Source organism: Nonomuraea sp. NPDC049750 (assembly GCF_040659625.1).
Taxonomy (GTDB): domain Bacteria; phylum Actinomycetota; class Actinomycetes; order Streptosporangiales; family Streptosporangiaceae; genus Nonomuraea.
On sequence record NZ_JBFANB010000033.1, the window covers coordinates 1 to 55,690 of the forward strand.

Annotated in this window: 54 protein-coding genes and 2 pseudogenes (1 of these 56 cut by a window edge); 27 read left to right on the forward strand and 29 right to left on the reverse strand. The window is 68.8% G+C overall.

From position 1 onward, the window contains the following. Nucleotides 1–344, reverse strand: a pseudogene (locus tag AB0J16_RS48375) (hypothetical protein); the annotation flags it as partial. A gap of 137 nt (nt 345–481) precedes the next feature. Between AB0J16_RS48375 and AB0J16_RS48380 the strand changes: the two are divergent. Genes AB0J16_RS48380 through AB0J16_RS48400 form a run of 5 tightly spaced genes read left to right on the forward strand, consistent with a single transcriptional unit; the run spans nt 482 to nt 5,238 of the window. Further along, a complete protein-coding gene (locus AB0J16_RS48380) occupies nt 482–1,687 on the forward strand; it encodes a glycosyltransferase (RefSeq protein ID WP_358552916.1) in 1,206 nt (401 codons plus the stop codon). Nucleotides 1,688–1,692: 5 nt separating this feature from the next. Continuing rightward, on the forward strand, nt 1,693–2,391 hold the full coding sequence (locus AB0J16_RS48385) for a class I SAM-dependent methyltransferase (protein WP_358552918.1): 699 nt from the start codon (nt 1,693–1,695) through the stop codon (nt 2,389–2,391). 10 nt (nt 2,392–2,401) lie between these two features. Beyond that, nucleotides 2,402–3,064 carry a class I SAM-dependent methyltransferase gene (locus tag AB0J16_RS48390; protein ID WP_358552920.1) on the forward strand — a complete coding sequence of 221 codons (663 nt, stop codon included), beginning with the start codon at nt 2,402–2,404 and terminating at the stop codon, nt 3,062–3,064. Between the two features lie 10 nt (nt 3,065–3,074). Then, a complete protein-coding gene (locus AB0J16_RS48395; RefSeq protein ID WP_358552922.1) occupies nt 3,075–3,752 on the forward strand; it encodes a polysaccharide deacetylase family protein in 678 nt (225 codons plus the stop codon). A gap of 19 nt (nt 3,753–3,771) precedes the next feature. Next, entirely contained in the window at nt 3,772–5,238 is a 1,467-nt protein-coding gene (locus tag AB0J16_RS48400; RefSeq protein WP_358552924.1) for a hypothetical protein, read from the forward strand. A 4-nt stretch (nt 5,239–5,242) separates the two neighbouring features. Here AB0J16_RS48400 and AB0J16_RS48405 read toward each other — a convergent pair whose 3' ends face one another. From AB0J16_RS48405 to AB0J16_RS48415, 3 genes and pseudogenes are all read right to left on the reverse strand, one after another. Further along, on the reverse strand, nt 5,243–5,605 hold the full coding sequence (locus AB0J16_RS48405) for a helix-turn-helix domain-containing protein (protein WP_358552926.1): 363 nt from the start codon (nt 5,603–5,605) through the stop codon (nt 5,243–5,245). Between the two features lie 201 nt (nt 5,606–5,806). Beyond that, a pseudogene (locus tag AB0J16_RS48410) lies at nt 5,807–6,673 on the reverse strand (nucleotidyl transferase AbiEii/AbiGii toxin family protein). Beyond that, the gene (locus AB0J16_RS48415; RefSeq protein WP_358552928.1) at nt 6,670–7,272 is read right to left on the reverse strand and encodes a hypothetical protein; all 603 of its coding nucleotides are present in this window, start codon (nt 7,270–7,272) and stop codon (nt 6,670–6,672) included. The pseudogene AB0J16_RS48410 and the gene AB0J16_RS48415 overlap by 4 nt, the downstream one beginning before the upstream one ends. Before the next feature lie 236 nt (nt 7,273–7,508). On the opposite strand from AB0J16_RS48415, the gene AB0J16_RS48420 reads away from it, so the two are divergent. Together AB0J16_RS48420 and AB0J16_RS48425 are read left to right on the forward strand one after the other, a co-directional pair. Next, nucleotides 7,509–8,075: an RNA polymerase sigma factor gene (locus AB0J16_RS48420; RefSeq protein WP_358553092.1), complete on the forward strand. Its 567-nt coding sequence runs from the start codon at nt 7,509–7,511 to the stop codon at nt 8,073–8,075. Further along, nucleotides 8,072–9,076: a CU044_5270 family protein gene (locus AB0J16_RS48425; RefSeq protein WP_358552930.1), complete on the forward strand. Its 1,005-nt coding sequence runs from the start codon at nt 8,072–8,074 to the stop codon at nt 9,074–9,076. Before AB0J16_RS48420 ends, AB0J16_RS48425 begins: the two co-directional genes overlap by 4 nt. Before the next feature lie 14 nt (nt 9,077–9,090). Here AB0J16_RS48425 and AB0J16_RS48430 read toward each other — a convergent pair whose 3' ends face one another. Then, nucleotides 9,091–9,912 carry a helix-turn-helix transcriptional regulator gene (locus AB0J16_RS48430; protein ID WP_358553094.1) on the reverse strand — a complete coding sequence of 274 codons (822 nt, stop codon included), beginning with the start codon at nt 9,910–9,912 and terminating at the stop codon, nt 9,091–9,093. 63 nt (nt 9,913–9,975) lie between these two features. Between AB0J16_RS48430 and AB0J16_RS48435 the strand changes: the two genes are divergently transcribed. The 3 genes from AB0J16_RS48435 to AB0J16_RS48445 all read left to right on the forward strand — a co-directional run bounded on the left by AB0J16_RS48435 (nt 9,976) and on the right by AB0J16_RS48445 (nt 12,343). Next, the gene (locus AB0J16_RS48435; protein ID WP_358552932.1) at nt 9,976–10,461 is read left to right on the forward strand and encodes an RICIN domain-containing protein; all 486 of its coding nucleotides are present in this window, start codon (nt 9,976–9,978) and stop codon (nt 10,459–10,461) included. Nucleotides 10,462–10,787: 326 nt separating this feature from the next. After that, nucleotides 10,788–11,111: a YciI family protein gene (locus AB0J16_RS48440; RefSeq protein ID WP_358552934.1), complete on the forward strand. Its 324-nt coding sequence runs from the start codon at nt 10,788–10,790 to the stop codon at nt 11,109–11,111. Next, on the forward strand, nt 11,108–12,343 hold the full coding sequence (locus tag AB0J16_RS48445; RefSeq protein ID WP_358552936.1) for a sigma-70 family RNA polymerase sigma factor: 1,236 nt from the start codon (nt 11,108–11,110) through the stop codon (nt 12,341–12,343). The genes AB0J16_RS48440 and AB0J16_RS48445 overlap by 4 nt, the downstream gene beginning before the upstream one ends. Before the next feature lie 262 nt (nt 12,344–12,605). On the opposite strand, the gene AB0J16_RS48450 is transcribed toward AB0J16_RS48445, so the two are convergent. The 7 genes from AB0J16_RS48450 to AB0J16_RS48480 form a co-directional block, all read right to left on the reverse strand. Then, entirely contained in the window at nt 12,606–13,475 is an 870-nt protein-coding gene (locus AB0J16_RS48450) for a hypothetical protein (protein WP_358552938.1), read from the reverse strand. A 317-nt stretch (nt 13,476–13,792) separates the two neighbouring features. Beyond that, nucleotides 13,793–14,278: a hypothetical protein gene (locus tag AB0J16_RS48455; RefSeq protein WP_358552940.1), complete on the reverse strand. Its 486-nt coding sequence runs from the start codon at nt 14,276–14,278 to the stop codon at nt 13,793–13,795. Between the two features lie 2 nt (nt 14,279–14,280). Then, nucleotides 14,281–14,607, reverse strand: a complete 327-nt coding sequence (locus AB0J16_RS48460; protein ID WP_358552942.1) for a PadR family transcriptional regulator — start codon at nt 14,605–14,607, stop codon at nt 14,281–14,283. Between the two features lie 321 nt (nt 14,608–14,928). Then, nucleotides 14,929–15,336, reverse strand: coding sequence for a hypothetical protein (locus AB0J16_RS48465; protein WP_358552944.1), 408 nt, complete (start codon nt 15,334–15,336; stop codon nt 14,929–14,931). A gap of 244 nt (nt 15,337–15,580) precedes the next feature. Continuing rightward, nucleotides 15,581–17,128 (reverse strand): glutamine-hydrolyzing GMP synthase, encoded by a 1,548-nt coding sequence (guaA, locus tag AB0J16_RS48470; protein ID WP_358552946.1) that lies wholly within the window; start codon nt 17,126–17,128, stop codon nt 15,581–15,583. 122 nt (nt 17,129–17,250) lie between these two features. Further along, nucleotides 17,251–18,744 carry a DUF885 family protein gene (locus AB0J16_RS48475; RefSeq protein WP_358552948.1) on the reverse strand — a complete coding sequence of 498 codons (1,494 nt, stop codon included), beginning with the start codon at nt 18,742–18,744 and terminating at the stop codon, nt 17,251–17,253. A 43-nt stretch (nt 18,745–18,787) separates the two neighbouring features. After that, complete coding sequence (locus AB0J16_RS48480) at nt 18,788–20,146, reverse strand: pyridoxal-dependent decarboxylase (RefSeq protein ID WP_358552950.1); 1,359 nt, start codon at nt 20,144–20,146, stop codon at nt 18,788–18,790. Between the two features lie 64 nt (nt 20,147–20,210). Between AB0J16_RS48480 and AB0J16_RS48485 the strand changes: the two genes are divergently transcribed. Continuing rightward, complete coding sequence (locus AB0J16_RS48485; RefSeq protein ID WP_357948368.1) at nt 20,211–20,687, forward strand: Lrp/AsnC family transcriptional regulator; 477 nt, start codon at nt 20,211–20,213, stop codon at nt 20,685–20,687. A gap of 33 nt (nt 20,688–20,720) precedes the next feature. After that, the gene (locus tag AB0J16_RS48490) at nt 20,721–21,458 is read left to right on the forward strand and encodes an N-acetyltransferase (protein WP_358552952.1); all 738 of its coding nucleotides are present in this window, start codon (nt 20,721–20,723) and stop codon (nt 21,456–21,458) included. Between the two features lie 263 nt (nt 21,459–21,721). On the opposite strand, the gene AB0J16_RS48495 is transcribed toward AB0J16_RS48490, so the two are convergent. From AB0J16_RS48495 to AB0J16_RS48510, 4 genes are all read right to left on the reverse strand, one after another. Beyond that, nucleotides 21,722–22,804, reverse strand: a complete 1,083-nt coding sequence (locus AB0J16_RS48495; protein WP_358552954.1) for a pyridoxal-phosphate dependent enzyme — start codon at nt 22,802–22,804, stop codon at nt 21,722–21,724. A gap of 172 nt (nt 22,805–22,976) precedes the next feature. Next, nucleotides 22,977–23,735, reverse strand: a complete 759-nt coding sequence (locus AB0J16_RS48500; RefSeq protein ID WP_358552956.1) for an MBL fold metallo-hydrolase — start codon at nt 23,733–23,735, stop codon at nt 22,977–22,979. Nucleotides 23,736–23,772: 37 nt separating this feature from the next. Next, the gene (locus AB0J16_RS48505; protein ID WP_358552958.1) at nt 23,773–24,354 is read right to left on the reverse strand and encodes a TetR/AcrR family transcriptional regulator; all 582 of its coding nucleotides are present in this window, start codon (nt 24,352–24,354) and stop codon (nt 23,773–23,775) included. Nucleotides 24,355–24,369: 15 nt separating this feature from the next. Then, on the reverse strand, nt 24,370–24,609 hold the full coding sequence (locus AB0J16_RS48510; protein ID WP_358552960.1) for a hypothetical protein: 240 nt from the start codon (nt 24,607–24,609) through the stop codon (nt 24,370–24,372). A 73-nt stretch (nt 24,610–24,682) separates the two neighbouring features. Here AB0J16_RS48510 and AB0J16_RS48515 point away from each other — a divergent pair, with 73 nt between their 5' ends. Both AB0J16_RS48515 and AB0J16_RS48520 read left to right on the forward strand, forming a co-directional pair. After that, the gene (locus AB0J16_RS48515; protein ID WP_358552962.1) at nt 24,683–26,815 is read left to right on the forward strand and encodes a serine/threonine-protein kinase; all 2,133 of its coding nucleotides are present in this window, start codon (nt 24,683–24,685) and stop codon (nt 26,813–26,815) included. A 38-nt stretch (nt 26,816–26,853) separates the two neighbouring features. Next, nucleotides 26,854–28,806 (forward strand): beta-propeller domain-containing protein, encoded by a 1,953-nt coding sequence (locus tag AB0J16_RS48520; protein WP_358552964.1) that lies wholly within the window; start codon nt 26,854–26,856, stop codon nt 28,804–28,806. A 15-nt stretch (nt 28,807–28,821) separates the two neighbouring features. On the opposite strand, the gene AB0J16_RS48525 is transcribed toward AB0J16_RS48520, so the two are convergent. Beyond that, on the reverse strand, nt 28,822–30,558 hold the full coding sequence (locus AB0J16_RS48525; RefSeq protein ID WP_358552966.1) for a glycerol-3-phosphate dehydrogenase/oxidase: 1,737 nt from the start codon (nt 30,556–30,558) through the stop codon (nt 28,822–28,824). A 318-nt stretch (nt 30,559–30,876) separates the two neighbouring features. Next, a complete protein-coding gene (locus tag AB0J16_RS48530) occupies nt 30,877–31,647 on the reverse strand; it encodes a DeoR/GlpR family DNA-binding transcription regulator (protein WP_358552968.1) in 771 nt (256 codons plus the stop codon). Nucleotides 31,648–31,775: 128 nt separating this feature from the next. Between AB0J16_RS48530 and AB0J16_RS48535 the strand changes: the two genes are divergently transcribed. Genes AB0J16_RS48535 through AB0J16_RS48550 form a run of 4 tightly spaced genes read left to right on the forward strand, consistent with a single transcriptional unit; the run spans nt 31,776 to nt 35,547 of the window. Continuing rightward, nucleotides 31,776–32,648, forward strand: coding sequence for a sugar isomerase (locus tag AB0J16_RS48535; protein ID WP_358552970.1), 873 nt, complete (start codon nt 31,776–31,778; stop codon nt 32,646–32,648). After that, nucleotides 32,645–33,778, forward strand: a complete 1,134-nt coding sequence (nagA, locus tag AB0J16_RS48540; RefSeq protein ID WP_358552972.1) for an N-acetylglucosamine-6-phosphate deacetylase — start codon at nt 32,645–32,647, stop codon at nt 33,776–33,778. The genes AB0J16_RS48535 and nagA overlap by 4 nt, the downstream gene beginning before the upstream one ends. Next, nucleotides 33,778–34,713, forward strand: coding sequence for a 1-phosphofructokinase family hexose kinase (locus AB0J16_RS48545; RefSeq protein WP_358552974.1), 936 nt, complete (start codon nt 33,778–33,780; stop codon nt 34,711–34,713). Before nagA ends, AB0J16_RS48545 begins: the two co-directional genes overlap by 1 nt. A 9-nt stretch (nt 34,714–34,722) precedes the next feature. Beyond that, nucleotides 34,723–35,547 carry a class II fructose-bisphosphate aldolase gene (locus AB0J16_RS48550; RefSeq protein ID WP_358552976.1) on the forward strand — a complete coding sequence of 275 codons (825 nt, stop codon included), beginning with the start codon at nt 34,723–34,725 and terminating at the stop codon, nt 35,545–35,547. A gap of 10 nt (nt 35,548–35,557) precedes the next feature. On the opposite strand, the gene AB0J16_RS48555 is transcribed toward AB0J16_RS48550, so the two are convergent. Then, complete coding sequence (locus AB0J16_RS48555) at nt 35,558–36,757, reverse strand: prolyl oligopeptidase family serine peptidase (RefSeq protein WP_358552978.1); 1,200 nt, start codon at nt 36,755–36,757, stop codon at nt 35,558–35,560. Nucleotides 36,758–36,869: 112 nt separating this feature from the next. On the opposite strand from AB0J16_RS48555, the gene AB0J16_RS48560 reads away from it, so the two are divergent. Beyond that, nucleotides 36,870–37,439, forward strand: a complete 570-nt coding sequence (locus tag AB0J16_RS48560) for a dihydrofolate reductase family protein (RefSeq protein ID WP_358552980.1) — start codon at nt 36,870–36,872, stop codon at nt 37,437–37,439. On the opposite strand, the gene AB0J16_RS48565 is transcribed toward AB0J16_RS48560, so the two are convergent. Further along, nucleotides 37,436–37,861 carry a nuclear transport factor 2 family protein gene (locus tag AB0J16_RS48565; RefSeq protein WP_358552982.1) on the reverse strand — a complete coding sequence of 142 codons (426 nt, stop codon included), beginning with the start codon at nt 37,859–37,861 and terminating at the stop codon, nt 37,436–37,438. The genes AB0J16_RS48560 and AB0J16_RS48565 overlap by 4 nt on opposite strands. A gap of 108 nt (nt 37,862–37,969) precedes the next feature. Between AB0J16_RS48565 and AB0J16_RS48570 the strand changes: the two genes are divergently transcribed. After that, on the forward strand, nt 37,970–38,704 hold the full coding sequence (locus tag AB0J16_RS48570) for a TetR/AcrR family transcriptional regulator (protein ID WP_358552984.1): 735 nt from the start codon (nt 37,970–37,972) through the stop codon (nt 38,702–38,704). Between the two features lie 8 nt (nt 38,705–38,712). Here AB0J16_RS48570 and AB0J16_RS48575 read toward each other — a convergent pair whose 3' ends face one another. Further along, on the reverse strand, nt 38,713–39,393 hold the full coding sequence (locus AB0J16_RS48575; protein ID WP_358552986.1) for an SDR family oxidoreductase: 681 nt from the start codon (nt 39,391–39,393) through the stop codon (nt 38,713–38,715). A 156-nt stretch (nt 39,394–39,549) separates the two neighbouring features. Here AB0J16_RS48575 and AB0J16_RS48580 point away from each other — a divergent pair, with 156 nt between their 5' ends. Then, nucleotides 39,550–40,827 (forward strand): S1 family peptidase, encoded by a 1,278-nt coding sequence (locus AB0J16_RS48580; protein ID WP_358552988.1) that lies wholly within the window; start codon nt 39,550–39,552, stop codon nt 40,825–40,827. A gap of 118 nt (nt 40,828–40,945) precedes the next feature. Further along, a complete protein-coding gene (gene pip, locus AB0J16_RS48585) occupies nt 40,946–41,920 on the forward strand; it encodes a prolyl aminopeptidase (RefSeq protein ID WP_358552990.1) in 975 nt (324 codons plus the stop codon). A gap of 85 nt (nt 41,921–42,005) precedes the next feature. On the opposite strand, the gene AB0J16_RS48590 is transcribed toward pip, so the two are convergent. From AB0J16_RS48590 to AB0J16_RS48600, 3 genes are all read right to left on the reverse strand, one after another. Continuing rightward, entirely contained in the window at nt 42,006–42,686 is a 681-nt protein-coding gene (locus tag AB0J16_RS48590; RefSeq protein ID WP_358552992.1) for a hypothetical protein, read from the reverse strand. Continuing rightward, entirely contained in the window at nt 42,683–43,243 is a 561-nt protein-coding gene (locus AB0J16_RS48595; RefSeq protein WP_358552994.1) for a sigma-70 family RNA polymerase sigma factor, read from the reverse strand. Before AB0J16_RS48595 ends, AB0J16_RS48590 begins: the two co-directional genes overlap by 4 nt. A 180-nt stretch (nt 43,244–43,423) precedes the next feature. Beyond that, nucleotides 43,424–44,857: a serine hydrolase gene (locus AB0J16_RS48600; RefSeq protein WP_358552996.1), complete on the reverse strand. Its 1,434-nt coding sequence runs from the start codon at nt 44,855–44,857 to the stop codon at nt 43,424–43,426. A 1,049-nt stretch (nt 44,858–45,906) separates the two neighbouring features. Here AB0J16_RS48600 and AB0J16_RS48605 point away from each other — a divergent pair. Beyond that, nucleotides 45,907–46,857 (forward strand): alpha/beta fold hydrolase, encoded by a 951-nt coding sequence (locus AB0J16_RS48605; RefSeq protein ID WP_358552998.1) that lies wholly within the window; start codon nt 45,907–45,909, stop codon nt 46,855–46,857. A 105-nt stretch (nt 46,858–46,962) separates the two neighbouring features. Beyond that, nucleotides 46,963–47,763, forward strand: a complete 801-nt coding sequence (locus AB0J16_RS48610) for an alpha/beta hydrolase (RefSeq protein ID WP_358553000.1) — start codon at nt 46,963–46,965, stop codon at nt 47,761–47,763. 192 nt (nt 47,764–47,955) lie between these two features. On the opposite strand, the gene AB0J16_RS48615 is transcribed toward AB0J16_RS48610, so the two are convergent. From AB0J16_RS48615 to AB0J16_RS48625, 3 genes are all read right to left on the reverse strand, one after another. After that, the gene (locus tag AB0J16_RS48615; RefSeq protein WP_358553002.1) at nt 47,956–48,603 is read right to left on the reverse strand and encodes a TetR/AcrR family transcriptional regulator; all 648 of its coding nucleotides are present in this window, start codon (nt 48,601–48,603) and stop codon (nt 47,956–47,958) included. A gap of 6 nt (nt 48,604–48,609) precedes the next feature. Continuing rightward, nucleotides 48,610–49,083, reverse strand: coding sequence for a nuclear transport factor 2 family protein (locus AB0J16_RS48620; RefSeq protein WP_358553004.1), 474 nt, complete (start codon nt 49,081–49,083; stop codon nt 48,610–48,612). Nucleotides 49,084–49,170: 87 nt separating this feature from the next. Continuing rightward, a complete protein-coding gene (locus AB0J16_RS48625) occupies nt 49,171–49,839 on the reverse strand; it encodes a class I SAM-dependent methyltransferase (protein ID WP_358553006.1) in 669 nt (222 codons plus the stop codon). A gap of 60 nt (nt 49,840–49,899) precedes the next feature. On the opposite strand from AB0J16_RS48625, the gene AB0J16_RS48630 reads away from it, so the two are divergent. Continuing rightward, nucleotides 49,900–50,538, forward strand: a complete 639-nt coding sequence (locus AB0J16_RS48630) for a helix-turn-helix domain-containing protein (RefSeq protein WP_358553008.1) — start codon at nt 49,900–49,902, stop codon at nt 50,536–50,538. Nucleotides 50,539–51,318: 780 nt separating this feature from the next. Here AB0J16_RS48630 and AB0J16_RS48635 read toward each other — a convergent pair. After that, nucleotides 51,319–52,440 (reverse strand): GuaB3 family IMP dehydrogenase-related protein, encoded by a 1,122-nt coding sequence (locus AB0J16_RS48635; protein ID WP_358553009.1) that lies wholly within the window; start codon nt 52,438–52,440, stop codon nt 51,319–51,321. Between the two features lie 3 nt (nt 52,441–52,443). Next, on the reverse strand, nt 52,444–53,925 hold the full coding sequence (gene guaB, locus AB0J16_RS48640; RefSeq protein ID WP_357948280.1) for an IMP dehydrogenase: 1,482 nt from the start codon (nt 53,923–53,925) through the stop codon (nt 52,444–52,446). A 410-nt stretch (nt 53,926–54,335) separates the two neighbouring features. Here guaB and AB0J16_RS48645 point away from each other — a divergent pair, with 410 nt between their 5' ends. Together AB0J16_RS48645 and AB0J16_RS48650 are read left to right on the forward strand one after the other, a co-directional pair. Continuing rightward, nucleotides 54,336–55,412 (forward strand): LuxR C-terminal-related transcriptional regulator, encoded by a 1,077-nt coding sequence (locus tag AB0J16_RS48645; RefSeq protein ID WP_358553012.1) that lies wholly within the window; start codon nt 54,336–54,338, stop codon nt 55,410–55,412. Nucleotides 55,413–55,451: 39 nt separating this feature from the next. Further along, nucleotides 55,452–55,690 carry the 5' portion of a DUF5319 domain-containing protein gene (locus AB0J16_RS48650; protein ID WP_358553014.1) on the forward strand. The gene runs 139 nt beyond the window's last position, so only the first 239 of its 378 coding nucleotides appear in the window; the start codon lies at nt 55,452–55,454; its stop codon lies beyond the right edge, outside the window.

The window sequence follows — 55,690 nt, forward strand, 5'->3', positions numbered from 1 at the left end:
CGACGTTGGCGATGGCGCCACTCCCGCAGGGTACGGACGTGGCCGTTACCGCCGACCGGCCCCGGCAGGGCCGGGCCGGGCAGCACCGCACCATCAGAGGTGACCGCCAGGTTCACCACCCCCTGATCCACCCCCACAAAGCCGCCGACCGGCTCGCGTACTACTGGTTTGGGCAGGGTGAGCGTGCGGTGCTGCCAAGCCAGCCGAGAAACGACAGTGGCCGCCTGATTACACAGCAGCACCGCCGCCGCCAGCGCATCGGCCTGGACCGGGTTGGTCGTGAGCCGCAGTTGCACGATCGTGGGCAGGCCGTGGCGTTTGGTGGCGGAGCGGCGGATTGCCATCGCGCACCTCCTGTCACCGCGTCCTCACCCACCGCACATATTACCGAACGTGACCAAGTCTTTCCATACTGTTTCGAGAGGAGGGGTGGCGCTTCCTCCCAGCCCCTGAAGGACCGGGTCTCCGCGCCACCATTCAGATGAACACGCGTTCCGCCATGGACAGGAGCCCGGCCGTTCTCGGCGAACCGGTCACCTTGGCGACCGTGGACATCGTCATTCCGGTGCTCAACGAGCAAAAGGCACTGCCCGGTTGCATCAGGACGCTCAACGCGTTCCTCGGCGATTCCTTCCCGCTGCCGTGGCGCATCACGATCGTCGACAACGGAAGCATCGACGGCACTTGGCGGGTCGCCCGGGGGTTGACGCGCGAATTCCCGCAGGTGCATGCCCGCAGGCTGGAGACCAGGGGCCGTGGTGCGGCGTTGAAGGCCGCCTGGCGCGACAGCCCGGCCGACATCGTCGCGTACATGGACGTCGATCTGTCGACCGGGCTCGGCGCGCTGTTCCCGATGGTGGCCGCGCTCGCCAGCGGCCATTCCGAGGTCGCGATCGGCACCCGGCTCGCGCGAGGCGCCCGGACCCGCAGGTCACTACGGCGAGAGCTGGTCTCGCGCGGGTACAACGCCCTGCTCCGGTACGGTTTCGGCGTCGGCTTCAGCGACGCCCAGTGCGGCTTCAAGGCCGCCAGAACGGACGTGATCAGGCCGCTCCTGGACAGCGTCGAGGACGACGGCTGGTTCTTCGACACCGAATTGCTCCTGCTGGCCGAGCACAACGGCCTGCGCGTCCACGAGGTGCCGGTGGACTGGGTCGAGGACCTCGACTCGCGCGTGCGCATCATCAGGACGGCGGTGGAGGACCTCAGAGGGCTGGCCAGGGTGGCGCGGTCTATGTCCGGGTTGAAAGTGGCGAACGAGCCCGCGCTCACGCCCACGCACCCGGACGCGGTCGTCGCCCGGCCGCGCGCGGTGACGCTGGCCAGATTGGGGTCGTTCGCCCTGATCGGCGGATTCTCGACAGTCCTCTACGCACTGCTCTATCTCCCGCTGCGTGAGCATTGGCCGGCTGCGGCGGCAAACCTCGTCGCGCTGCTGCTCACCGGCTTCGCCGGCGCCGAGGCCAGCCGCTGGACGGTCAACGTGCTCGGCGGACACCGTACGGCCCCACGCGTCCGGACCGGGCCGGCCTTCCTGGCCGACTACGCCATCACCACCATGGCGGTGCTCGGCTTGCCGCCACCGGGCGGTCGCGTGTTCGAGGCGACCACCGCCGTCGGCACGTACTGCCTGCTCACCCTGCTGCGCTTCGCCGCACTCGACCTGTGGGTCCGCCCGAAGAGATGAACGAGATGCGAGCACAAGAGATCCGCCGCATGGCCGCGCTCGAAGACAACCACTGGTGGTACCGGGAGCGCCGGGCCATCCTCCGTGCCGAGGTACGCCGCCTGCGGCCCGGCCGGGCGCTCGACGTCGGCGCGGCCGGTGGCGGCAACACCCTGGTCCTCGTCGAGGAGGGCTGGGAGGCGACCGCGACCGACTGCTCCGAACTCGCGGTGGAGGTGGCCAGGGGCCGGGGGCTGCGGGCCGTACAGGCGGACGCGCGTGACCTGCCGGTCGAGTCCGGGAGCGTGGACCTCGTGACCGCCTTGGACGTGCTGGAGCACATCGAGGAGGACTACCTGGCCACCGAGCAGATCGCCAGGGTGCTGCGGCCGGGCGGGCGGGCGCTGATCGCGGTCCCCTGCGACATGTCGCTGTGGTCGGCCCATGACTACGCCGTCGGTCACGTACGCCGCTACTGCCGCGATTCGCTGATCGGCGTGGTCGAGAAGGCGGGCCTGCGGGTCGAGCGGCTGTGGAGCTGGAACGTACTCCTGCGCCCGCTGATCGCCCGGCACCGGCACTCGTCCACGGGCAGCGACCACCTGCGGCCGGTGTCCCCGCTGGTCAACGCCGGCCTGTCCGCGGTCGTCAGGCTGGAGAGGTGTCTGCCGGTCGGTTCGCTCAGGGGCGTGACGCTGTTCCTGCGTGCCCGCCTCGAGAGTTAAGGAGACGGGCTTGTCGCTCGATCGGAGCCTGCTGCTCGAGGACGCGGGGCGGCTGTACGCGGACGCGCCCCGGGCCCTGCGGCTCAAGCAGCGGCTGCGGGTGCTGGTCTGCCCGTTCGAGGAGACGATCGGGTACGTGCCGGATGGCGCGAGCGTGCTCGACATCGGGTGCGGCTCCGGGCTGATGCTCGGCCTCATGGCGGCGCGCGGGAAACGCGTCCAGGGGCACGGCTTCGACCCGTGCCCGGTCGCGATCGGGCTGGCCGGGCGGATGGCCGTCCGCCTGCGCGACAGCGGCTCGACGCTGCGCTTCGAGCACCGCGACGCCCGCTCGCCGTGGCCGGCCCGCTCCTATGACGTGGTCCACATGCAGGACGTCATCCACCATGTGCCGATTCCGGCGCAGCGGGCGGTGTTCGACCGGGCCTGCGCCGCGGTACGGCCCGGTGGCCTGCTCGTCTACACGGACATGAGCGCGCGGCCCTTGTGGCGCAACGCCGCCTGCCGGATCCACGATCTGATCGTCGCCCGCGAGTGGATCCACCCGGTGCCGATCAGCACGATCGAGGACTGGGCGGCGGAGAACCGGCTCGCTCTGGAGGTGTCCCGCACCGCGCACCGCGTCATATATGGGAACGATCTAAGAGTCTTCCAGCGGCGACTTTGGCCATAAGCTAGCGCATGTGGTGATTCACGGCATACTTGCGGCGTCATTAGCGCTGACGTCACTCCCCGCGACGAGCGCTCACGCGGAGATCGATTGCAGCCGGGTCAAATGTCTGGCCCTGACCTTCGACGACGGCCCGAGCGTCCATACGCCGAAGCTGCTCGACCTGCTCAAAAAGGAACGCGTCAAAGCCACCTTCTTCCTGGTCGGCGCGCAGGTGGAGAAATATCCGAGCATCGTCAGACGGGAAGCCGCCGAAGGCCATGCCATCGGCAACCACACCTATTCGCATCCGTCGCTGCCCACGCTGCTCGACAACGAGATCCTGGCCGAGATCCAGAACACCCAGGAGCTCATCAAGGAGAAGACGGGGACGCTGCCGAAGATGTTCCGCCCGCCGTACGGGGCCACCGACGACCGGGTGCTGGGCCTGGCGGGGTCACAGAACCTCTCGCAGGTGCTGTGGACCGGTACGACGCTCGACTGGAAGCTGCGTAACGTAGCGAAAATCAAGGCGGCCGTGTTCAGGTTAGCCAAGCGCGACGGCGTGATACTCATGCATGACGTGGTGCCGCAGACCGTACAAGCCATGCCGGCGATCATCAAGGAGCTCAAGAAACGCGGCTACCACCTCGTCACCGTGCCGACGCTGGAGCGCGGCAAGGGGATGGAAGCCGGGGTGAGTTACCCCTGAACCGCCTGGATCGGGAGCCATGCAGATCGAAATCGCCAAGCGCCGGCGATGGGTGCCACTCGGAACGTTCGTCGCTATTCAGGCCGTTCTCGCCTGCTGGTGGGCGGCGTTCTATCCCGGGCTGTTCAGCCGCGATTCGGTCCTCTACCTAAGCCACACCCTCGTCGGTCCCTGGGTGGGCGACCACTCGGTCCTCTACGACTCGCTGCTGTGGCTCAGCTTCAGGACCACCGGTGACCTCGGCGCGGTCACGTTCCTGCAGACCACGGCCATGGCGGCGGCGCTCACCTACCTGACGGAAGCGCTCAAGAACCTCGGCGCGCCGCGCAGGTCGACGACGGTGGTGGCCGTGCTCCTGCCGCTGGTGCCCACGGCCGGCGCGTTTACGGTCACGCTCTGGAAGGACGTGCCGTTCACGATCTGCGCGGTCGCGATCGCGGCCGCCTGCGCCGCGATGGCCGCCGACCGTACCGTCACTTACCGCAGGCTGCTCGGGCTGGGCCTGCTGATGACCACCCTGGGGCTGTTCCGGGCGAACGGCTTCCTCATCGTGGGCGTCGCCATCGTCGTGCTGCTGGTGGTCGTCTCGGCCATGCGCGTACGGCTGGCGCTGGTCGGCACGGTGGCGGCGGCCATCCCACTGCTGCTCAACAACCTGCTCTTCCCCCAGCTCGGCATCGCGGCCCCGTCGAAGACGTACGTCTACCACACGGCCTTCGGCGACATCGCCGTCGCGTACCGGGATCATCCGGAGCTGTTCACCGAGCAGGACAAGACCCTCATGACGGCCGTCGCGCCCCTGACCAGGTGGACCGAGGGCGGCAACTGCTACACGATCAACCCGCTGATCTGGCGGCGTGACTTCAGCTGGCCGCAGGCCGACGCGCACGCCGGTGAGCTGCTCGACCTCTGGAAACGCCTGCTCCTCCAACAGCCCGCGATGGTGGTCGACGCCAGGCTGTGCCGGGGCGCGATCGCCTGGAAGCTGTTCGGGGACGACACGGTCGAAGGCGGGCGGACCTACCGGTTCTCGCTGCGCCCCAACGCCGACACCTACGTGGGACCCAACAAGGTGCCCGACTTCCAGGGCCGCTGGGTCTACTCGCTCCGGCCGATGTCGCAAGAGCTTTACCAGAGGGCGAGCTCGTGGCTGGCCACCGCCGAGCAGCCGCAGTATGACTGGCTGCTGTGGCGGGGTGCGTTCTGGTGCTACCTGTCCTATCTGGCCGTGGCCCTGGGCGCGCTGGCGCAGCGCAACCGCTATGTGATCGCCGTGGCGGCGCCGGTGATTGGGCAGCAGCTCGCCATCCTGGCCAACATCTCCGCCCAGGACTTCCGGTACATGGCCTCACCGATCCTCATCGGCGTCCTGCTGGTCCCGCTGCTCATCGCCTCCATCGGCCGGCTCGTCCGACGCCTGCCCCCTCGGGAACCGGCATCGGCCTCGACCTCGACCTCGGCCGAGCAGGCGGAGACGCCGGCTTAGCTCGTCAGCCGGCGGCCGCGTGGCGGGCGTCGTAGCGCTCGCGGGACTCCGCCACGCTCGCGCTGTGCCTGATCGACCAGTTGGTGAACGTCAGCATCGCCTCGTGGAGCTCCAACGCCATGGGCGTGGCCGCGTACTCGACCATGGGCGGGACGGTGGCGTAGACCTTACGTTCGAGCAGGCCGTCACGTTCGAGAGCGCGCAGGGTCAGGGTGAGCATCCGGCGGCTGATGCCCTCGATGAGTCGTTCCAAATCGGTGAACCTGACCGGCCCGTCCGACGCCGCCACGAGGATCTGGATCGCGTACTTCCCGGCGATCCGGTCGAGGACCTCGCGCGGCGTTACAGCGGTGTTCTTGTGAAGCATGTCGCTGATGGTCACACACCATGACCCACTGTTACAAGTCTTCGTCAAAGCCGCTTCCCGCCAGCAGATCCACGGATTCGCCATCGACCACGTCCGTAACCGCAGCATGCTGTGCGACGGCGGCACCGCACTCTGCTCTGGCGGAGGCCCCGCTTCCGCGCAGTCCACTGTCGCCTACGGCTCCTATGCGGTCATGGCAGCTTAGAGTTCGTTGTCGCGGCTCTGCGCCCGCGTCCAGAAGGCGCGAAGCAAGTCGAGTGCGCTGGCACAATCCGGGCTTGCGCACGTGAGGTTCTCGGCGAGCTTGGGGTAGTCAATCTTCCAGGCGGGAGGTGGATCGGGGATGAGCAGCGGGACCGAGTGCGTAGCTCGTACAGCGAACACGTGGCGCACCACCTCGAGCAACTCACCGTCGGCGGGGAGGCCGTCCTCGATCAGCAAGATCAGATCAACCAGATCCTTCACCCTGGTGTTGGGCCGTGAGTTGTAGTCCCGGGTGAGAGCGTGCAGCTTCTCCGCGAAATGCTGGCGACGATCAACCGAGTCGATCATGCGTGGCGGAATATCAGCGAACGCGAGAACACCTGGCAGCAGGATCCGCTCGGTCGCTGCAAGCTCCTCGTCGCACAGCACAATGTCCAGCCGGATCTAGGCAAAGCTCTTACCTGCGAGAGCACTGTCAACAGAGAACCGCCACCCAGGCCGTCCAGCCGCATCCGCGTCCAACGAGGATGGCCGCCCAACGAAGAATACGAAACCATCCCGGTCGACGTCGGCCGCCAGGGTCTCGATCAGTTCCTCGCGTAGGACCTCGCCATCGCATGGACCGTCTCTGAGCGCCAGATCGAGGTCTTTCGTGGCCCGCGCCCGGCCACCCAGACGAAATTCCAAGGAAATGCCGCCCTTGAGCACCCAGCGATGTTCAACAACCGACAGCCTGACGGAGATCCGATCGAACACCGCGATCCTCCGCAAACGGCTGAGGTCGGTTCCGCTTTCGTCGGCCTGGCGCTTGAGCCGAGCCTCCAAGGCGCGTCGGAGATCGACCGAGGTCGCATAACGGCTCATCTGAGCTCCGCGCGAATGGCTCGCTCCACCGAGAGCTCGGCCCGGGAGCCGACTCGCTGCGCAGCCCTCAGAAGTTGTCCCTTGGTCGTGGCACCGCGATCGAGCAGGTCAGCGACGGCGGAGTCGATCACATCCTGATCGGTTCCGTCCGCAGCGGATTCCGCGATGGCGCGCATGGGCCTCGTCACCCGAAATCCCTCATGCTCTTCCACCTCGTCACTCGTCAGCTCCGCTCGGTGAAGGACTACCAAGGAACTTCGTCGGCGGAACCCGGGCGGGACCGTCAGATGGATCCGGGCCGGATTGGCGATGCCCAGATCGTGAACCGCGAGAGCAGTGGTGTGGGACACGACCGCGCGTCCCTGGCCCCACAACGCCCAGGGGACGAGGTGATCCTGTTCGCCCGGCGGGAGATCGGCGAACTCCCGGAAGCGATAGATGCCGCGATCGATGCGTGTCCAGTGACCGCGGCTGGCCTGGAAGTATTGCGACTGGTAGGAGTATCCATCCTCAAGGGCTTGAGCCGCAGTGAAGTAGCCATGCTGGTGCGCGGCTCGCCGCCAGAGCCGCACACGAGGCGTGTCTTCACCCGACTCCACAGCCTCAGACTAGCACCTAACAGGGACTTTTAGTTTTACGTAGATCCAAAACATCAAACTAAAAATAAGTCATAGCTGCGAGCGCGCTCAGGCGACACCACGGTAAGGCCAGTCCGCGTCCTGACTGCCCTGCCGCTGCCGACCTGATCGCGCAGGGGCTGCTCCTACAGTCGTGAACACTTCCCGCGCGATCGGTGAAGGAGAGGTGTGAACCCAAGGACCGAGAGGTGATCGCGATGTCACGGGCGCTGCCCGCGCAGGTCGGCGACGCCGTGATCATCGAGCAGTCGTGGCGGGAGCCCGAACGCTTCTCCGCCATCTTCGACCGCTACTACCCCGAGATCCACGACTACGCCGCACGCAGGCTGGACAGCGCCTTAGCCGACGACATCGCCGCGGAGACGTTTCTCATCGCCTTCGACAAACGCACCGGCTACGACCTCGCGCGCCCCGACGCGCGGCCCTGGCTGTACGGCATCACCTCCAACCTCATCGCCCGGCACCGCCGCGCCGAAGTACGCCGATACCGGGCGCTGGCCAGGGCAGGAACGGAAAACCCCATGGAGGACCACGCCGACCGAGTCGCCGGGGTGGTGGACGCGGGCGCGCGCAAATCCCGGCTCGCCCAGGCCCTGGCCGAGATCGCCGACGGCGACAGGGATGTGCTGCTCCTGATCGCCTGGGCCGAGTTCACCTCCGAGGAGGCGGGCAGCGCGCTCGGCATACCGGCAGGAACGGCGCGCTCACGGCTGCACAGGGCCCGCAGGAAGATCCAGGCCGTACTGGGAGAGGACGAATCATGAACGACTTGGAGACGCTACGCGAGGTCTGGGACCGCCCGAATCCCCCCTCGCCCGCCGCGCAGTCAGCGGCCAGGGCCGCACTCTTGGCGCGAGCCGACAGGCCCCGCCCCAAGCGCAGGTGGGCGATGCGGGCGCTGGCGGTGGCGGCCTCGGCGGTGGTGATCGCGACGGGAGTGACCGTGTTCCAGTCCGTGGGAGGAAGAGAAGGGGGGCAGCCGGCACTCCCCGCCGCCAACGCGCAGGTGGTGCTCACCAGGATCGCGGCGACCGTACAGAAGAAGGACTTCACGCCGCCCCGCGACGATCAGTGGATCTACACCGAGATGCGCGTGCGGAGCTACGGCAAGGACATCCTGGGCAAGCGGCTCACGCCACGGATGCCGTTGCCGAGGACGGTCGAGGAGTTCTGGACGCGAGCCGACGGCAGGCGGGTCGGCTACAAGGTGGGTGGCAAGCTGATGACCACCAACCCCGGGGAGCGGACGCCGGAGAACACTTACGCCATGGTGGCCGCGCTGCCCACCGACCCTGACAAACTGCTGGCCAAGTTCCGCAAGATCCACGCTGTGCCGGACGCGGATCAGGACGACTGGATCTTCCTGCGGTTCGCCGTGACCCTGAACCAGAATGTCCCCCCGCCGGCCCAGGAGGCCGCCATCTTCAAGGCGATGGCCAAGCTCTCCGGCGTGACGGTGAACGAGTCGGCGGTGGATGACGATGGCCGTCCGGCGCTGTCGGTCTCTCGCGTCTCCGAGGGGTGGCTCAAGCGTGAGGTCCTGCTGGACCCGTCGACGTACGCCTTCCGAGGCAGGCGCGAGACCGCGGTGGCGGATCACGAGGAGCGGACTCCGCACCCGGGAGAGAAGGTGTTCACCGTCAAGGACGGTAAGTACGTTCCGGCTGCCCCGCGCGTGGAGTGGAGCATCGAGAAGGGAACCGTCTGGCAGGTGTCCACGCGCACCGTCGTGGGCGTCGTCGACCGGGCCGGGCAGAAGCCGTAACCGTTCGACGAGCTTTACCAGTCCGCGGCTTGGAGCAGCCGCAAGGCGGCCTCGGACGGTGAACCCGGTTCGGCGTTGAACACGGCCACCCGCTGCCCTTCGTCGTTCGGCAGGGTCATGAACTCGGCCATGAGCGCCATGGTGCCCACCATGGGGTGGTGGTAGGTACGTGTGTCGGTGCCGCAGTCGCCGACGGAATGCGCGGCCCACAGTTTCGCGAACTCCGGGCTCCCGACCGTCAGCTCGCCTACGAGGCCGGTCAGGCCCGGGGCACCGGGATAGCGGCCCGCGATCAGCCGCAGGTCGGCGACGGTGGAGCGGGCCTTGCGCGTCCAGTCGCCGTACAGCTCGCGCATGTGAGGGTCGAGGAACAGCATGCGGGCGATGTTGGGACGTTCGGCGGGCCGGTTCGGCGCGTCGAAGTCGAGGTGCCCGGCCAGCAGCGCGTGCGCCATCGGGTTCCACGCGAGGACGTCGAGGAAGCGCCCCATGACCAGTGCGGGCACGTCCCCGAAAGACTCGATCATGAGCCGTACGCCCGGCCGTACCCGCTCAGGCTTGGCCGCCCGGCGCCGGGTCCTCGCCTTGGGCCGGGCCAGCGAGTAGAGGTGGGCGCGTTCGGCCTCGTCCAGGCGCAGGACCCGGGCGACGGCGTCGAGCACGGCGTCGGAGGCGTTGGGGCTCTGGCCCTGTTCGAGACGGGTGTAGTAGCCGGCACTCACTCCGGCGAGCTGAGCCAGCTCGTCTCGCCGCAGGCCGGGCACCCGGCGGCGTCCCCCGAACGTGGGAAGTCCGGCGTCCTCGGGCTGCAGTCGTGCCCGCCTCGACCGCCGGATATCCCAACAAAACGGGAATTGTGCGCGTCATAGCGATCAACACCTCTCAGGAAGGTCGTCGACATGGACGCCACCCCCAAGAAGCTTTTCGCCATCGCCACGACAGCCGTCATGGCGCTGTCCTTGACCGCCGCCCCCGCCTCGGCGGCGAGCAGTGCGAGCAGGTCGCGCCTGATGAACGCCGCCACCGAACTCTGCCTGGCCGTAGGCAAGAGCGAAGTACGGGCCGGCAAGAAGGTCATCCAGTGGACCTGCTCCACCAACAAGGACCAGCAGTGGATCTACCGCAAGGGCAAGGTCATCAACGCCAAGACCGGCATGTGCCTGGCGATCGCGCGCGGCGTCCAGGTCAAGGGCAAGTACGCGATCCAGTGGCCATGCACCGACGGCGGAGCCGAGCAAGAGTGGACCTACGACGAGCACCAGCGACTGCGTAACCGAGCCACCGACATGTGTCTGGCGGTCGGCAAGGCCGAACGCAAGCCGGGCAAATGGATCATCCAGTGGACCTGCCGGGACTCCGCCGACCAGGCCTGGTTGATGCGCTAGCACCGTGGCCGGCGTCGGCGGCCGACTTCCCGGAAAATTCTGCGAAGAAGTCCGGGAGGAAGTGTCGGATCGGGGCGGTGGTGTTCGTAGCAGGAGTGAGGCCACCCGCAAGGGGCGGCGCCAAGGCAAGGGGAACCGCGATCATGAAGCTGACGACCGTGACTCAGGTCCCGGGGGTGAGCCGCAGGTGCGCGGCAGTGGCATCCTGACCCAGTGGCAGCTGGAGAGCGTCCTGGTCGACGAGATGACCGGCCAGCCGGGCGCCCGCGATATGCGACGGCCTGAAGCCCCTACCACCGAACCACACCACAGGAGATGATCTTCAGATGCGTTATCTGGTTTCCGTGATCGATGACAAAAGCAACCCCGGCAGCACGGACAAGCAGCCTGCCATCAGCGCGTTCAACGAACGACTGATCGCCGAAGGCTACTGGGTCTTCGCGGGCGGACTCGCGGACACCGACGCGGCCACGGTCATCGACAACCGAGGCGAGCAGGCGGTGTTCAGCGACGGGCCCTTCGTGGAGTCGAAGGAGTACCTCGCCGGCGTCTGGGTGTGGGAGGCCCCCGATCTGGATGTGGCGCTCAAGCTCGCCGCCGAGGCGTCGAAGATCTGCGATCGGAAGATCGAGGTGCGGCCGTTCCAGTGAGCGACATCGAGGAGGCGATCACCCGGGCCCACCACGACGAGTGGGCGCGGGTGGTGGCCGCGCTGACCAGGCGCTTCGGCGACCTCGACATCGCCGAGGAAGCGGCGGCCGAGGCGTTCACGACCGCCGTCGAGCGGTGGCGGGCCGACGGCCTGCCCCCCAACCCGGGCGCGTGGCTGACCACCACCGCCAACCGTAAGGCCATCGACCGGATCCGGCGCGAGAACAAACGCGACGACAAGCACAAGGAGGCCCAGATGGTGTACGACGACGACCCGCCCAAGCCGCTGGGCGCCATCGACGACGACCGGCTCCGGCTGATCTTCACCTGCTGTCACCCGGCGCTGGCGGTGGAAGCGCGCGTGGCGTTGACGCTGCGGATGGTCGGTGGTCTGACCGTGCCCGAGATCGCCCGTGCCTTCCTGGTACAGGGGAGCACCTTGGAGCAGCGGATCACCCGCGCGAAGGCCAAGATCAAGGCGGCTCGCATCCCCTATCGGATGCCGTCCGCCGACGATCTGCCGGCTCGCGTCTCCGGTGTCCTGGCCGTCCTGTTCCTCGTCTTCAACGAGGGCTACCTGGCCAGCGGCCCCGACACCGATCCCGTACGACACGACCTGACCACCGAGGCGATCCGGCTCACCCGCCTGATCCGCGTGCTCCTGCCGCAGGACGGAGAGGTGGCCGGCCTGCTGGCGCTGATGCTGCTCATCGAGGCCCGCCGCCCCGCCCGGGTCTCGGCCAGCGGCGAACTGGTCCCCCTGGCCGAGCAGGACCGCGGCGCCTGGAACGCGGAACTGATCGCCGAAGGTCATCGGCTGGTGCGTGAGCGCCTGGCCGCTGCCGCCGCCGGGGTGGCCCCGGGCCGCTATCAGATCCTCGCGGCGATCAACGCGGTGCACACCTCCGCCCGCGACATCCGCGACACCGACTGGTCGCAAATCCTCGCCCTCTACGACCAGCTCGTCCGCCTGGACCCTTCGCCGATCATCGCCCTCAACCGGGCCATCGCCGTGGCCGAGCTCGACGGGCCGGAGGTGGCGCTGGCCATCGTTGACCGCCTCGCCGAGGCGTTGGCCGGCTATCACGCCTACCACGCCACCCGCGCCGACCTGCTGCGCCGGCTGGGCCAAAGTCAGCAGTCACGCGCGGCCTACGACCGGGCCATCGAGCTGGCCGGCAACACCGGCGAGACCGCCTACCTCACCCGCCGCCGCGACCAACTGCGGTAGCGCCCGCCTTTGCAGCGCTCCATGCCGGAGATCCCGGATTGTCGCACGCCAACGCAGACGCCCTCCCGGCGGGCCGATCGTCGCCCTGATGCCCCACGAGGCACCATAGGCCGACGAAGCCGGCCGTCGAGCTCTTTGAGATCGACGGCCGGCTTCAGACGCACAAGCGCCGGTGGAGATACTTCGCACTGCCGATCCTGTACGGCGACCGCCTTGTGGGCGAACTCGACGCCACGACCGACAGCGGCGGGCCACCGAACGCCTAGTTCTTGCTCCAGATCCCCGCGTAGACGTTGTCCTCGACGTTCGTGACGATGGGGTGGTAGCCCAGCCCCTTCATCTCAAGGGACTTGAGCTTGTAGGTCACGCTGGACAGCTGCAGATACTCCTTCAGGCCGGTCGAGTTGGCCTTGCCCCACACGGTGGTGTAGAGCTTGCCGGGCTCGATGGCCATGGCGACAGGGCTCAGACCCTGCTTCGCCCGCGCCAGGAGCTCCCTGCCGCGCTGCTCCACGGTCTGGCCGGTGGTCACTTGGAGGGTTCCCGTGACGGCCCCGGCGGCCCAAACGGCCGTGTAGAGCGGCTTCTCGGCCGTGCCGTACACGTCCAGCGAGGAAATCTGGTAGCCGGCGGCACCGAGCTGGGTGTTGACGGTCGCCAAGGCTTCCTTGGTCAGGTTGGTCTTGGACTGGAGCTTGCGCGTGGTCTTCTCGAAGACCGCCGCGAAGATGGCGCCCGTGCCCGCACCCGTACCAGTGATCATGGTGGGCTGGAAGCCCAGCTGCTGCTGTTCGGTGATGCGCTTCGGCAGGTCGGTGACCGACAGGTCCTGCAGGACGTTCACCTTGCGGGTGGCGTCCTTGACCCATACGGAGGTGTACTCCGGGTTGGCCGCGTTGGTCACGCTCAACGCCGAGGGAACGTAACCCGTACCCAGCAACTGCTTGATGCGCTGCAGGTGAGCGGACTCGGTGAGCCCCTGGAGGGAGAGCCAGCTCAGCGGCAGGCTCTGGGCAGACTGGACGGTCTTGGCGGGCTGCTCGGCCATCGCCGGAGACGAGAGCGCCAGCAAGGGGGCCGTGGCCGCCGCGAGCACCGTGGTGACAGCGACGATTCTCGGAGTGTTCCTCATGGTCCTCCTTAGGTAAAGGTTGTCCCAAAATCGGGACAAGAAGTGACCATAACAAAGAATGAGCGCATCTTGACCATCTGTCACCGTGATCGTGACAACGATGTGTCAAGAAAGCGGGTGCCGAGCGGCCGCATCCAGAGGAACCTTCACGTTTTGGCCGGTCACCGTCGTGCCCGACCTACGCTCCCAGGTCTGAGCGGCTCGTGCGCGATTGGGGTGCCAGCTTGATACTCGGAGATCGCCCAGATCCCTCCCGCCCGGCGACAGGAGCCGACCGTGGATCTACTCCTGCGCGCTGCCATCGACTTGGTGGCCGCCTATCGCGAGTCGCCTTGCACCTCCAGGTCGAATCCGTGTCTCCTCAGCTGGTAGAGGCGCAGGGATCGCTGCGGGAGGAAGCCGAGCATACGGATGAGTGTCGAGAAGATCACCTGGTGGACCAATTCGATGGGCATGAGACCGATAAAGGCCCACAGGGGTGATGTCGCGAGTAGCCACGTCGCGCACTGCCGCGCCAGGTAGCGCGAATCGAGCAGGTCGTCGCGTGCCCACCAGCGGTAGGTGTAGGGAAGGCGCTTGTGGAACAGCCGATACAGCGCCCAGTGCCACAGCGGCGGGCGTTCGCGCAGGCGCAGTGCGATACCGGCACGTATGACGTCGAGTGAGTCACGCAGGGTCGGCCTGGTCTGCTCCGGCTTCGCCAGGTCCATCAGCGTGCCGATCAATTCCTCGCCCCGCGTCTGCCGATATCGGAGCGGATAGGCCCGCACGAGGAGCCGGCAGCGACGCTCGTAGGTATCCATGATCACGTCCCGGGTTGGAGTCGTGCGCCGAGGCGGCGCTGCGCGGTGGCGGCCAGGCGGGCCAGGCGGGCAGTCTCCTCGGTCAGGAGCTCGGCGCCCTGACCGGTCAGCTCGTAGTAGCGGCGGTGTCGGCCGTCCACGACCTCTTCGCCGACCACACGGGCGAGCCCAGCCTCGGTCAGGCGATCAAGCGCGCCATAGAGGGTGCCCGCGCCGAGGCGTATGCGGTCCTCCGACAGCTCGCGCACGGCTTTGATCACGCCGTAACCGTGCAATGGGCCTTCGGAAAGGGCCAGCAGCACGAGATAGCTCTGTTCACGTAGCGGCATATCCGATATATATCGCTAACCGTACTATTGGTCAAAGAGGCCGGCGCTCGCAGAACCGAGCGCTTCACCCGCTTCCGGCCCTTGAACCGGTCTGCCGCGCGTTGGCTCTGCCAGATCGCCCCAGCGAAGCGTTCCGTCAAGGTGCTCCACTCGTCGGGCTTGGGGAATGCGCACGCAATCCGGCACGGGCGAAGGCCGAGGGCCAGGAGCCGAAGTCGATGGGTCCGCTGGCTGGTCTCTAGGCGCGGCGGGCGCTCGCGACCTACCTGGTCGCCCAATCGCCGGACGCCGCCGGGCGACCGCGTCCGCGCGCAGTGCTGCCTAGTGAAAATTTGTGAGCGCCATCTCCGCCAAGTCGCGGAGCTGCTCATCGGAGTCACTTCGAGCAATACTTTTAACCGACTCACGAAGAGGATCCCACGGCATGTACATAGAAGCGATCACAGCCACTCGCCGCACGTCCAGATGAGCCGACACAAGGCCGTCTCTAATCACACCGGAGACATCAGGCGAATATTCGGAAGCTGTAGCCGCGAGCATCATCAGCAGCAGAACCCTGGCATTCCACTCAGGAGCCCCATCGTAGAGCTCGACAAGCTCGCCCGACTCCACCACCTCGAAGCCTGCCGAAACTTCCTGGTAAGCATGGTGAACGGCCACGCCAGGAACACCCGAGACGGAATCATTCTCCAGCACGAGGTACGCGATGCCCAGAACCTCGTCGTCCACAAGGTGGACCCCCGACCCCACTCGGCATGACCCAGACCAGCTCTTCAGGAGAGAATTCGCCGGCAGGATGATGGCCGTCGAATGTCCAATTCCGGCGCTCCGCAAAACTAGCAAGTGCCGAGATTTCAACAGCATCCCGAAAGTCCAGGTTCAATCGCGCGGGCACTCCGATCCAACGAATCACATCTCCCGGAGCCCCGAAAAAGGGGCTTCGCGGGCACGCGGCCCGATCAGCGCTGCGGCGTCACTCCCACTCGATGGTGCCCGGCGGCTTGCTCGTCACATCGAGCACCACCCGGTTCACGTCGCGGACCTCGTTCGTGATTCGGGTGGAGATCCGGGACAGCACGTCATAAGGCACCCGCGACCAGTCGGCCGTCATCGCGTCCTCGGACGTCACCGGTCGCAGCACCACCGGGTGCCCGTACGTACGCCCATCCCCCTGCACGCCCACCGACCGCACGTCGGCCAGCAGCACCACCGGGCACTGCCAGATCTCCCGGTCGAGGCCGGCGCGCGACAGCTCCTCGCGGGCGATCGCGTCGGCCTCGCGCAGCAGGTCGAGGCGCTCCCGTGTGACCTCGCCGACGATGCGGATGCCGAGGCCGGGGCCGGGGAACGGCTGGCGCCAGACCATCGCCGTCGGCAGGCCGAGCTCCTCGCCCGCTCGGCGCACCTCGTCCTTGAACAGGGTCCGCAGCGGCTCCACGAGCTTGAACTGCAGGTCCTCCGGCAGGCCGCCGACGTTGTGGTGGGACTTGATGTTGGCGGTGCCCGTGCCGCCGCCGGATTCGACCACGTCGGGGTAGAGCGTGCCCTGCACCAGGAAGTCGACGGGGCCGTCGGCCATGATGGCGCGCTGCTCGTCCTCGAAGACCCGGATGAACTCGCGGCCGATGATCTTGCGCTTCTCCTCGGGGTCGCTGACGCCTTCGAGGGCCTTGAGGAAGCGGTCGGCGGCGTCGACGACGCGGAGCTTGACGCCCGTGGCGCGGACGAAGTCGCGCTCGACCTGCTCGGCCTCGCCCTTGCGCAGCAGGCCGTGGTCGACGAACACGCAGGTCAGCCGGTCGCCGATGGCTCGCTGGACCATCGCGCCGGCCACCGCCGAGTCGACGCCGCCGGACAGTGCGCAGATCGCCCGGCCGTCGCCCACCTGCCGGCGGACCGCCTCCACGGCGTCTTCGACGATGTTGAGCATGGTCCAGGTCGGGCGGCAGCCCGCCGCGTCGAGGAAGTGCTTGAGCACCGCCTGGCCATGCTCGGAGTGGAGCACCTCGGGGTGGAACTGCACGCCGTAGAGACCGCGCCCGGTGTCCTCGAAGGCGGCGACGGGCGTCTGCTGGGTCGAGGCGGTCACCGTGAAGCCCTCGGGGGCGGTGGCCACGCTGTCGCCGTGGGACATCCAGACCTTCTGCGCGGCGGGCAGCCCGGCGAAGATCACGCCCTCGCTGAGCACGTCTAGGTCGGTGCCGCCGTATTCGGCGACGCCCGTCTGGGCGACCTCGCCGCCCAGCGCCTGGGCCATGGCCTGGAAGCCGTAGCAGATGCCGAACGTCGGCACCCCCGTCGAGAACAGCCCTTGGGGCACGGCGGGCGCGCCCTCGGCGTAGACCGAGGAGGGCCCGCCGGACAGGATGATCGCCTTCGGCTTCTTGGCCAGCATCTCCTCGACCGGCATCGTCGAGGGGACGATCTCGGAGAAGACGTGGCACTCACGGACCCGCCTGGCTATCAGCTGCGCGTATTGCGCGCCGAAGTCGACGACGAGCACTGTGTCGAACTCAGACACCGAGAGGACCCCCCAAAGCGAATGCGGTGCTCACAAGTGTATCGGGGGGTAGCCCCAGAGGATGCTCCCCACCAGCCCGGAGCCGAACCTAGAGGATGCTCCCGACCAGCCCGGGGCTGATCCTAGAGGATGCTGCCGATCAGCCCCAGCGGCGGTGAGCCCAGGTCGAACAGGGCCTTGTGGAAGCGCTGCAGCGTAAAGCCCGCGCCCCATTCCTTGCGCGCCCGCTCGCGCAGGTCGAGGATGAGCAGCTTGCCCCATGTGTAGCGGCCATAGGTGGGATCGAACGTGGCCCGCCTCGCCTCCGACAGCGCGGCCGGTCCGGCCAGGTGGGTGTCGGACCCGAAACGCCGGGCGCCGTCCTCGACCGTCATCTGCCCGGTGTGTACGCCGATGGCGCAAGCCAGCCGGGTTACCCGGATCAACGCCTCCATCCAGACCCCGATCTCGACGCGCGGGTCCTGGGCCTCGAACCCCTCCTCGACGCAGAGCTCCTCGGCATAGTGCGCCCAGCCCTCGGCGAACGCCATCGAGTGCAGCAGCCGCCGCACGTCCGAGCCGGCCCGGCGCAGGGCGCGGCCGTGCGAGAAGTGCCCGGGAGCGACCTCGTGCACGTTGATCGCGGGCAGCGTGGTGTCGCTGAACACCTCCAGCCACTCCTCGGCGTCCCGCGCGGGCCAAGCGGGGTCGGGCGGGGTGATGTGGTACCAGGAGGGGCCCTCCGGTTCGCCGGGAGAGTTCCACGACATCATCGCCATCCCCCAGCGGCGCGACGGCGGCGCCAGGCCGACCAGGCACTCGCCGTCGTGGTAGGGCACCAGGTCCTTCTCGCGGGTGAACGCGATGGCCTTCTCGGTGCCGATCCTGGCCGCCTCGATGACGCCGTCGGCGTCGGGGTGCTGCTTGACCAGCTCGCGTACGACCTCCAGCGGCGCCTCGCCTCGCCGCCCCAGCTTGGCGCAGGACTCGGTGAGCAGGGCCATGAGCCGGTCGCGCTCGGCGTCGGCGCGCTCGGCCAGCCTGCCGAGGTCGACGGAGAGTCCTTCGGTGGCGCCCATCAGCCGGGCCAGCGCGTCGCCGCCGAGCGACGCGTCGGGGTCGCCGACCGCCGCCGCCCGCTCGATGTGCGCGACCAGCAGGCCGTGCGCGTCGAGCGCGGCCTCGTCCGTGACACCGGCGGACAGTCCCTGTACGGGTGCGACCAGCGACCTCGCGACGGGCGCGCTGACCCGGTCGAGCGCGGCGATCGCGTACGTCACCGCCTCCGGCCAGCGCGCCAGATGCGCGGCCTTGGCGGCCTCGCGCTCGGCCTGCGGCGCGTAGTCGCGGTCGTAGCAGGCCAGGTCGAGGTTGGCCAGGTGCGGAAGCGGATTGCTCCGGTGCAGCTCCAGCTCGCCGTACTGGGTACGCAGGCCGTCCTCGAAGACCCGCAGATGCGCCGAGTCGTACGGGTCGGCGGGTGCGGCGCCCTCTCCAAGCCGCGCCAGCCCGGCCTGTACGCCTTCCGGCGACAGATCCTGGATCTTGCCGTCGTACTCGTGCCTGCCGCCGGACTCGCGTGCGTCGGCCACGTTCAGATCGGTTATGGCGCGGAGCCTGGGGTCGAGTTCCGTCATGCCGCCGACGCTAGCGCACAGAAGTCCGACGGGATCTGGCCAATTAGCTGCTGTGCAGGGCCTCGATCGCGTCCAGCAGGTCTTCGAGCGTGGCGTCGTCCGTGGCCGGGGCCATGACCGTGACGCGTAGGTGGCGGACGCCGTCGAGTTCGGCCGAGGTGAGGTAGAAGGCGCCGTCCGCCATGAGGCGCTCGCGCAGGTCCGCATGGTCGGCGTCGCCGTACCGGAAGCAGACGATGTTGCTCTCCGGCTCGTACGGCAGCGCGAACCCCGGCCGCCGGCGGGCCAGCTCCCAGAAGCGGTGGGCCGTGGCGTACTGGCGTGCGACGTAGTCGCCCAGGCCGCGCTCGCCGCGCCAGGCCAGGTTCAGGAAGATCTTGAGTCCGAGCTCGGCCTTGGTGCACTCGACCGTGCGGCCGATGAGGTCGAAGCCGCGCTCGCCGTAGAACAGGTAGCTGGCCTCCTGCTTGAAGGCCGCGTCGAGGTCGTTCTCCCTGCGTACGAGGACGGCGGCGGCCAGGGAAGAGGTACGGAGCATCTTGTGCGCGTCCCAGATGACCGAGTCGGCCAGCTCGATGCCGTCGAGCAGGTGCGCGTGCTCCTCGGCGAGCAGGGCGGAGGCGCCGTGCGCGCCGTCCACGTGGAACCAGACGTCCCGCTCGCGGCACCATTCGCCGATGGCGCGCAGGTCGTCGTACAGGCCGGTGCCCGTGGCGCAGGCGGCCGCGACCAGCGCCATCACCCTACGTCCCGAAATATCCGGCAATTTCGTGATGTCTATGCGGCCGAGGTGGTCCGTCGCCAGCGGCACCATGGCCCGCTGCCCCAGCCCGAGGATCGAGGCCGCCCGCGACACCGAGTAGTGCGCCGACGCGGGCGCGAGGATCACCAGGTCGCCGGGCACACCGTCCTCCCATGCCCCGGGTACGGCCCGCGCCCGCGCCGCCAGCAGCGCCGTGAGGTTGGCCAGCGAGCCACCATGGGTGAGCACCCCACCACCCGCCGGGAACCCCACCTTGGCCAGCATCCACCTCAGCACCTCGAACTCCACCGTGGCCGCCGCCGCGCCCATCTCATAGATGGCCATCGGGTTGTTCGTGGCGCCATGGATGAAGTCGGCCAGCGCGGCGGGGAAGTCGGGCGAGGCGCTCTGGTGGCCCAGGTAGGCGGGGTGGTGCAGCCGGGTCCCCTCGCCGAGGAAGGTCCGCAGGAAGTCCCGGAAGGTCTCGGGCGTCATGCCGCCCTTGGCGATCAGCTCGCCGAGCCTCAGCCGTTCGGCCAGCTCACGGGGTGGGCGGCGGCTGATCGCGGGCTCGTCACCGCGCTGGCTGCGGTCCACGTAGGCCGCCAGCTCGCCGACCGTGATCCCGGCGGCCGCAGTGAACTCCTCGATGTTCCACATACCTCGAAATACTCGTCAATCGGGTGGCGTACGACTAGCCTTGCCGAATTGAGGGGCGGTAATCGTGCATAATGCCGAACTGGATTCGATCGACCTCGCGATCCTGGCCGAGTTGCAGAAGGACGCCCGGCTGCCCAACAAGGATCTCGCCGAACGGCTCGGCGTCGCGCCCTCCACCGCGCTGGAACGCGTGCGTTCGCTGCGCCGCCGTGGGGTCATCACCGGCTTCCGCGCCGCCGTCGACACGGCCCGGCTCGGCCGCCCGCTCCAGGCGCTGCTCGCCCTGCGCGTACGGCCGCACACCAGCCGGATCGTGGACCCATTGCGTACGTTCGTGCTGGGGCTGCCGGAGACGATCACGCTGTTCCACGTCGCGGGCACCGAGGACTTCCTGGTGCACGTGGCCGTGGCCGACGCCGACCACCTGCACCGGCTGGCCCTGGAGCGGTTCCTGATCCGTACGGAGATCGTGCACCTGCACACCACCCTGATCTTCAAGACCGAGCACCAGCCCGTCCAGCGGCCGGCCGAAATGGGCTGAAGGAAGATCGCGACAGGTGTGACAATGATCCGCATGTCGCTCCGGATCACCACGCTCGCCGAGCGTCCCGAGTTCGCCTCCGCGCTATGGGAGATGGATCACTCGTGGCGGGTCTTCATGTTCAACGACCCGATCGCCGACCTGTTCTATCCCGTCGCGGCGACGGACTACGCCGACTATGTGCTGGTGGCCGATGACGACGCCGAGCCCGGCCGGATGGTGGCCAGGGGCTGCATGATCCCGTTCCCGGCCGGCGACTTGCCCGATGACGGCTGGGACGGGGTGATCCGCCAAGGCTGGCTGGCCCGCAAGCTGGACCGCCCCCTTGACGCCGTCTCCGCGCTGGAGATCACCGTCAGGAAGGACCTGCTGGGCTCGGGAGTGTCACCGACGATGGTGGCCGGGATGCGGGACCACGCGGCGCGGCTGGGGTTCAGGGAGCTGGTGGCGCCGGTCCGGCCGAACCAGAAGCACCTCGAACCGCGCACGCCCATGACGGAGTACGCCTTCAGGTCCCGCGAGGACGGCCTGCCGCACGACGCCTGGCTGCGTGTGCACGTACGGGCCGGCGGGGAGATCGTCAAGGTCGCGCCGCGCTCGATGGTGATACCGGGCACGCTCGCCGAGTGGCGCGAGTGGACCGGCCTGCCGTTCGACCGGACCGGGGCGGTCGAGGTCCCTGGAGCGCTCAGCCCGGTGTACTGCGACGTGGCCCAGGACCACGCCGTCTACATCGAGCCGAACGTCTGGGTCAGCCATCGGCTGGGCTGACGGTCCCCCCGGAGGTTCGTCACACCCACCGTCTCGATCTCTGTGACGGTCCGTGGTGGCTGGGGTCCTTTGAAGGAATACCCCCTGCGGGGGAGAAAAGGAAGACGGTCCGTCGTGGCAGTGGTCCCTAGAACGGGACCCCCTGGCAGGGGGAAGAAAACGGTCCGCCGTGGCAAAGGTCCCTAGAAATAGCCCTCTTCGGGGAGCGGAAGAAGACGGTCCGTGGTGGCTGGGGTCCCTTGGAGGGCGAGGAAGCGGCCGCCCTAGCTGCCGGTACGGCGGCGCAGCTCGGCGTCGTATTCCTGGACGTCAAGTCCCTTCCCGGCCGTCCACTTGTCGTCGTGATATGTCGTCAGATGGCGTGGGTGGGCGTCGCCGAGGACGGAGACGATCATGCCGCTCTCACCCTTGGCGCGCATCCGCTCGACCACCTCCAGGGCGGCCCACAGTGCGGTCCCCGACGAGCCGCCCACGGGCAGCCCGGTGACCTCCCTGATGAGCCGCGCCGCCGCGACGCCGGCCGCGTCGGGCACGGGGATGACCAGATCGACGAGGTCCGGTCGGAATCCGGGTTCGATGCGCGGGCGGCCGATGCCCTCGATGCGCGACGGCATTCCGGTCGCGTAGTCGAGCGCGTCGAGCGTCCATCCGGGGAAGTAGGCGGAATTTTCCGGATCCGCTACCACCACCCGCGGCACAGGCCCATCATGGTCGCCGCCGGACGAACCACCGGGCACCGTCGCATGGTCGCCGGACGAATCAACCATCGTCGTCGCGTGGTCGCCGGACGAATCAACCGTCGGCGTCGCGTGGTCGCGGGACCAGCGGCCGAGTGTCGCCGAGGTCGCGCCCGTGCCCGCACCGACCACTACCCAGTCAGGACGTACCTGGGCGAACAGCTCGGCGGCCAGGTCATGCTCGGCCGCCCGCCCGAACTGGTCGAGGAAGTGCCCCTCGATCTGCCGCGCCGCGTCGTAGATCGCCAGCGGCGGCGTGACGAACCGGCACTCGCCGCCCAGTTCCTCGACCGGCCGCGCCCGCTCCTCGCCGCGTACGCCGGGCATGACCACGATGTACGGCAGGCCGAGCCGCTTGGCGAACCACGCCTGGGCCACGGCCGCGTTGCCACCCGTGGCCTCGACCACCGTGGTGCCCTCGGTGATCAGCCCGTCGAGCACCGCCTGCCGGAACAGCGCCCTGGCGTGCCGGTGCCGCAGGCTGCCGGTGGGCTGAGCGGACTCGTCCTTCAGCAGCAGCGTGACCCCGGGCGCCCCGACGGGGAACTCGATCAGCGGCGTCGGCGCCCCGGCCGCCAGCAGATCCAGCGCCGCCGTCTCCCAGCTCATCCCCACAGCATCTCCTATGAGAGGGTCACCCGCTCGCCCGGCTCCAGCAGATGCACGCGGTCGCCTCGGTTCGTGGTGGCTGGGGTCCTTCCGCGGGATACTCCCTTCGGGGGAGAGAAAGAACTGGGGTCCTTTCGCGGGATACCCCCTGCGGAGGAGAGAAAGAAGACGGTTAGGAGAGGGTCACCCGCTCGCCCGGCTCCAGCAGGTGCACTCGGTCGCCGAGCCCCGCGAGGGACTTGACCAGCGTGTCCCGGCCCTGCGTGAAGTGTCCCCAGTGCTCGAAGTGCAGCGGCACCACGTGACGGGCGCCCAGGATCTCGGCCGCCTCGGCCACGTCGTCGCTGGTCAGCGTCAGGTACGCGTCGCCCACCAGCGGTGTCCGCGCCCCTCCGGCGAACAGCACCGCCACGTCCACCGGCCCGACGCGCGCCGCGATGTCCCTGACCACGTTCAGGGAGGCGTTGTCGCCGCTCACGTACACGGTCGGCAGTGCCTCTCCGCTCAGTACGAACCCGGTCACCTCGCCCACCAGGTGCTCGCTCCCGTCGGGCCCGTGCTGCGCGGGCACGCCGGTGATCCGCAGCGCGCCGCCGCCGGGGCGTGCCAGCTCGGTGTGCGTCCAGTTCGGCAGCGCCCGCACCGGTTCGCCGATCCGCTCGGCCGCCGAGCCGGTCGACAGCACCACCGGCGCCGAGGACAGGTAGGTACGCCCGGCCTTGTCGAGGTTGTCGGGATGCTGGTCATGGGAGAGCAGGACGGCGTCCACGCTCCCGGCGTCGTCCGGCCCGAACGCCGGTCCGGCCGTCTTGACCAGCGCCCGGTTCCCGATCGGGTAGTCGCCGGGCGGGTCGAAGGTGGGGTCGGTCAGCAGCCGCACCCCGCCGATCTCCAGGACTGCGGTCGGGCCGCCGACGTAACGAATCTCCATGGGGATCATGACACTTACGCCCGACGCGGTATTCCGCTCACCCGCGCAAGCCGTCGATGATCCGCCACATGGCCCGGTGGCAGAGCGCTCGGAAATCGGCCTCCTCCATCGCGACGCGCCCGCTCAAGTACTGGTGGATCAGCCCCTGCATGCTCGACGTGACAGTCAGCGCCACCTCCAGTGGGTCGTCGCGGCGCAGCAGGCCGGTGCGCATCCCGTCTTCGACGGCCGCCACGATCACGGTGAACGGCGGCCCCTGCCCGTCGCGGAAGTCCTCGGGGAAACGGCGGGCCTGCGCCCAGGCGTCCGACATCAGGAACGTGTACAGGTGCGGCCGGCTGAGCGCGAAGTCGAGGAAGCCGTCGAGCAGGATGTCGATCCGCTCCTCCAGCGGGCCGGCGGGCGGCAGCCGCTCCCACTGCTCGGCCAGCTCACGGCCGCTGGCGGTGGCGACGGCGCGCAGCAGCGCCTCGCGGTTGGGGTAGTGCCGGTAGATGGCCATCGCGGTGACGCCGACGGCCTCGCCGACCCGGCGCATGCTCACCGCCTCGGCGCCCTGCTCGACGAGGATCCGCCGCGCGACCTCGGCGATCCTGGCGGCCGTTCCCCCATCTCTCACGTGTACAGCGTAAACCTACTTGAGGCGCAGCCTCTTCATGGTCTTGAGCGTGGTGACCAGGGCGCCCGCCCATTTGTCGTACGTCATGCCGAAAGGCGGCTCGAAGCCCAGCCACGTGGCCTGCGAGGCGACCGTCTGCGCCTTCTCATATGCCTCATGTACGTCATCCACCCCGGAAACCGGCAGGTCGGCGAGGGGTTCGCCGGTGAACGGCGCGGTGATCTCGGTCGTCTTGCCGCTGGACGTCACATGCATGGAAGCAGGCTATTCCGGATCGCTACCGGCGGGTAGTTTTTGCCAATCCATGGCATGGGGACAGAATCCCTTTATGCCTTCCTTCGCGCCACTCAGACCGGGAGACCCCGAGAGACTCGGCGGCCTGCCTCTCCTAGGACGGCTGGGCGAAGGCGGCCAAGGCGTCGTCTACCTGGCCAGAGACCCGGCGGGCACGCACGTGGCGGTCAAGTGGCTGCGCCCCGACCAGGCCGGCGACGAGGTGAGCGTGGGCCGGTTCCTGCGCGAGGTCCAGGTCGCCCAGCAGGTGGCGCCGTTCTGTACCGCCGCGGTGCTCGGCACGGGTATCGAGCACGACCGGCCGTACATCGTCAGCGAGTTCATCGAGGGCCCCTCCCTCCAGCGGGTCGTCCAGGAGGAGGGCCCGCGCACCGGCACGGCCCTGCACCGCCTGGCCATCGGCACGGCGACCGCGCTGGCCGCGATCCACCAGGCCGGGATCGTGCACCGTGACTTCAAACCGGCCAACGTGATCATCGGCGCCGACGGGCCGCGGGTGATCGACTTCGGCATCGCCAGGGCGCTCAACGCCACCTCGACGATCAGCAGCATGCCCGTGGGCACGCCCTCGTACATGCCGCCCGAGCAGGTGATGGGCCACACCGTCGGGCCGGCGGCCGACCTGTTCTCGTGGGGGAGCACGATCGTGTTCGCCGCCTCGGGACGTTCGCCGTTCGGCAGCGACACGATGCCCGCGGTAATCAACCGGGTGCTGAACCACCAGCCGGACATGAGCGGGCTGCACGGTCCGCTGCTCGACGTGGTGGCCGCTTGCCTGTCCAAGGATCCGGCGCAGCGGCCGACGGCGGAGCAGGTGATCATGCGCCTGCTGCAGCACCCGGTGCCCAACTCCGGCATGCTCGCCCAGGCCGCGGCGGCGGCCGCCCCGGCGGAGCCCTGGCAGGCGGCGCCCTACGGTCAACCGCCCGTGACCGGTCAACCTCTTCACGCGGGGCCGCCTTCCCTGCCCGGCGGGCCGCCTTCGGCGCCCGGCCACCACTACGGACCGCCGTCCATGGGCGGCGGATACCCGCACACGGGCGACCACCGGCCGACGCACCCGAGCCCGTACACCCCCGGACACTCCCAGCAGAAGAAGAGCAGGGCGCCCATCGTCATCGGCGTGACCGTGGCCGTCGCGCTGCTCGTGCTGGCCGGCGTCGGCGTGGTCATCAGCCAGACCAAGCCCCCGGCCGCCACACTGACCGCCAACAGCCGCGCCTCCGTCGCGGCGTCCGGCAGGCCCAGCACCAGGCCGACAGGCGTGCCGCGGACGGGCACGAAGCGGGCAATACCCGGCGGCGCCATTTCGCTGTACGAGAATCCGGCCGACCCGATCACGCTGACCTCGTACGAGGTCTACAACAAGAAGGCCGACGACTGGATCGACTACGCCCGCAACTCACTGCGCGGCACGTTCACGAAATACTCCGGCAACTGGGAGACGCTGGTCTCGCCCGACGGTCACTCCATGGTCGGCCGCGGCCGCAACTACACCTCCGACAACTACGACTCGGTGATCATCACCGACCGGCGGTCCGGCGACAGGACCTCGATCAAGACCGTCCGCAAGCCGTTGATCAGCAGCATCCGCGCCTGGTCGAAGGACGGCTCGAAGATCCTGCTCAACATCGAGAAGGAATCGGGCAAGGACTGGCTCTACCTCGGCTTCGTCATCGTGGACGTGGCCGCGGAGGACGCCAAGGTGGTCACCGTGTCCGACACCTCGATCCGCAAGACCGCCTTCGGCTGGGACGGCGAGGAGGAGGGCGTGGTCAACATGTCCCCCGGGCGGGGCCTGCGCTTCTACGACACGAGCGGCAAGGCCACCCGCACCCTGGCGAACATCGGCTCACTGGCCTCCGGCACGCAGGACATCTTCTCCCCCTCCGGCAAGGTGTTCATCACGAACTGCCCCAAGGGCGGAGACGGCGACCACTGCGTGTGGAACACGGAGATCGGCAACCGGGTCCGCCGGTTCACCTCCGACTGCGACAAGGTCCTCGGCTGGTACGACGAGACTCACCTCTACTGCTGGGAGCAGGACAACTCCACCAGGGACGAGATCCAGGTGGTCGACTTCCAGGGCAAACTGGTGCGCAAGCTGCTCGACATCCCCGAGAACCTTGACTTCAGCCCGGTCTTCACGGTCGACCCCCCTGGATGATCGTGAACCGCTCGGCGCGGAGATCCGTCAATGAGGTCATGAAGACGCTGATCCGTACGGTCGTGGCCGGGGCGGCCCTCGCGACGGCCATCTCCGCCTGCACCTCCGCGCCGGGGGGCACCACGCCCGTGAAGCAGCGCCTGCAGGTGCGCCTGGTCTCCTACAACGGGTGCGACGACATGCTCGCCGGACTGCGCGAGCACGCGGCGAGCAACGTCGGCCAGTGGGGCTTCGGCGGCCCGGTGCCCATGTACATGACCCGCCAGAAGTCCATGGAGGCGACCAACGACGCCGCCCCGGAGCACTCCACGACCAACACCCACGAGGCGGGAGTGGACGAGCCCGACCTGGTCAAGACCGACGGCAACCGGATCATCACGGTCGCGGGCGGCACGCTGCGGATCATCGACACGGCCACCAGGAAGATCACCGGGTCCGTCAAGCTCACCAAGGCCGACGAGCCCGCCTACGCCCCCGCCGACCTGCTCGTCTCGGGCGAGCGCGCGCTGGTGATGTATCGCGGGGGCGACATCATGTACAAGGGGTTCGCGCCCGTGGGCGAGACCAGATATCTGCTGGTGGACCTGTCCGGTGAGCCCAAGGTGCTCGGGACGATCAAGCCGCAGGGCACGTACGTGGACGCCAGGATGGTCGGCTCGACCGTCAGGCTCGTCACCCGCAGCCAGCCCGACATCACCTTCCCGGAGCCGAAGCAGAACGCCTCCGAGGCCGAGATGAAGAAGGCGAACGCGGACGCGGTACGCCGGGCGCCGCTCGACGCCTGGCTGCCCAAGATCCAGATCACGGACGCGGCCGGGACCGTCACCAAGAAGACGGTCGACTGCGCGCGGGTCAGCCATCCGGCCGACTACACCGGCACCTCGCTGCTGACCGTGCACACCATCGACCTGGCCCAGGGCCTCACGGAGGCGGGCACCGACCCGATCAGCCTGGCGGCCGACGGCGACACGGTCTACGGCACCGGCCAGAGTCTGTACGTGACCAGCAACCCGCGCTGGTGGTGGCCGGTGCCGATGGTGGCCGTGGAGGACACACCCCAGGCCCCCGCCACCGAACCCGACCCGACCGAACCCAGCCCCTCTGCCAAGGTCACCCTCAGCCCCGAGCCCACTCCAACTGCCCCGCCCGAGGAGACCGAGGTCCACCGGTTCGACATCGGCAAGCCGGGGCCGCCCTCCTACGTGGCCTCGGGCAAGGTGCCGGGACGGCTGCTGAACCAGTACTCGCTGTCGGAGTACGAGGGCAACCTGCGCGTCGCCACCACGCTCAACTCCGAGGCCCAGAAGACCAGCACCAGCAGCGTGTACGTCCTCAAGGCCGACACCCTGGACAAGGTCGGCGAAGTGGGCGGCCTGGGCGAGGGCGAGCGTATCTACTCGGTCCGGTTCATCGGCCCGGTCGGCTACTGCGTCACGTTCAAGCAGGTAGACCCGCTCTACACGCTCGACCTGCGCGACCCGGCCGCGCCCAAGGTGACCGGCGAGCTGAAGATCACCGGCTACTCCGCTTACCTCCACCCCGGCGCCGACGGCCGGTTGATCGGGATCGGGCAGGAGGCCAGCGAGAAGGGCAGGACGCTCGGCACGCAGATCTCGCTCTTCGACGTCAGCGACCCGGCGAACCCGAAGCGGCTGTCGCAGATGTTCCAGAAGAACTCGGGCTCCGAGGCGGAGTGGGACCCGCACGCGTTCCTGTACTGGCCCAAGACCGGCCTGTCGGTCATTCCGCTCAACACCTACGAGCAGAACAAGGAGGAGATCGGCGCCGTGGTCCTGAAGATCGACGACACCGCGGTGACGAAGCTCGGCATGATCAAGCATCCGGTCCAGCGGCCGAAGGACGGGGCGTACCAGCCGAGCATCCAGCGCGCGATGGTCATCGGCGACTCGATCTGGACCGTCTCCACGGACGGCGTCCAGGTCAACGACGCGAACACGCTGGCCGAGCAGGCGTACATCCCGCTCCACTAAAGGCGTCCGGCTCTGCTAGACCTCACGATCCGGGAGGGCGACCGGCACGATCTCGGGTGCGCCGAGTCTGATCGCGTCGGCCTCCTGGTCGGTGTCCTGCTCCTGGGACAGGCGTTCGGCCTCGACGCGCTTGGTGAAGTACTCGACCTCGCGCTTGACCTGGTCCCCGTCCCAGCCGAGCGGCTGGGCGAGGAGCTCGGCGGCCTCGTGGGCGCTGGCCAGGCCGCGGTGGAAGGTCTCGATCGAGATGTGCGTCCGCCTGGTCAGTACGTCGTTGAGATGCCTGGCGCCCTCGTGGGTGGCCGCGTAGACGATCTCCGCGCGCAGGTAGTCGTCGGCCCCGCCGAGTGGCCGGGCCAGCGACCTGTCGTGGTCGATCAGCTCCAGTACCTCGTCGACGAGCGAGCCGTACCGCTGGAGCAGGTGCTCGATGCGGGCCACGTGCAGGCCCGAGGTGTGCGCGAGCCGGTACCTGGCGTTCCACCGCGCCTGGTAGCCCTCGGCGCCCACGAGCGGGATGCGGTCCGTGCACGACCTCGGCACCCGCTGGTCGAGGCCGTGGGCGACGGCGTCGACGGCGTCCTTTGCCATAACCCGATAAGTCGTATATTTCCCGCCGGCGATCATCACCAGGCCGGGCACCGGATGCGCCACCACATGCTCGCGCGACAGCTTCGACGTCTCCTCCGACTCCCCCGACAGCAGCGGCCGCAGCCCCGCGTAGACGCCCTCGACGTCGTCCCGCGTCAGCGGCACGGACAGGACGGCGTTCACGTGATCGAGGAGGTAGTCGATGTCGACCCGCGACGCCACGGGATGCGCCTTGTCCAGCTTCCACTCGGTGTCGGTGGTCCCGATGATCCAGTGCCGCCCCCACGGAATCACGAAAAGTACGGATTTTTCGGTCCGAAGGATGATTCCGGTGAGCGAGTGGATCCGGTCGCGCGGCACCAGCAGGTGGACCCCCTTGGACGCCCGTACATGGATCTGTCCCCGGCCGCCCACCAGCTCCTGGATGTCGTCGCTCCACACGCCGGTCGCGTTGACCACCTGCCGGGCGCGTACGTCCAGCTCGGCGCCGCTCTCCAGGTCGCGCACCCGCACCCCGGTGACCCGCTCCCCCTCGCGCAGGAACCCCACGACCTGGGCCCGCGGCGCCACGTGCGCGCCGTAGGTGGCCGCCGTACGCAGCATCGTCATCACGTAGCGCGCGTCATCGACCTGCGCGTCCCAGTACTGCACCGCGCCGGTGAACGCGGTCCGCTTCAACGCGGGCGCCAGCCGCAACGCCCTGCTCCTGGACAGGTGCCGATGCCCCGGCACCCCGCGAGCCAGCCCCGTGGCGAACCCCAGGGTGTCGTAGAGAGCCACCCCCGCCCCCACGTACGGGCGCTCCCACCCGAGGTGGGTCATCGGGAAAAGGAACGGCACCGGCCGGACCAGATGCGGCGCGATCCGCTGCAACAGCAGCGCCCGCTCCTGCAGCGCCTCTCTGACCAGCTCGAAATTGAGCTGCTCCAGGTAGCGCAGGCCGCCGTGGATCAGCTTGGAGGATCGCGACGACGTACCGGAAGCGAAATCGCGCGCCTCCACCAGGCCGACGTCGAGCCCTCGGGTGACGGCGTCGAGCGCGATCCCCGCGCCGACGACTCCCCCGCCGACCACGACCACGTCGAGTTCCTGTGCCCCCATCCAATCCAGCGCCGAGGTCCGCTCTCCAGGCCCAAGCCGGGCGATTCCCCTTCCCGCCATGCCCCTCCTCTTACCCGCCGCAGGCACTTCTGCGACAAACTCCACTCTTTTCTTGTACGGCACGCATGGGTTTACTCGCTACCCGCCGACCATGGCTGGGGTCCTCAAGAGAAGGCTCTTGTACGGCAAGCATGGGTTACCCGCCACCCGCCGACCATGCCTGGGGGCCTCCAGGAGACGGCCTCTGACCGGATGGTGGCCGAGCGCCGTTACGGCCCGCGGAAATGTTGGGGAACACGCTGAGGCGGAGGCATGGCCCAGCACGCTGAGGCGGAGACGTGGGGAACACGCTGAGGCGGAGGCGGGAACGCGGGGGCGTCAGGCGCGGATGACCTTTACCCCCGCCTCGGTCAGTTCGCCGGCGAGGGAGTCGGAGAGCTGGGCGTCGGTGACGAGCGTGTCGATCTGGTTGATGGGACAGATGCGGGAGAACGCCCTCTTACCGACCTTGGAGGAGTCCGCCACCACCACGACCTGCGCGGCGCGGCTGATGAGCAGGTGGTTGACGCTGGCCTCCCCCTCGTGGTGGGCCGAGGCGCCCAGCTCCACGTCGAGCGCGTCCACGCCGAGGAAGGCCACGTCGAGCGTCACCTGTTCGAGCACGCCCGAGGCCAGCGGGCCGATGAGCTCGTAGGACTGCGGCCTGGCCACGCCGCCCGTGACCACGATCTTGACATGCTGGCGGACCGTGAGCTCCGAGGCGATGTTCAGGGCGTTGGTGACGATGGTGAAGCCCGATTCGAGCGCTGGGTAGGTGGCCAGCGTGCGGGCCAGCTCGGAGGTCGTGGTGCCGCCGTTGAGCCCGATCACGGCGCCCGGCGAGACCAGCTCGGCGGCCGCCGCGGCGATGAGGTGCTTCTCGTCGGCGTGCCGGGCGGTCTTGTAGCGCAGCGGCAGGTCGTAGCTGACGCTCTGCGCGACGGCCCCGCCCCGCGTGCGCATGAGCATCTGCTGCTGCGCGAGCTGGTCGAAGTCGCGGCGGATCGTGGCGGTGGAGACGTCGAGCTCCTGGGCGGCCTCCTCGACGGAGAGCCGTCCTTCCTGCGCGAGCAGCTCGAGAATCGCGTTCCAACGATCGTAGCGGGACACGATGCCTCCCCTTTGAGATCCGTCGGGGCCAAGCGTGGCACAACCTGGGAGGTCAAGCCACCGGTGCAAATTTCTGCTCCTTTATGCTATAAAAACAGCAGAAACAATCAATCACGGGGAGGCAAGTGGTGACCACCCACACCGAGGCCGAGATCGACTCCCAGCCCGAGTGCTGGCGTCGCGCCGTCGCGGACGTACCCGTCGACGCGCTGCCCCGCCCCGGTGAGCGGGTCGCCGTCGTCGGCTGTGGGACGTCGTGGTTCATCGCGATGGCCTACGCCACCTTGCGCGAGCGCGCGGGACTGGGCGAGACCGACGCGTTCGCCGCCTCGGAGGCCCCCACCGGCCGCTCGTACGACCGCGTGCTGGCTCTGACGCGCTCCGGCACCACGACCGAGGTGCTCGAACTCCTGCGCATGACCGACGCCAGGACCACGGCCATCACCGCCGACCCGAACACGCCGGTCATGACGGCCGCGGACGACGTCATCGTGCTCGACTACGCCGATGAGCGGTCGGTCGTGCAGACCCGGTTCGCCACCACGCAGCTGGCCATGCTCCGCGCCAGCCTGGGCGAGGACCTCACCCAGGCGATCGCCGACGCCGAGCAGGCCGTGGCGGCCCCGTTGCCCGCCGAGCTCACCGACGCGGAGCAGTTCAGCTTCCTCGGCATCGGCTGGTCGGTCGGCCTGGCCCAGGAGGCCGCGCTGAAGATGCGCGAGGCGTCACGGTCGTGGACCGAGGCGTACCCGGCGATGGAATACCGCCACGGCCCCATCAGCATCGCCGGCCCCGGCCGCGTCACCTGGATGCTCGGCACCGCCCCCGAGGGCCTGCGCGAGCAGGTCGAGGAGACCGGCGGCACGTTCTTCCAGACCGGCCTCGACCCGATGGCCGAGCTGATCAGGGCGCAGCGGGTCGCGGTCGCCAGGGCGTTCGCCAGAGGTCTCGACCCGGACGAGCCCCTGCACCTCACCCGATCTGTGATCCTTTCTTCATGAGCCTTACTCTTGCCGACGCCCGCATCGTGGCTCCCGAGGGAGTCCACGACGGATGGTTGACCATCGAAGACGGCCGCATCACGCACGTCGGGCACGGAGCCGCCCCTCGCGCGGGCCACAGCCTGGGCGGACGGCACGTGGTGCCCGGCTTCGTCGACCTGCACAACCACGGCGGAGCGGGCGGCTCGTTCCCGACCGGCGAGCAGGACCGAGCGCGTGACGCCGTGGCGCTGCACGAACGCCACGGCACCACCACGATGGTGGCCAGCCTGGTGACCGGCGCGCTCGACGACCTGGGCCGCGCCACATCGTCCTTGGCCGAGCTGTGCGACGAGGGCCTGCTGGCCGGCATCCACTTCGAAGGCCCGTACATCTCACGGGCCCGCTGCGGCGCCCACAACCCCGGGCTGCTGCGCGAGCCGTCGCCGCGGGAGTTCGGCGAGCTGCTGAAGGCCGGACGCGGGCACGTACGCATGCTGACCATCGCCCCCGAGCTGCCCGGCGCCCTTGAGACGATCCGCATGGCCGCCGCCGAAGGCGTGCTCGCCGCGCTCGGCCACAGCGACGCCACCTATGAGCAGACGCTGGCCGGCATCGAGGCGGGCGCGACCGTGGCCACGCACCTCTACAACGCGCTGCCGCCGCTCGGCCACCGCGCCCCCGGCCCCATCGCCGCGCTGCTGGAGGACGAGCGGGTCACGATCGAGCTGATCAACGACGGCGTGCACGTGCACCCGGCCATGCTGCGGCTGGCCTACGAGGTGGCCGGGCCCGCCAGGACCGCGCTGATCACCGACGCGATGGCCGCCGCCGGCATGGGCGACGGTACGTACGTGCTGGGCTCCATGGACGTGATCGTCACCGACGGCGTCGCCAGGCTGGCCGAGGGCGGCTCGATCGCGGGCAGCACGCTCACCATGGACGTGGCCTTCCGCCGCACCGTCCAGGAGGTGGGCCTGACGCTGTCCGAGGCGGTCCAGCTCACCTCACTGACACCGGCCCGCGTGCTGGGCGTCGCCGACCGCGCCGGCTCGATCGCCGTGGGCAAGGCGGCCGACCTGGTGGTCCTGTCCGAAGAGCTGGAGGTAGCGGGCGTGATGAAGCGCGGAGCCTGGGTCGTGGAGCCCTGATGATCCTCACCGTGACGCTCAACGCCGCCCTCGACGTCACCTACCAGGTGCCCCGCGTCGACTGGGACGGGGTCAACCGCGTCGCCGCCGTACACCGGCGGGCGGGCGGCAAGGGCGTCAACGTGGCCCGCGTCCTGGCCGCGCTCGGCCAGGACGTGCTGGTCACCGGCCTCGCGGGCGGCCCGACCGGCCAGGCCATCGAGGCCGACCTCCAGGAGGCCGGACTGCCGCACGCCTTCGTGGGGATCGCGGCCGACTCGCGCACGACGCTGGTGGTCGCGGATTCCGGCCAGGCCGTAGCGGGCGAGCGGGGTTCCGGAGGCCAGACCGCGCTGTTCAACGAGCCGGGGCCGGAGGTCACGGCGGCCGAGTTCGGGCGGATGGTCGGCCGTTTCACCGACCTGTTGGCCACGGCGGAGGCGGTCGTCATCTCGGGCAGCCTGCCCAGGGGCGTGCCGCTCGACGCGTACGCGACACTGGCGGCCGTCGCCGCCGAGCACGGCGTGCCCGCCATCGTGGACGCCGACGGCGAGCCGCTGCGGCACGCGCCCGGCGGCCGGCCCTCGATCGTCAAGCCGAACGCCGAGGAGCTCGCGCGGGCCGTGCCGGAAGGCGGTCCCGAGGAGGGCGCGCAGGCGCTGCGCGGTCGCGGGGCCGAGTCGGTGGTCGTGTCGATGGGCGCCGACGGTCTGCTGGCCGTCACGCCTGAGGGGATCTTCCGGGCGCGCATGCCGTACAAAGTGGAAGGTAATCCGACCGGCGCCGGTGACTCGCTGGTCGCCGGGCTGGCGCTGGGGCTCGTGGAGCGGTCCTCGTGGCCCGAGCGGCTCATCCGGGCGGCGGCGCTGGGCGCGGCGGCGGTCGCGGCGCCCGTGGCGGGCGACTTCGACCGCGACGTCTACGCCGACATCCACCCCCGCATCGTCATCGTCTAAGGAGCTGTCATGCCCCTCGCCCGAATCGGCGACATCGTCCGCGAATCACCCGCGGGAGTGGGCGCGTTCAACGTGATCCAGTTGGAGCACGCCACCGCCATCGTCGCGGGCGCCGAGGCCCTGGGCCTGCCGGTCGTCCTGCAGATCAGCGAGAACTGCGTCCGCTACCACGGCGCCCTGGAACCCATCGCGCTCGCCTGCCTCGCGGTCTCCAAGGGGGCCGCGGTGCCGGTGGCGGTGCATCTCGACCACGCCACCGATCGCGCCCTGGTCGAGGAGGCGGTGGAGCTGGGTGTCGGCTCGGTGATGTTCGACGCGTCGGCACTGCCCGACGAGGAGAACGTGATCGCCACCGCCGACGTGGCCGCCTGGTGCCACGAGCGCGGCGTGTGGGTGGAGGCCGAGCTGGGCGAGGTGGGCGGCAAGGACGGCGTGCACGCGCCGGGCGCGCGGACCAAGCCGCACGAGGCGGTGGACTACGTGGCGCGCACCGGCGTTGACGCGCTGGCCGTCGCCGTGGGCACCTCGCACGCGATGACCACCAAGGACGCCGTGCTCGACCTGGACCTCATCGCCGAGCTCCGCGCCGCCGTGGCGGTCCCGCTGGTGCTGCACGGCTCGTCGGGGGTGCCCGACGACACCCTGCGCGCGGCCGTACGGCACGGCATGAAGAAGATCAACATCGCCACGCACCTGAACAAGGCGTTCACCGGTGCCGTGCGCGACTACCTGGCCGGCGACGAGAAGGTGGTCGACTCGCGCAAGTACCTGCGAGCGGGCCGCGACGCCGTGGCCCGCGAGGTGACCCACCTCCTCGGCGTCCTCACAAGCTGAGAAGAAGGCTCTATCCACGCTCGGCCGGGACCACCGTGCGGATGAAGAAGTCGGTGACCGCCTTCTCGTAGCGGGCAGGGTCGGAGTTCCAGGACTCGACGTGCTCCGCGCCGGGGAACTCCGCGTACTCCACGGGCCAGTGCGTCTTCTTGGCCGCCGGGACGAAAGCGCGGTCCATCGCCAGCGGGGCCTGCGTGTCCGCCGTACCGGCGAAGAGCAGCGTCGGCGGCTTCGTGGCCGGTGGGTGGGTTATCAGATCCAGCTGATCGAGGTCGACGCCGGTGCGCCAATAGGTGATCTGGTTACTCAGCCAGATCGCCGGGGCGGGCACTCCATACTGCTCCCCTGCGAACGCGGCCACCATCGGCATACTGAGCAGCGGTGAGTCCAGCAGCGTCGCGGTGACGACACCGGCCAGCGGCGAGTGGACCAGGAACTGGCCGACGATCATGCCGCCCATCGACTCGCCGTACAACACCACCCGCTTCGCCCCCATGCTCTGCGCGTAGCGGACCGCCGACTCCACGTCCCGATACTCCGATTCGCCGGAGTGGATCAGACCGTCAGCGGAAGGCGGTGCCCCTTCGTCGTTGCGATAGGTGATCGCGAGCACCGGCAGGCCGAGCCGGTGGAATATCGGGATGGCCACCAAGGCGTTGCGCCGCCCGTTCAGACCGTGTACCGCGATCACCCACGTCGACCCGGACGCCGGTACGTACCAGGCCGGGGCCGGGCCGAGCTCGGTGCGCACCGAGACCTCCGAGTAGTCCAGCCCGAGGGAGCTCTTCGGGTCGCTGATCATCACCCCGGTCACGTCCACCGTCGTCCCGACCGAGGGAGCCGGGCCACTCAGGATGGGCCGCTCCACGGAGCCCGCCGAATCGGCGACGACATCGCCGATCTTCGCTTCGACGCCGTCCCACACCATCCGGTACGTCCCGCGCCTTCGCGTGTACGCGTTGGGCGAGCCGATGACCACGTTCTCGCCGGAGCCGACCCGCTTCACTTCGAGCACGACGTTGGAGTGGTCGGGGTGCGTGGAGAAGGGATGGTCCGGCTTGATGCCGAAGTCGCTCCCCCACCAGGCGCTCCCGAAGGTGCCGCCGATCATGGCCACCAGCAGCACGGACACCGTCACGATGATGATCCGCCGCCGGCGCCGCCTGGGCTTCCCGCCCTCGGGCCCGTTTTCCTGGATGACCTCTGCCATGTTTACAGCGTACACGTACAACGTTTACGGCGTATACATGATTGACACCACTCCAGTCGTAGTACTACGGTGAAGCCACTTCATCTGCAGTACTAACAATGGAGTGCTTATCTTGCGAAGCCTCACCTACTACGTCGCGACGTCCATCGACGGCTACATCGCCGGCCCCCACGGCGAGTTCGACTTCTATCCGGCGTCCGACGACCTGGCCGCCTACGCCAACGAGGAGTTCCCCGAGACCGTCCCCACCCATATCCGGAAGCAGATCGGCTTCGACGCCCCCAACAAGCGCTTCGACACCGTCCTCATGGGCCGGGGCACCTACGGGCCGGTCTTCGACGCCGGCGTGACGAGCCCCTATGCCCACCTGCGGCAATACGTCTTCTCCACCACGATCCCGGAGATCGCCGACCCGGCGGTGGTACTGGTCTCAGACGACCCCCTCGCGCTGGTCCGCCGCCTGAAGGATGAGGACGACGGGCTCGGCATCTGGCTCTGCGGCGGCGGCAAGCTGGCCGGCACGCTGCTGCCGGAGATCGACGAGCTGGTCGTCAAGGCCTACCCGGTGGTCGCGGGGTCGGGCATCCCCGCCTTCCACGGCGAGTTCCGCCCGACCCTGTTCAACCTGACCGCGACGCGCACGTTCGGCAACGGCACGGTCCTCATGAGGTACGCGCGCTAGGAGTTCAGCGCGCTCATCAGCTCCTCGCGGTACTCCTCCATGCCCATGGGGTTCCCGTAGTCCCGGGAATGGACGATCAAGCCCTCCCGCACCCGGACGACCATGATGTACGTCGAGACGACAGGCCGCCCCGAGGCGACGAGAGAGCCGTGGAGTTCGAACTCCACGATGACCACCTCGGGGTCCGCGGTCTCGTGGATCAGCACGTTGTCCGTCCGCTCCCAGCGCAGCACGCCTTTGGCGGCCTCGAACCTGGCCCGCAGCTCCTCACGTCCCTGCGTGCGCCGAGGGATGCCGGCCGGGGCGAACGGTATTTCGATCACGACGTCGGGGGCGTACAGGTCGGCCAGCCCGCCGTCGACGGACGCCCGCAGGAAGCGATCGACGACCTCTCGGGGGGTCGGGTATGTCGGTACGGTCATGCGAACTCCTCGTTCTGCATAGAATCGGAACAGTCAACCCGCTTAGACGCTACGGAACGCGCGTTCCGGTTGTCAATCCGGGCACCAAACCGGCGCATGGGAGACCACATGACGATCGCCGCTCGCGCGGACGCCCGGCACAACCGCGCCCGCGTGCTGGCGGCCGCCCAGGAGGCGTTCGCGGCGGAGGGCCTGTCAGTGCCGCTCGACGTGATCGCCAGACGCGCGGGGGTCGGCGCGGGCACGGTCTACCGGCATTTCCCCAGCAAGGAGGCCCTGTTCGAGGCGGTGGTCCACGACCGGATCGAACGCCTGGCCGACGAGCTCACCGCCCTGCTGGCCACCGGCGAAGCGGAGACCGGGGAGGCGTTCTTCACCGCCTTCGCCTCGACCGTCGAGCAGGCCGGACTCAACAAGGCACTCTGCGAGTCCTTCGCCTCCGGCCTCAAGGCGGAGATGGCGCTGGAGGCCCGGCGCCGCTACGGCACCGCCCTCACCGCCCTGCTCGACCGGGCCCGCCAGGCGGGAGCCGTACGGCCGGACGCGCAGTTGACGGACGTCATGGCCCTCATGGCGGGATGCATCACGATGGAGACACACAGCACCACCCCCGGCAGGGCCACCGCACTCGTCCTGGACGGCCTCCGCACCGGACGCTCCCCGCTGCCCACCGTAACGAAACCTGTGACGAAACAGGAAGCTCGTAACGAAACCCCTGCGGAGCACGCCGCCCGCTGTGAGGAGTGCGGCACCGTCATCCAGACGTCCCGCACCGGCCGCCCACCCCGCTTCTGCGGCGGCGCCTGCAGGCAGAAGGCCCACCGCCGCCGAACCACCGGCTGACGGGTGGCTTACCAGGCCAGAGCCTCGCCATCACGGAAGAATCCCCCGGTAGGCCCGCCATCCGGCAGATCCACCGCCCACAGCACGCTCCGCGCCCCCTCGGCGACCGGCCGCCCGCCGGGCCCGCCCATGTCGGTGGCCACCCACCCAGGGCAGACGGAGTTCACCAGGATCCCATCCTCGCGCAGCTCGGCGGCCAGCATCCTGGTCAGCGCGTTGAGCGCGGTCTTCGACACGGTGTAGGCCGGGGTGCCGCCGCCCATGACGGCCAGCGACCCGGCCTCGCTGGAGACGTTCACCACCCGCCCGTGATCGCCGGCCCGCAGCAACGGCAGCAGCGCCAACGTGACCCGCCAGGTCCCCAGCAGGTTCGTCTCCAGTGCCTCCCGCACGACGTCGAGATCGGCGTTCTCGGCTCGCTGCCAGGTGTCGTAGTGGATGGCGGCGTTGTTGACCAGGACATCTACCTTGTCGTACGGCAACTCCTCGACGAACCGGCGCACCGAGGCCGGATCACCGACATCCAGTTGCCGCGGCTCCACGGTCCCGTGCAGCCCACTCGCCGCCTTCTCCGCCTTCCCCAGATCCCTGGCGGTCAGGATGACGGTGTCCCCGGCCAGCGCGAGCTGGCGAGAGACCTCCAATCCGATGCCCCGGTTGGCCCCGGTGACCAGGCAGACGCGATTCATTCGTACGAGCCTATCCACGGAACCCACTTCCTGAGCCTGACCTTGACCAGGCACAAGGGCGGGGTGCGCAGACCGCCCCCGTAATTGGACGCGGAACAAACCGTGATCCCCATGCTGTGATGACTCGCGTTTGTCACAGACACGGGGGTTTCACTCATGCAGAAGAAAGTCCGCTTACGCCTGACCATCCTCAGCACCGCCTGTGCGCTGCTGCCCTTTCTGGGCGCGGGGGCAGCCACGGCGCAGACCGCCACCGACGACCCGGCCGTGACCACGCGGGCCATCGACGACCCGGGCGGCAAGACGCCGGACAGGGACGCGACAGGGCCGCGGGGGGCGGCGCCGGGCGGGTTCGCCGACTGGAAGGCGCTGTTCTCGGAGCAGACTCGGCTGAACGGGGTGGCCGACCGCATCATCGAGTCGGCCGAGAACGCCGAGGGCTACGCGGGGATCGTCGTCGCACCGGAGAACCACGAGGTACGCCTGTACTGGCGGGGCACGGTGCCGCCGGCCGTACAGACCACGATCGACCAGGGACGGCAGACGGCTCCAGTGGCCGTACTGCCGGCCGCATACACCAACGCGCAGCTCCTTCAGGAGGCCGAGAAGTGGGCCGAGGCCGGCCAGGCGAGCGGCGCGGCGCCGCAGCCGGACGGCAGCGGCATCCGGCTCTCGGTCACCGGGGAGGACGCCGACCCGCAGCAGTTGCAGCGGCCCAGCGGCACGAGCGCGCCGATCACGCTGGAGACAGGAGAGGAGTTCAGCCCGGCCTACAGCAGGCAGGACGACGTGCCGAGCTACTACGCGGGCGGCCGGACCTGGAACCAGCAGTCGGGGGCGGGCTGCAGCTCCGGCTTCGCGGTCGTCGACAAGTACGGCACCCCGGGGTTCCTCACCGCCGCTCACTGCGGCAATGTCTGGGACCAGTTCTACGACGGCGGAGGCATCAGCCCGGCGAACCACATGGGTCAGCTGTCCTGGCGCGTCGCCAAGCGAGACGCCGCGATCGTGCTCGCCGACGCGAGCGCCAACGTCTTCGACGGCAGCAGCACCGCCTCCACCAGCAACAAGGTGGTGGCGCTGTGGAAGGCGTACGTGGGCAACTTCGTCTGCAACTCCGGGGCCACCCTGGGCGAGAACTGCCTGATCAAGGTGACCGAGACCGGCTGGAGCGGCACCTACACCAACGGTCAGTACGTCAAGCACATGGTCCGCGCCAAAAGCGTCGTCGGCGGCTGCGCCGTCGCGCACGGTGACAGCGGGGGCCCGATCTACTCCTACACCAACTGGTTCGACGAGGTCGCCGCACAGGGCATCACCTCGGCCGTCAGCAAGAAGGTGTACTGCGGCGCCGCGGACGGCGGATCCGTGATCATATTCTCCCGCGTCTGGGACGTGGACCTGGAATTCGGCGCCCTGCTACAGGTCTGGTAGCCGCCGGATCTCCCAGGAACGCCCGCCCATCCCGGCCGTGTGCCGGGGTGGGCGGCTCATTGTCCGGGGCTGAGGCGGCGTGCGCGCCGGGCGGCGTCGGCGGGTATGTCTGATAGCCATGGGACAAAGAACGTTTTATCCGCCTATTGAGCCGTACGAGACCGGGATGCTCGATGTGGGCGACGGGAACGAGATCTATTGGGAGGTCAGCGGCAACCCCGACGGCAAACCTGTCGTCTTCCTCCATGGCGGTCCCGGTGGCGGGTCGTTACCGCCGCAGCGGCGGTTCTTCGATCCCGAGGCGTACCGCATCGTCCTGTTCGACCAGCGCAACTGCGGGCGCAGCCGACCGCACGCGGCCGACCCCGGGGTGTCGCTGGAGACCAACACGACCTGGCACCTCGTGGCGGACATTGAGCGGCTCAGGCAGCACCTCGGCATCGAGCGCTGGCAGGTGTTCGGCGGCTCGTGGGGGTCGACGTTGGCGCTGGCCTACGCGCGGCGGCATCCGGAGCGGGTGAGCGAGCTGGTGCTGCGCGGCGTCTATCTGGCGAGCAAGGCCGATGACGCGTGGGCGTTCACCGGCACCGGGTCGGCCCGGCTGTTCCCGCGGGAGTGGGCGGCCTTCCGCGGCTTCATCCCGGAGGCGGAGCGGGACGACCTGGTCGCCGCCTACCATCGCCGGTTGTCCGACCCGGACCCGGAGGTGCACGTACCGGCCGCACGGGCCTGGGCGGCCTGGGAATTGTCGGCGAACACCCTGCTCCCCGCCCCACCGCCACCACTGGACGACCAGGTGCTGGTGGGCTTCTCCCGCATCGAGGCGCACTACTTCAGCCAGGGGTGTTTCCTGCGGGAGGGCGAGCTGCTCGACGTGGCCGCGATCCGGCACATCCCGTGCGTGATCGTGAACGGCCGCTACGACATGAAGACGCCGCCGGACGCGGCGTTGGACCTGCATCTGGCCTGGCCGGAGGCGGAGCTGCGAATCGTCGAGGACGCCGGCCACGCGGGCGCCGAGCCCGGCACGCTGCACGAACTCATCGCGGCCACGGACGGCTACCGCGACCACCACCCCGCCTCCATCGCTTAGCCGCCCGCTGTGGGGCGGATCGCGTGACGGCTGACGGGCGGGAGTCCGGCAGGTGGCGCCGCCTGCCGGACTCCCGCCCGGGGGGTCAGCTACCGGCCGGCGGGTATGCCCCGGGGTTCGTCCTGGGGTCGGGCATCTTGCTCCAGGACGGGTCGACGACGACCTTGCAGGGCTTGACCGGACCGGTGACGAGGTAGCCGCTGAATTGCCACATGGCTCTGGGCTTCTCCGGGCCCGAGGTCTGGTCCTCGTTCTCGGTGAACTCCATGACGGCTGTCTGCCCCGGTTTGATGTGCTGCGGGCGGATCCGCACCTCGCCGCGCCCCATCCTGAACGCCTTGCCGTTCGGCGAGTTCTCGATCGCCTCCCTGATCCTCTTCCGAACCTCGGGATCCTTGCTGTTGATCTCCTCCTTGGAGAACGAGGGGCCGGCGTCCGTGTGGCCGCGGTCAGGGGCACACCAGGTGCCGGGCTTGACGTAGGAGACGTCGGCGGTCACGCCGACTGCCGCCAGGTCCTTCTCCACCTGATCGGGGTCCCTGAACTGGTTGATCTTCAGGGTGATCGAGCCGTCGGTGTTCTTGGTGACCGCGTAGGCCGGGTTCTCCGACCCGGTCAGGAACGGCACCGCGACGGCCGCCGCGGCCGCCATCGCGGCCACCGCCGCCCCGGCGAGCAGGCGCCGCCTGACAGCCACACGTCTGGCCGTGTTCCGGGCGGCGATTTCGGTTTTGAGCTCCATCAGCAGCTGCTCCTTGAATCTCATCGCATTCCTTCCATGACGAAGGGAGCCATCTCCGGCACGTTCCTGAGCGCGTGGCGGGCGCGGTGCAGCCTGGCCCTGGCGGCCCCCTGCCGGATGCCCAGAGCGGTGGCCGCCTCGCCGATCGTGAGCTGGTCGATGACGACCAGTTCGAGCATCGCGCGATCACCGTCCGGTAATCCGGCCATGGCCTGGAAGGCCCGCCTGGCCACGCTTTCCGCGTCGATCCGCTCTTCCAGCTCGGCGAGGTCGTCGGAGTCGAGCAGCCTTGTCCCGCCTAGGCGATAGGCCAGCCTCGTCTCCTTGAACGCCCGCCGCCGCTCGGCCGACAGAGTGTTGCGAGCCACGCCGTACAACCACGCGATCTCGCTACCGAGCCCGGGCCGGTAGGTGTGGGCGGAGTCGAGCACCGCGACGAAAACCTCGGCCACCAGATCGGCGACCGTGTGCGGATCATCGACCCGGCGAGCCAGGAACCGCGCGATCGCGTCGACGTGGCGCCGGTAGAAGGCTTCGAAAGCCTCCGGGTCTGTGGCGATGTCCGAACGTTTGCGACGCACCGGCCATGCTCCCTTCGTCGATTACCCCCCTTCTTGGTCAGCTGCCGACAAAGCGTTATGAGAGTGAACAGACGATGCCGATGTTCGCGGCCCGCATCGGTCTCGCGGGCCGGGAACATCGGCATCATGGGCCCGCGTCAACGCGGCGGGCTATTGCGGATGATCAGCTCTTGGTGATGATCAGCTCTTGGTGCGTCGGGCGAGCCAGGTGACCTGGTACCGGTCGATCGCCGCGCCCAGTTGGGCCAGCTTCTCGGTGAAGGCGACCGGGTAGACGCCGGGCTCGGTCGCCGGCCGGTTGGCGTCCACGTACTGGGTGCCGAGGTTGGTGAAGGCCACGACGACGTAGTGGCGGCCGGCCTTGCCCGGCAGGGACCGTACGATGCCCGCGTCAGCTCCCGAGTTGCCGACCCAGCCGGTCTTGTGCGCGAACGTCACCTGCGCCTGCTTGTTGCAGGGCCGGACGTCCTTGCCGAACTTGTTGCCCTCGACCGTCACCGTGCCGTCGGCGGCCACCCACCGCGAAGCCACCCGCTGCGGGATGCCCGCGGCCGGGTACGCGCTGCCGCACCGGTTGGTGGTGGAGAGCATGTCGTTGAAGCCCTGCTCGCCGAGCAGCTTCTTGAAGACCTGGCGGGAGGTGGGGCTCAGCACCGCGCCGGTGACCGGTGAACCGTTGGGGGCGGTCCACGCCGTGCCCTGTACGCCATCGACCAGCGCGAGCAGCTTGGCCGTGTCCAACGAGTTCATCGTGACCGGGTTGGACCAGCGGCCGCCGTTGGCCGGGTTGGTGTTCTTCAGCTGCATGGTCTCCAGGCCCAGGTCCTGGAAGGTCTGGTTGAGCTCGTCCACCGCGCCCTTGTCGTGCAGCAGCTTCACCAGCGCACAGGACGCGGCGTTGGAGGAGGAGGTGATCGAGGCGTCCATGTAGGCGCTGATGGTGTTGCTCGACGGCCCACCGCACAGCGAGCTGACCGTGGTCGGCTGGTAGTCGTAGGTGTCGTCAAGCTTGATCACGCCCTTGTCCACCAGGCGCAGCACCCCGAAGTTGACCATCAGCTTCAGGACGGAGGCCGGGTAGGGGAGCATGAAGTCGATGGGCGCGTTCTCCCGGCCCGGCACGATGTCGATGGTGCCTTTGCCCTGGTTGGCGTACCATCCGGCGTCGTCCCACTGCCGCCAGCGCACCTGATCGGTGTGGAAGTTCTTGTCCACCGGCACGACGATCCCGTTCGGATACTGCGGGCTCATCAGGACCGTGCCGGATGAGAGCAGCTGCCCTCGCCGGTCCAGTTCCAGTACGGTCACGTCGAGTTGCGGCTGCTGGACGATGGGTTTGGGGTCGGCCGCATTGGCGAACAGCCGGGCGTAGTCGGCGGCCGTCTTCGCGTCCTTGTCGACGCCGTTGGCAAGCGTCCGAGCCTGCGGGGATGCCGGCGGCGCCAGGTCGAGCACCTGCTCGAAGCGAAGGTCGTTCATGGTGTCCCGCAGGAAGGCGGCGATGCCGCCGCCATCGGTGGTGGCCTGGGCCGGCGGCGCCACGGCGGCTAACAGCAGCGAGGCAGTGGACAGCGCGGCCACGGCACGACTCGTTCTGGTTCGGAAAATAGACACGATCTGTAATTCTCCTTGGCAGACGTTCCCGGCTTTGGGAGTTCAGGTTTGTCGGCTGGTGACGCGGACTTCGAACGCGGACTTCGAACGCGGCGAGGAACGGGCTCGCTCGTCCATGGAAAGAGCACTCAGAGGGGCAACTGTCACACGGCCAGCCCTCGGCGAGGGTGATCGCGCCGCATGGCCGGGGTTATCCCCGTGAGCTCACCCGTCCGAGCCCGCTCATAGGTGACGACCTCAGAGCTCTTCGCGGCTCATCACTCGCCGCTCGATGGCGTCTGCGCCCCGTCATGACATCCCCCGATGCAGGTTCGTGACCTTAACACAGTCTGGATCTTGGTTTCGGATTTTCGACGCCTTCGACTTCACCCGCCGCTCGATCGCGGGCGGCCTTCCGGGAATCTGGCGCGTCCACCAGGCCACTAGCTGAGCTCATGCATACCTCTCATATCTGGATCCTCATCAGTATTGCCACGAAGCAGCCTTCGAGTTCACGCCGTAGCAGAGGACGAGGTGGAGGGTGCAGGCGCAGTCGATTGCCTCGCTGGGGGCTAACCTGCTCCGTCCGATACATCCCGGCTGCGGGGCTGTGGCAAGTACGCGACGCCCGGACCATCACCGCGCACGCCGTCGCGCGCTCATGAGCCCCCAGACGAGCGTGAGTGCCCGCTCGACACGGCCATGGAGGCGCCTGACTCTTCCACGTTTCGGCGAAGGCGGCGGGCCGGCGACGCTCGCTGTCTTGGTCGGTCAGCGCCAGCTGGCAGGCCCTGCGCACGATCGCTTGGGTCGCTGCCCCGGGTCCCGGGACTACCGGCCGCTGAGGCGGCGATGGCGCTGACGATCAGAACAAGCAGGCCATGAACTTCGGGGACACCGCCGGCATCGGTCAACGACGCTCTCATAAGGCGAGCCGACTGACCGGAACATTTGTACAAGCCGCTGGCGCGCACCAGCGACGACAGTAGGCCCGTGACTATTTCCCTGGGGCTCGATGACCCCGCTGTTTCAACGACGCCGACCTGCGGTTTCCGCGCCGGCAGGCTGATGTGAGCAACCCGGCACGGCGCCGGCGGCGCCTCTTGATCATCTCGGCCGTCCTCTTCGTCGTCGTCGGACTGCTTCTCGCGAACGCGGAGGTGGTGACGCGGCAGAGCGCCGAGGCCAGTGGGGATCCAACCCTGCCCCTCAACGGCGGGAACATCTACGTGCGCCAGGACGGCCCCGCTGATGCCCCAGCACTCGTACTGATCCACGGGCTCGCCGCGTCGACCCGCTCGTGGGACGCGCTCGTTCCGCTGCTGACCAAGTCCCATCGCGTCATCCGGATCGACCTGCTCGGGCACGGCCGGTCGGCCAAGCCGGCCGGTGGTGGCTACGGGATGCCGGAGCAGGGACTCCGGGTCGGTGAGGCAATGGACCGGCTCGGGATCAAGCACGCCACAGTGGTCGGCCATTCCACCGGTGGCGCGGTCGCCACCGCTCTCGCCGAGCAACGCCCCGACCTGGTGACCTCGCTCGTTCTCATCGACACCGCGCCCCGTTTGGCCGCCGCCGTCTCAGCCGGCGGCGTCGGCGGGCTCTTGTACACCCCCGTCATCGGCCAACTGCTGTGGCGGCTTCGGACCGACAGCCTGATCCGCAACGCCGCGAGCACCGCGTTCAGCCGCCCCGGCTTCAAGGTCCCGCAGGCGGTCGTGGACGACGCGCGCGGCATGACCTACCACGCCCTCATCGCGACAACGCAGACCGGCGACGACTATGTGAATCAGCGCGCGCTCCCCGATCGGCTGATTCCCCTCGGCAAGCCACTGCTGGTGATCTTCGGCGAGGAAGATCAGCGATGGCGATCCTCCTCCGCCGCCGAATACAGCGCCGTTCCGGGCGCGAAAGTCGAGTTGCTGGCCGGTGTTGGGCACTCGCCCATCATGGAGGATCCGCCGCGGACCGCCGCGCTTCTTCTGGCCTTCACCGCGAGCCGCACCACCCAGGCGCACTGAACGAGATGATGCGCCCATGGCGGGCCCCGGTGCGGGTGGATCTGGCCGATGTGCTCGGCCGTACGTGTATGCCCAACAAACTTCGCCGAGACTAAGGAGATCGCGATGCCCCACACCAGTTCAGGCATTTACTGGGAGGAACACGGCCAGGGCCCTCTGACCCTTGTCATGCTGCCAGGATTCGGTGCCTCGGCTGATCTCATGACCGGAATCGCGCGACACCTGAGTGGGTTCCGCGTCTTGATCTTCGACCTGCCCGGACATGGTCAGTCCGTACGCGCGCCGGCGGACGGGAGACTGTCCACGCTGGCCGCGACCCTGCACGACGCGATCAACGACGTGGGCGTCGACGCCTACTGCCTGGTCGGCTATTCCCTTGGCAGTGCGATCGCGGTGCGTATCGCGCTCGACTACCCGGATGGTGTGCGTGCGCTGGTTGGTGTTGTTCCGTGGAACGCCGCGGGGACGACTGCCGGGGACGAGGTGATCGCCGGCTTCGATGCCGCCTACGGCAACGTCGAGGCCCTCACGCAAGGAGTGGCCGCAATCTCGGTGGATCCCTCGAAGACCTCGAGTCTGACGAGCAGCATGCTGACCGTCACCGAACAGATGTGGCACGGCTGGCTGGCCGGCGGTGCGCTGACAAGCCAGGCCGACGAGCTGTCTGAGATACGCATACCGACCTGCTACATACTCGGCGGGAAGGACGTCGTCGTAGATCAAGCCAAGCAGCTCGACGACGTGCGACGCATCCCCGGAAGCCGTGCGGTCCTGCTGAGCGAGCTTGGACACCTGTGTGGTCTCGAGATGCCCGACGTCGTCGCGAACGAGATCTCGAGCTTCCTGGAGACGGAAATCTCGAACCGCTGCCGGCCACCGGTCGAGAAGGGGATCAGTGTGGTGTAGCCGGGCGCCGAGCCGCACTGAATCCTCAGGTCTTCTTATCGATGATCATGCCGGTGAGTGTGGTTGGTGTTGGAGTACGTGGAGTACGTGAACTTCTCGCCCGGCTCGCCGGTGCGCGACCGGCCGAGCGTCATCTGCACCGGAGGGTGTGGCGGGAGGCCGATCGGCGCGGGCGTATCCCCCGGTGTCAGGTCATCGAGCGGCGAGTACGTGCGCCCACGGCTCATCGATGTCGGCCAGACCCAGGACGGCGACCACGTTGTCGAGCATTCCGGCGCCGAACCAGCGCCGGACGGCGTCGTCATCGCCCAGCAGCCGCCGAACAGTGTCAACCTGCTTGGCGTAGCACCGACGCACGGCCTCCCCTACCAGCGGCTCGCCGGCGGCACAGTTCGCGTGCATGAGGAAACGTAGGATGGTCCGGTCCGCGATGAGCGCGGCGTAGGCACCGCGTGCCGCATCCAACGCCGCCTCGGACGCCGGCCCGGCCCCACCCGACGCCGCCTCAGACGCCGGCCCGGCCCCACCCGACGCCGCCTCAGACGCCGGCCCGGCCCCACCCGACGCCGCCTCAGATGTCAGCCCAGCCCCACCCGACGCCGGCGAGTGCGCGACCAAGGTTTCGGTCATCACGACGGACACGTGATCGACCACCGCCGCGAACAGCGCTTCCTTGTTCGGGTACAGGCGATAGAGATACGGCTGAGAGATGCCGACCCGCTCAGCCAACTCATGCGTCGTCGTACCGTAGAAACCCTTCTGCGCGAAGCAAGCCATCGCGGCGGCCACGATGGCTCGACGTCGTTCGTCGCTCTTCGTGCTGGTACCGGCGGCGGGCATGGACCCTCAACCTCCGAACGTCACGCTGAGCTCAGCGTCGGACGGCACATCGTGGGGCGTGAGTGCCTCGATCGCCACCAGCGGGTTCCAGTAGTCCAGGTAGTGGGTGATGCGCGCGTCGTCATCGGTCCGGACGACGGAGACGCACCTCTGCTCGTACGGCTTGCCGGTCGGCAGTGCGATGCCCGTCGAGCGGAATTCGGCGATCACGAGGCTCGGATCGACTGTCGGGTGGAACACCAGGTCGACGAACTCTACGTCGAAGGTCTCGGGAAAGTTGCTCATGTGCGCCAGCAGTGCGTCTCGCCCCGTCACCCGTTGAGGCACGCCGACCGGCGCGAACGGGAACTCGAGCACCCCCTCCGGGGCGAACAACGCCACCCATTCGTTGGTGAGTCCTGCGGCGGTAAGGCGCAGGTGCTCGGCCACGGTGTGCTGGGCAGCGGCGCGGCGGCTGGCGTGGTCTTGCTCGGCTGTCATGTCGACTCCTAGGTTAGTAATCGACCAATAACATACCAGCCGCCGCGGCCAGGTCGAGTGCTGACAGAAACCCGCGACCGGAGATTGCTAGGCGTCGCGGCGCAGCGTGAACCAGAAGGTCGGCACCGAGTTGGTGCCCGGTGTGACGTCAAGCAGTTCCCAGCCGTGGAACCTGGCGCGGAGCTCGTCGGCTGTGACGCCCGCCGCCCACGACGCGACCTCGGGGGTCGGATTGCCGAGCGGCTCGGGGCCGTACCCGAACATCAGCAACCGTGCTCCAGGAGCGGCGCGTTGGGTGAGCCCGGCGGCGTAGGCGTCGCGGCGGTGCAGCGGGACCCCGCAGTAGCAGCTCAGGTCGAAGAACAGGTCGAAGGGGCCCGGCACGTCCAGCTCGTCGAGGCGGGTGGCGTCTCCGTGCAGCAGCCGTACCGCCACTCCCGCTTCCGCGGCTTTCTCCCTGGCCTGGTCGACGGCGCGGTCGATGAGGTCGACGGCCGCCACCTCCCAGCCGTGCCGTGCGAGGTAGGTGGCGTTGGTCCCCGTGCCGCAGCCGAGTTCGAGGGCGCGGCCGGGCGGCAGCGCGCCGTGCCCCTCTACCAGGGCGACCAGCTCGGGCGGCGTCACGCCGGTGTCCCACGGTGGCTTGCCGGTGCGGTAGTAGCGCTCCAGTGCGCGGAGGACGGACTCCTCCTCCGGGTCTCTCTGCGCTGAGGCCAGGTCCGGTTCCGGCTGCTGGATGGTGTTGGGCTGGTCCATCGTCTTCCCCTAAATATAGAGTTGAACTCTAGTGACAAACTCTAGAGATATACTCGCAATATGGACCATGTCAAGCGGCCGGACAAGCGAGCCGAGCGCTCACGCCGCACCCGGGAAAAGGTCGTCGAGGCGGCTCGCGAGCTGTTCGTCGCGCAGGGTTACGGGGCGACGAGCCTGCAGGAGGTCGCGGACCAGGCGGGCGTGGCCGTCCAGACGGTCTATTTCGTCTTCCGCAACAAGCGCACGCTGTTCAAGGACGTCGTCGACACATCCATCGCCGGGGATACCGAGCCGGTCGCCACCATGGATCGTGAGTGGTTTCGCGCCGCGTGCGCCGAGCCCACCGCAGCCGGGCAACTGCGCGCGCACGTCCACGGCACCCGCGAGATCCTGGGCCGGGTCGCCCCGATCATGCCGCTGATCGCGGCTGCCGCGGCCACCGATCCTGAGATCGCCGCACAGTGGCCGGACGGTCCCGACCCGCGTTACACCGTGCAGTACGCAGCGGCCGAAGCCCTGGCCCGCAAGCCTGACACCCGTCCCGGCCTCTCCGTCGAGATGGCGGCGGACCTCCTGTTCGGTCTGCTCAGCCCGCAGCTCTACCTGATCTTCGTCCGCGACCGCGACTGGTCACCGGACAAGTGGGAAGAGTGGGCCCGCACCAGCTTGACCTCCCAACTCTGCGCCGACCCCGGCTGAGCGGACGGACGTCACGATGGTCCTCCAGCCGCGATGCCGGTGGCCAACCACCTGGCCGGCCTCCCGCGGGCCGGGTCGGACAACCTCGCCGACACCCATACCGGGCCTACGCCGACCAGATCACCCCGGCCACCCAAGCCCCAAGGCGGTAGGCCGACCACGACAAACAACCTCCGGCCCCGTCCCGGCGAGGCCCTACCCAGGGTCTTCTTCGGCTGGCGGGGCACAGCGCCACTGGCCTTGTCCAGAGGCCATGAGCCACCGATGGACTCCCCTTGGTGGCTCATGGCCCAGGGTGTGCATGCTCGCTATCCCTGACCCGAGGATTTCTGCGCACTTGGAGTTTCTCGGCGCTGGGGGTCAAAGGCCAACGGCGGCCACCTGTTCAGGAAGCAAGACAGCACACCGAGTGCCGTACCACCAGGCGGCTACCGACTCACCGCCCGATCAATACACGATCGACTCTCTAGCGAGTCCGGACCGCCACATAGGTGAGGATGAGGGCGTCGGGCTGCCGGGAGGTGAGGTCGGTTCCATACCGCGTCACCACAGCGATCATCGAGGGCGGCACCGGCCATCCGATCACGGGCAGCTTAGGGGGCCATCGGTGTGCCGTGGGCGAAGCGCGCGGCGGAGCCGCGCCCCAGCAGGGCGTCCGAGCGGAGCGAGGTCCTTCAGGGGTCGGGCCCTGGGCCCGACTGGGAGCAACGTCTGCCCCCGAAGCGCGAAGCGCCCACCCGCGAAGCCCTTTGGGCCGGAAGCGGGTGGGCGCTCAAATGGTCAGCGCTGGGTGGGCGCGACGACTACCTCGACGCGCTGGAACTCCTTGATGTCCGAGTAGCCCGTCGAAGCCATCGTCCGCTTCAACGCCCCCATCAGGTTCATGGACCCGTCGGCCACGCTGGACGGCCCGTGCAGGATCTGCTCCAGGCTGCCCACCGTGCCGAACGCCACCCGCCGGCCCCGAGGCAGGTCCGGGTGGTGGGCCTCCGAGCCCCAGTGGAAGCCATGGCCGGGGGCCTCCGTCGCGCGGGCGAGCGGGGAGCCGACCATGACCGCGTCGGCGCCGCAGGCGATGGCCTTGGCGATGTCGCCCGAGGTGCCCATGCCGCCGTCGGCGATCACGTGGACGTAGCGGCCGCCTGATTCGTCCATGTAGTCGCGGCGGGCGGCGGCGACGTCGGAGATCGCGGTGGCCATCGGTACGGCCACACCCAGCACGTTGCGGGTGGTGTGGGAGGCGCCGCCGCCGAAGCCGACCAGGACGCCCGCCGCGCCGGTGCGCATGAGGTGCAGGGCGGCCGTGTAGGTGGCGCAGCCGCCCACGATGACCGGCACGTCGAGCTCGTAGATGAACTGCTTGAGGTTCAGCGGCTCGGCCCGGCCCGAGACATGCTCGGCCGAGACCGTGGTGCCGCGGATGACGAAGATGTCCACGCCCGCGTCGATGACGGCCTTGTGATACTGCACCGTACGCTGCGGAGACAGGCGGACCGCCGTGGTCACGCCGGACTCCCGGATCTCCGCGATCCGGCGGCCGATCAGCTCTTCCTTGATCGGCGCCGTGTAGATCTCCTGCAGCCGCTTGGTCGCGGCCTCGGCGTCGAGCGAGGCGCACTCCTCCAGCAGCGGCGACGGGTCGTCGTAGCGGGTCCAGAGCCCTTCGAGGTCGAGGGGCGCCAGGCCGCCGAGGCGGCCGATCTCGATCGCGGTGGCGGGCGAGACCACGCTGTCCATGGGGGCGACGACCACGGGTAGTTCGAACCGGTAAGCGTCAATCTGCCAGGCGATCGAGACCTCCTCCGGGTCACGAGTGCGCCGGGAGGGTACGAGGCCGATCTCGTCGAGCGCGTAGGCCCGGCGACCGGTCTTGCCCCGGCCGATCTCCACCTGCTGAGTCATGTCTTACCTTCTGTGATAGTTCGGGGCTTCCACGGTCATCTGAATGTCGTGGGGATGGCTCTCCGTGAGTCCCGCCGCCGTGATCGGCATGAGCTCACAGTCGGTGTGCATCTGCGTGATCGTGCGGCAGCCGGCGTACCACATGCCCTGGCGCAGGCCGCCGACGAGCTGGTGGGCGACCGCCGCGACCGGTCCCCGGAAGGGGACCTGGCCTTCGATGCCCTCGGGGATGTATTTGTCCTCGCCGCCGATGTCGGCCTGCGCGTAGCGGTCCTTGCTGAAGGACATGCCGCCGCGCTCGCGGTTGCGGACCGCGCCGAGCGAGCCCATCCCCCGGTACGACTTGAACTGCTTGCCGTTGATGAAGATCAGCTCACCGGGCGACTCCTCGCAGCCGGCCAGCAGCGAGCCGAGCATGACCGTGTCGGCGCCGGCGGCGATGGCCTTGACGATGTCGCCGGAGTATTGCAGACCGCCGTCGCCGATGACCGGCACGCCGGCCGGGCCGCACGCCAGCGATGCCTGGTAGATGGCGGTGACCTGCGGCGCGCCCACGCCGGCCACGACGCGGGTGGTGCAGATGGAGCCGGGGCCCACGCCGACCTTGACCGCGTCGGCGCCCGCGTCGACGAGCATCTGGGCGCCCGCCCTGGTCGCGATGTTGCCGCCGATGACGTCGACCTTGCTGTTGGCCTTGAGCTTGGCGACCATGTCGGCCAGGCCCTTGGAGTGGCCGTGCGCGACGTCTACCACGACCACGTCGACGCCCGCCTCGATCAGCGCCTTGGCCCGCAGCTCCGCGTCACCGCCGACGCCCACGGCGGCGCCGACGACCAGGCGGCCGTCCGCGTCCTTGGTGGCCAGCGGATATTGCTCGCTCTTGGTGAAGTCTTTGACCGTGATCAGACCGCGCAGCCGGCCGTCGGGATCGACGAGGGGCAGCTTCTCGATCTTGTTGTGCCGCAGCAGCTCGAAAGCGCCGTCACGCGACACCCCGACCGGGGCGGTGACCAGCGGCATCGGGGTCATGACCTCGCGCACGGGCCGCGACTGGTCGGTCTCGAAGCGCATGTCGCGGTTGGTCACGATGCCGACGAGTACGCCGGACAGGTCGGTGACGGGCACCCCGGAGATCCGGTACGTCGCGCACAGCCGCTCCACGTCGGCCAGGGTGTCGTCGGGAGTGCAGGTGACCGGGTTGGTGACCATCCCGGCCTCGGACCGTTTGACCAGGTCGACCTGCTGGGCCTGCTCCTCCACCGACAGGTTGCGGTGCAGGATGCCGATGCCGCCCTGGCGGGCCATGGCGACGGCCATGCGAGCCTCGGTGACCGTGTCCATCGCGGCGGAGACCAGCGGGATCGACAGATTGATGCCGCGCGACAGGCGTGAACCGGTGTCCGCGTCACCAGGTTGCAGGTCTGAATAGCTTGGGACGAGCAACACGTCGTCGAAGGTCAGACCCGTCTCGGTGAACTTGGACATGCTGCGGCCCCTCCTGCCGATGCTGATGAGGCAAGTCTAGGGCCTAGATGCAAAACGTCCCGAGGCCGGGAGCACGATGACCCCCACGGCCCGTCGTACCCCCGGCATCCCAAAGAGCCGGAGGATGGGGCGGTCGGTGATCCGCCCCATCCTCCGGCCACCGACATCCGGGCGGAAGCGCATAAAGCGCCACCGAACCCCCCTCCGCGTCCTGATGGCAAGCGCTGCCAGCTCAAGTGGATGCCGACGCTGGGTTAAGCCTGCGTTACTCATCGGCACACCGCAATGTGAAAACGTGCAATTGCACGAAGCTGCACATGTGGCCAAGGAGTCCACGCAAGGAGCGGACAAGGACGTATCGCCGAGTTATTCTCACGGCACGCCCGTGTCCCCCCTACGGAGCCCCTTATATGCGTAGCGAGTCCCACACCCTGTCCGACCCTCTCGCGTCCGACCCTCTCGCGTCCGACCCTCTCGCGGACGCTCCTCTCGCGGACGCTCCTCTCGCGACGCTGGGCCTCGACCCGGCCCAGACCGCGCTTTACACGGCGGTGCTGCGCCTGCACAGGGCCACGCGTACCGAACTGGCCGAGGCCATGGACGGTCCCGTCGACAAGGTGAGCAGACAGCTCGACGATCTCGTCAGGCTCGGGGTGATCGACGAGCAATCGGGCGAATACCTCGCCCGGCACCCCGCCGCCGCGCTCGGCCGGCTGATCGCCGAGCGCCTCGACCGGCTGGCCGAGGAGAGCAGGCGCATCGACTCCGCCCTCGGCTCGATCCGAGGGCTGATCCGCGACTACGACGTGGGGCACGACTACCAGAACGGCGCGTTCCGGGTTGAGATGGTGAGCGGGGCCGACGTGCTCTACGAGAGCGTGGTGGGCATGGCGGTGCAGTCCCAGTCCCCGCCGATGCACCTACTCACCGCCATTCCCGACGAGCGGACGATGGCGGACTTCGTCCGAAAATTTGCCGATCCTTGGATCGACGCACAGCAGCGGAAACTCCTGAACGTGCGGGCCGTCATCCCGGTCTCCACGCTGACCCTGCCCGGCGTACGCGACCAGCTGACCAGACTGCTGGCCACCGGCGGGACCGTACGCACGCTGGCCCGGGTGCCGAGCTGGTTCATGACCGCCGGGCCCGACGCCGCCGGCCTGCCCGCGCTGTGGGGCGGCAACCTGCCCGACCACGCCTACAACTTCTACCTGGTACGGACCCCGATCGTCGTGGGCATGCTCAGGTCGCTCTTCGAGGAGCTGTGGGGCCGGGCCGTACCCCTGCCCTGGGGTCGCCGGGGCGAGGGCGTGGTGCAGGTGCTGCGGCTCGCGGCGCAGGGCATGTGCGACGACTCGATAGCCCGCCAGCTCGGTGTCTCCGTACGCACGGTACGGGCCAGGTTCGCCGACGCCATGGTTCAGCTTGGCGCGCAATCACGCTTTCACGCAGGTGTGGAGGCCGCCCGGCGTGGATGGCTGAGCTAATAGCCACCGCGGTGGCCGCATCGGTCATATGGTGGGAAGGTGCTGGAAGACGTCCCCCGCGACCCGTTCGCGGACGACCCGAACGACCCTTCCTCAGCGATGGGCGAGCTCGACGACGCCGAACCGCTGACCGCCGCCGAGCGCGACGAGGCCATTACCGACCTGGCCGACGTCGAGGTCTTCCGCTCCTTGTTAGAGCAGCAGGGAGTGCTGGGCCTGGTGCTCGACTGCCCGGAATGCGGCGAGCAGCACTTCTTCGACTGGGAGCTGCTGCGCGG

What these genes read in the sequence shown, in the direction of transcription:
- AB0J16_RS48380 (WP_358552916.1), top strand. Translation starts at nt 482, where the DNA reads ATGAACACGCGTTCCGCCATGGACAGGAGCCCGGCCGTTCTCGGCGAA.
- AB0J16_RS48385 (WP_358552918.1), top strand. Translation starts at nt 1,693, where the DNA reads ATGCGAGCACAAGAGATCCGCCGCATGGCCGCGCTCGAAGACAACCAC.
- AB0J16_RS48400 (WP_358552924.1), top strand. Translation starts at nt 3,772, where the DNA reads ATGCAGATCGAAATCGCCAAGCGCCGGCGATGGGTGCCACTCGGAACG.
- AB0J16_RS48405 (WP_358552926.1), bottom strand. Translation starts at nt 5,605, where the DNA reads ATGCTTCACAAGAACACCGCTGTAACGCCGCGCGAGGTCCTCGACCGG.
- AB0J16_RS48420 (WP_358553092.1), top strand. Translation starts at nt 7,509, where the DNA reads ATGTCACGGGCGCTGCCCGCGCAGGTCGGCGACGCCGTGATCATCGAG.
- AB0J16_RS48425 (WP_358552930.1), top strand. Translation starts at nt 8,072, where the DNA reads ATGAACGACTTGGAGACGCTACGCGAGGTCTGGGACCGCCCGAATCCC.
- AB0J16_RS48435 (WP_358552932.1), top strand. Translation starts at nt 9,976, where the DNA reads ATGGACGCCACCCCCAAGAAGCTTTTCGCCATCGCCACGACAGCCGTC.
- AB0J16_RS48440 (WP_358552934.1), top strand. Translation starts at nt 10,788, where the DNA reads ATGCGTTATCTGGTTTCCGTGATCGATGACAAAAGCAACCCCGGCAGC.
- AB0J16_RS48450 (WP_358552938.1), bottom strand. Translation starts at nt 13,475, where the DNA reads ATGAGGAACACTCCGAGAATCGTCGCTGTCACCACGGTGCTCGCGGCG.
- AB0J16_RS48455 (WP_358552940.1), bottom strand. Translation starts at nt 14,278, where the DNA reads ATGGATACCTACGAGCGTCGCTGCCGGCTCCTCGTGCGGGCCTATCCG.
- AB0J16_RS48460 (WP_358552942.1), bottom strand. Translation starts at nt 14,607, where the DNA reads ATGCCGCTACGTGAACAGAGCTATCTCGTGCTGCTGGCCCTTTCCGAA.
- AB0J16_RS48475 (WP_358552948.1), bottom strand. Translation starts at nt 18,744, where the DNA reads ATGACGGAACTCGACCCCAGGCTCCGCGCCATAACCGATCTGAACGTG.
- AB0J16_RS48480 (WP_358552950.1), bottom strand. Translation starts at nt 20,146, where the DNA reads ATGTGGAACATCGAGGAGTTCACTGCGGCCGCCGGGATCACGGTCGGC.
- AB0J16_RS48490 (WP_358552952.1), top strand. Translation starts at nt 20,721, where the DNA reads ATGTCGCTCCGGATCACCACGCTCGCCGAGCGTCCCGAGTTCGCCTCC.
- AB0J16_RS48495 (WP_358552954.1), bottom strand. Translation starts at nt 22,804, where the DNA reads ATGAGCTGGGAGACGGCGGCGCTGGATCTGCTGGCGGCCGGGGCGCCG.
- AB0J16_RS48500 (WP_358552956.1), bottom strand. Translation starts at nt 23,735, where the DNA reads ATGGAGATTCGTTACGTCGGCGGCCCGACCGCAGTCCTGGAGATCGGC.
- AB0J16_RS48510 (WP_358552960.1), bottom strand. Translation starts at nt 24,609, where the DNA reads ATGCATGTGACGTCCAGCGGCAAGACGACCGAGATCACCGCGCCGTTC.
- AB0J16_RS48515 (WP_358552962.1), top strand. Translation starts at nt 24,683, where the DNA reads ATGCCTTCCTTCGCGCCACTCAGACCGGGAGACCCCGAGAGACTCGGC.
- AB0J16_RS48520 (WP_358552964.1), top strand. Translation starts at nt 26,854, where the DNA reads ATGAAGACGCTGATCCGTACGGTCGTGGCCGGGGCGGCCCTCGCGACG.
- AB0J16_RS48525 (WP_358552966.1), bottom strand. Translation starts at nt 30,558, where the DNA reads ATGGCGGGAAGGGGAATCGCCCGGCTTGGGCCTGGAGAGCGGACCTCG.
- nagA (WP_358552972.1), top strand. Translation starts at nt 32,645, where the DNA reads ATGAGCCTTACTCTTGCCGACGCCCGCATCGTGGCTCCCGAGGGAGTC.
- AB0J16_RS48545 (WP_358552974.1), top strand. Translation starts at nt 33,778, where the DNA reads ATGATCCTCACCGTGACGCTCAACGCCGCCCTCGACGTCACCTACCAG.
- AB0J16_RS48550 (WP_358552976.1), top strand. Translation starts at nt 34,723, where the DNA reads ATGCCCCTCGCCCGAATCGGCGACATCGTCCGCGAATCACCCGCGGGA.
- AB0J16_RS48555 (WP_358552978.1), bottom strand. Translation starts at nt 36,757, where the DNA reads ATGGCAGAGGTCATCCAGGAAAACGGGCCCGAGGGCGGGAAGCCCAGG.
- AB0J16_RS48565 (WP_358552982.1), bottom strand. Translation starts at nt 37,861, where the DNA reads ATGACCGTACCGACATACCCGACCCCCCGAGAGGTCGTCGATCGCTTC.
- AB0J16_RS48570 (WP_358552984.1), top strand. Translation starts at nt 37,970, where the DNA reads ATGACGATCGCCGCTCGCGCGGACGCCCGGCACAACCGCGCCCGCGTG.
- AB0J16_RS48575 (WP_358552986.1), bottom strand. Translation starts at nt 39,393, where the DNA reads ATGAATCGCGTCTGCCTGGTCACCGGGGCCAACCGGGGCATCGGATTG.
- AB0J16_RS48580 (WP_358552988.1), top strand. Translation starts at nt 39,550, where the DNA reads ATGCAGAAGAAAGTCCGCTTACGCCTGACCATCCTCAGCACCGCCTGT.
- pip (WP_358552990.1), top strand. Translation starts at nt 40,946, where the DNA reads ATGGGACAAAGAACGTTTTATCCGCCTATTGAGCCGTACGAGACCGGG.
- AB0J16_RS48590 (WP_358552992.1), bottom strand. Translation starts at nt 42,686, where the DNA reads ATGAGATTCAAGGAGCAGCTGCTGATGGAGCTCAAAACCGAAATCGCC.
- AB0J16_RS48610 (WP_358553000.1), top strand. Translation starts at nt 46,963, where the DNA reads ATGCCCCACACCAGTTCAGGCATTTACTGGGAGGAACACGGCCAGGGC.
- AB0J16_RS48615 (WP_358553002.1), bottom strand. Translation starts at nt 48,603, where the DNA reads ATGCCCGCCGCCGGTACCAGCACGAAGAGCGACGAACGACGTCGAGCC.
- AB0J16_RS48620 (WP_358553004.1), bottom strand. Translation starts at nt 49,083, where the DNA reads ATGACAGCCGAGCAAGACCACGCCAGCCGCCGCGCCGCTGCCCAGCAC.
- AB0J16_RS48625 (WP_358553006.1), bottom strand. Translation starts at nt 49,839, where the DNA reads ATGGACCAGCCCAACACCATCCAGCAGCCGGAACCGGACCTGGCCTCA.
- AB0J16_RS48630 (WP_358553008.1), top strand. Translation starts at nt 49,900, where the DNA reads ATGGACCATGTCAAGCGGCCGGACAAGCGAGCCGAGCGCTCACGCCGC.
- AB0J16_RS48635 (WP_358553009.1), bottom strand. Translation starts at nt 52,440, where the DNA reads ATGACTCAGCAGGTGGAGATCGGCCGGGGCAAGACCGGTCGCCGGGCC.
- guaB (WP_357948280.1), bottom strand. Translation starts at nt 53,925, where the DNA reads ATGTCCAAGTTCACCGAGACGGGTCTGACCTTCGACGACGTGTTGCTC.
- AB0J16_RS48645 (WP_358553012.1), top strand. Translation starts at nt 54,336, where the DNA reads ATGCGTAGCGAGTCCCACACCCTGTCCGACCCTCTCGCGTCCGACCCT.